This is a genomic window from Serratia sp. FS14 (genome assembly GCF_000695995.1).
In the GTDB taxonomy this organism is placed as follows: Bacteria; Pseudomonadota; Gammaproteobacteria; order Enterobacterales; family Enterobacteriaceae; genus Serratia; species Serratia nematodiphila.
Genome location: NZ_CP005927.1, coordinates 1,722,561 through 1,778,952, shown reverse-complemented (window position 1 = coordinate 1,778,952; position 56,392 = coordinate 1,722,561). Strand labels below are relative to the sequence as shown.

The 56,392-nt window shown below is 60.0% G+C and carries 53 protein-coding genes, 1 tRNA gene and 1 pseudogene (1 of these 55 running past the window's edge); 28 read left to right on the top strand and 27 right to left on the bottom strand.

Annotation, left to right across the window (positions count from 1 at the left end):
• The first annotated feature begins 203 nt into the window (after window positions 1–203).
• Entirely contained in the window at window positions 204–1,520 is a 1,317-nt protein-coding gene (gene pcnB, locus L085_RS08030; RefSeq protein WP_004937561.1) for a polynucleotide adenylyltransferase PcnB, read from the top strand.
• Window positions 1,520–2,020, top strand: coding sequence for a 2-amino-4-hydroxy-6-hydroxymethyldihydropteridine diphosphokinase (folK, locus tag L085_RS08025; RefSeq protein ID WP_004937558.1), 501 nt, complete (start codon window positions 1,520–1,522; stop codon window positions 2,018–2,020). Before pcnB ends, folK begins: the two co-directional genes overlap by 1 nt.
• A gap of 5 nt (window positions 2,021–2,025) precedes the next feature.
• Here folK and qseC read toward each other — a convergent pair whose 3' ends face one another.
• Both qseC and qseB read right to left on the bottom strand, forming a co-directional pair.
• Window positions 2,026–3,384: a quorum sensing histidine kinase QseC gene (gene qseC / locus L085_RS08020; protein ID WP_044030506.1), complete on the bottom strand. Its 1,359-nt coding sequence runs from the start codon at window positions 3,382–3,384 to the stop codon at window positions 2,026–2,028.
• Entirely contained in the window at window positions 3,381–4,043 is a 663-nt protein-coding gene (qseB, locus tag L085_RS08015; RefSeq protein WP_015379027.1) for a quorum sensing response regulator transcription factor QseB, read from the bottom strand. Before qseB ends, qseC begins: the two co-directional genes overlap by 4 nt.
• A gap of 166 nt (window positions 4,044–4,209) precedes the next feature.
• Between qseB and panB the strand changes: the two genes are divergently transcribed.
• The 3 genes from panB (at window position 4,210) to panD (ending at window position 6,408) form a co-directional block, all read left to right on the top strand.
• Entirely contained in the window at window positions 4,210–5,004 is a 795-nt protein-coding gene (gene panB / locus L085_RS08010) for a 3-methyl-2-oxobutanoate hydroxymethyltransferase (RefSeq protein WP_004937548.1), read from the top strand.
• A gap of 23 nt (window positions 5,005–5,027) precedes the next feature.
• Entirely contained in the window at window positions 5,028–5,882 is an 855-nt protein-coding gene (gene panC, locus L085_RS08005; protein ID WP_015379028.1) for a pantoate--beta-alanine ligase, read from the top strand.
• Window positions 5,883–6,027: 145 nt separating this feature from the next.
• Window positions 6,028–6,408, top strand: a complete 381-nt coding sequence (panD, locus tag L085_RS08000) for an aspartate 1-decarboxylase (protein WP_004937544.1) — start codon at window positions 6,028–6,030, stop codon at window positions 6,406–6,408.
• Between the two features lie 34 nt (window positions 6,409–6,442).
• Here the strand turns inward: panD and L085_RS07995 are convergent, their stop codons facing one another.
• From L085_RS07995 to L085_RS07985, 3 genes are all read right to left on the bottom strand, one after another.
• Entirely contained in the window at window positions 6,443–7,723 is a 1,281-nt protein-coding gene (locus L085_RS07995; protein ID WP_044030505.1) for a polysaccharide deacetylase family protein, read from the bottom strand.
• 177 nt (window positions 7,724–7,900) lie between these two features.
• Window positions 7,901–8,671: an ABC transporter permease gene (locus L085_RS07990; protein WP_004937535.1), complete on the bottom strand. Its 771-nt coding sequence runs from the start codon at window positions 8,669–8,671 to the stop codon at window positions 7,901–7,903.
• Complete coding sequence (locus L085_RS07985; RefSeq protein WP_021504747.1) at window positions 8,668–9,591, bottom strand: ABC transporter ATP-binding protein; 924 nt, start codon at window positions 9,589–9,591, stop codon at window positions 8,668–8,670. Before L085_RS07985 ends, L085_RS07990 begins: the two co-directional genes overlap by 4 nt.
• 210 nt (window positions 9,592–9,801) lie before the next feature.
• Here L085_RS07985 and can point away from each other — a divergent pair, with 210 nt between their 5' ends.
• Window positions 9,802–10,458, top strand: coding sequence for a carbonate dehydratase (can, locus tag L085_RS07980; protein ID WP_015379031.1), 657 nt, complete (start codon window positions 9,802–9,804; stop codon window positions 10,456–10,458).
• 38 nt (window positions 10,459–10,496) lie between these two features.
• Here can and hpt read toward each other — a convergent pair whose 3' ends face one another.
• Both hpt and cueO read right to left on the bottom strand, forming a co-directional pair.
• Complete coding sequence (gene hpt, locus L085_RS07975) at window positions 10,497–11,033, bottom strand: hypoxanthine phosphoribosyltransferase (protein WP_048234659.1); 537 nt, start codon at window positions 11,031–11,033, stop codon at window positions 10,497–10,499.
• 98 nt (window positions 11,034–11,131) lie between these two features.
• Entirely contained in the window at window positions 11,132–12,799 is a 1,668-nt protein-coding gene (gene cueO / locus L085_RS07970; RefSeq protein ID WP_044030504.1) for a multicopper oxidase CueO, read from the bottom strand.
• A gap of 217 nt (window positions 12,800–13,016) precedes the next feature.
• Between cueO and L085_RS07965 the strand changes: the two genes are divergently transcribed.
• The 3 genes from L085_RS07965 (at window position 13,017) to speD (ending at window position 15,175) form a co-directional block, all read left to right on the top strand.
• The gene (locus L085_RS07965; protein ID WP_004937515.1) at window positions 13,017–13,364 is read left to right on the top strand and encodes a YacC family pilotin-like protein; all 348 of its coding nucleotides are present in this window, start codon (window positions 13,017–13,019) and stop codon (window positions 13,362–13,364) included.
• Between the two features lie 125 nt (window positions 13,365–13,489).
• Complete coding sequence (speE, locus tag L085_RS07960; protein ID WP_044030503.1) at window positions 13,490–14,353, top strand: polyamine aminopropyltransferase; 864 nt, start codon at window positions 13,490–13,492, stop codon at window positions 14,351–14,353.
• Between the two features lie 27 nt (window positions 14,354–14,380).
• On the top strand, window positions 14,381–15,175 hold the full coding sequence (gene speD / locus L085_RS07955) for an adenosylmethionine decarboxylase (protein WP_004937510.1): 795 nt from the start codon (window positions 14,381–14,383) through the stop codon (window positions 15,173–15,175).
• A gap of 32 nt (window positions 15,176–15,207) precedes the next feature.
• Here the strand turns inward: speD and yacL are convergent, their stop codons facing one another.
• The 6 genes from yacL to pdhR form a co-directional block, all read right to left on the bottom strand.
• The gene (gene yacL, locus L085_RS07950; protein WP_004937507.1) at window positions 15,208–15,570 is read right to left on the bottom strand and encodes a protein YacL; all 363 of its coding nucleotides are present in this window, start codon (window positions 15,568–15,570) and stop codon (window positions 15,208–15,210) included.
• A 139-nt stretch (window positions 15,571–15,709) separates the two neighbouring features.
• Complete coding sequence (gene acnB, locus L085_RS07945) at window positions 15,710–18,307, bottom strand: bifunctional aconitate hydratase 2/2-methylisocitrate dehydratase (protein WP_044030502.1); 2,598 nt, start codon at window positions 18,305–18,307, stop codon at window positions 15,710–15,712.
• Between the two features lie 513 nt (window positions 18,308–18,820).
• Window positions 18,821–20,245 (bottom strand): dihydrolipoyl dehydrogenase, encoded by a 1,425-nt coding sequence (lpdA, locus tag L085_RS07940; protein ID WP_004937500.1) that lies wholly within the window; start codon window positions 20,243–20,245, stop codon window positions 18,821–18,823.
• Between the two features lie 233 nt (window positions 20,246–20,478).
• On the bottom strand, window positions 20,479–22,362 hold the full coding sequence (gene aceF, locus L085_RS07935) for a pyruvate dehydrogenase complex dihydrolipoyllysine-residue acetyltransferase (protein ID WP_044030501.1): 1,884 nt from the start codon (window positions 22,360–22,362) through the stop codon (window positions 20,479–20,481).
• A gap of 13 nt (window positions 22,363–22,375) precedes the next feature.
• Window positions 22,376–25,039: a pyruvate dehydrogenase (acetyl-transferring), homodimeric type gene (gene aceE / locus L085_RS07930; protein ID WP_033632104.1), complete on the bottom strand. Its 2,664-nt coding sequence runs from the start codon at window positions 25,037–25,039 to the stop codon at window positions 22,376–22,378.
• A gap of 165 nt (window positions 25,040–25,204) precedes the next feature.
• Complete coding sequence (gene pdhR / locus L085_RS07925; protein ID WP_004937490.1) at window positions 25,205–25,969, bottom strand: pyruvate dehydrogenase complex transcriptional repressor PdhR; 765 nt, start codon at window positions 25,967–25,969, stop codon at window positions 25,205–25,207.
• 631 nt (window positions 25,970–26,600) lie between these two features.
• Between pdhR and L085_RS07920 the strand changes: the two genes are divergently transcribed.
• Window positions 26,601–27,977: an amino acid permease gene (locus L085_RS07920; protein WP_004937488.1), complete on the top strand. Its 1,377-nt coding sequence runs from the start codon at window positions 26,601–26,603 to the stop codon at window positions 27,975–27,977.
• A gap of 67 nt (window positions 27,978–28,044) precedes the next feature.
• On the opposite strand, the gene L085_RS07915 is transcribed toward L085_RS07920, so the two are convergent.
• From L085_RS07915 to L085_RS07905, 3 genes are read right to left on the bottom strand one after another with little or no spacing between them, the layout of a single operon-like run.
• A complete protein-coding gene (locus tag L085_RS07915; RefSeq protein WP_044030500.1) occupies window positions 28,045–29,280 on the bottom strand; it encodes a cytochrome c in 1,236 nt (411 codons plus the stop codon).
• Window positions 29,277–29,831, bottom strand: a complete 555-nt coding sequence (locus L085_RS07910) for a (2Fe-2S)-binding protein (RefSeq protein ID WP_004937484.1) — start codon at window positions 29,829–29,831, stop codon at window positions 29,277–29,279. Before L085_RS07910 ends, L085_RS07915 begins: the two co-directional genes overlap by 4 nt.
• Window positions 29,828–32,617: a molybdopterin cofactor-binding domain-containing protein gene (locus tag L085_RS07905; protein ID WP_015379039.1), complete on the bottom strand. Its 2,790-nt coding sequence runs from the start codon at window positions 32,615–32,617 to the stop codon at window positions 29,828–29,830. Before L085_RS07905 ends, L085_RS07910 begins: the two co-directional genes overlap by 4 nt.
• A 207-nt stretch (window positions 32,618–32,824) precedes the next feature.
• Here L085_RS07905 and L085_RS07900 point away from each other — a divergent pair, with 207 nt between their 5' ends.
• A complete protein-coding gene (locus tag L085_RS07900) occupies window positions 32,825–33,409 on the top strand; it encodes a nucleotidyltransferase family protein (RefSeq protein WP_004937476.1) in 585 nt (194 codons plus the stop codon).
• A gap of 8 nt (window positions 33,410–33,417) precedes the next feature.
• Entirely contained in the window at window positions 33,418–34,470 is a 1,053-nt protein-coding gene (locus tag L085_RS07895; protein ID WP_044030499.1) for an XdhC family protein, read from the top strand.
• On the opposite strand, the gene L085_RS07890 is transcribed toward L085_RS07895, so the two are convergent.
• Entirely contained in the window at window positions 34,394–35,260 is an 867-nt protein-coding gene (locus L085_RS07890) for a helix-turn-helix domain-containing protein (protein ID WP_044030498.1), read from the bottom strand. The two genes, L085_RS07895 and L085_RS07890, sit on opposite strands and share 77 nt — an antisense overlap.
• 152 nt (window positions 35,261–35,412) lie before the next feature.
• A complete protein-coding gene (gene fumA, locus L085_RS07885; RefSeq protein WP_044030497.1) occupies window positions 35,413–37,059 on the bottom strand; it encodes a class I fumarate hydratase FumA in 1,647 nt (548 codons plus the stop codon).
• Between the two features lie 349 nt (window positions 37,060–37,408).
• On the opposite strand from fumA, the gene L085_RS07880 reads away from it, so the two are divergent.
• The 6 genes from L085_RS07880 (at window position 37,409) to ruvX (ending at window position 41,599) form a co-directional block, all read left to right on the top strand.
• A complete protein-coding gene (locus tag L085_RS07880; protein ID WP_004937462.1) occupies window positions 37,409–37,921 on the top strand; it encodes a SprT family zinc-dependent metalloprotease in 513 nt (170 codons plus the stop codon).
• Between the two features lie 101 nt (window positions 37,922–38,022).
• Window positions 38,023–38,718 (top strand): deoxyribonuclease I, encoded by a 696-nt coding sequence (endA, locus tag L085_RS07875; RefSeq protein ID WP_044030496.1) that lies wholly within the window; start codon window positions 38,023–38,025, stop codon window positions 38,716–38,718.
• 69 nt (window positions 38,719–38,787) lie between these two features.
• The gene (gene rsmE, locus L085_RS07870) at window positions 38,788–39,519 is read left to right on the top strand and encodes a 16S rRNA (uracil(1498)-N(3))-methyltransferase (protein ID WP_015379044.1); all 732 of its coding nucleotides are present in this window, start codon (window positions 38,788–38,790) and stop codon (window positions 39,517–39,519) included.
• A gap of 10 nt (window positions 39,520–39,529) precedes the next feature.
• Window positions 39,530–40,480 carry a glutathione synthase gene (gshB, locus tag L085_RS07865; protein WP_033632096.1) on the top strand — a complete coding sequence of 317 codons (951 nt, stop codon included), beginning with the start codon at window positions 39,530–39,532 and terminating at the stop codon, window positions 40,478–40,480.
• A gap of 133 nt (window positions 40,481–40,613) precedes the next feature.
• A complete protein-coding gene (locus L085_RS07860) occupies window positions 40,614–41,177 on the top strand; it encodes a YqgE/AlgH family protein (protein ID WP_044030495.1) in 564 nt (187 codons plus the stop codon).
• Window positions 41,177–41,599, top strand: coding sequence for a Holliday junction resolvase RuvX (gene ruvX / locus L085_RS07855; protein ID WP_015379046.1), 423 nt, complete (start codon window positions 41,177–41,179; stop codon window positions 41,597–41,599). The genes L085_RS07860 and ruvX overlap by 1 nt, the downstream gene beginning before the upstream one ends.
• On the opposite strand, the gene L085_RS07850 is transcribed toward ruvX, so the two are convergent.
• Window positions 41,596–42,618 (bottom strand): type IV pilus twitching motility protein PilT, encoded by a 1,023-nt coding sequence (locus tag L085_RS07850; protein ID WP_044030494.1) that lies wholly within the window; start codon window positions 42,616–42,618, stop codon window positions 41,596–41,598. The genes ruvX and L085_RS07850 overlap by 4 nt on opposite strands.
• A gap of 20 nt (window positions 42,619–42,638) precedes the next feature.
• On the opposite strand from L085_RS07850, the gene L085_RS07845 reads away from it, so the two are divergent.
• From L085_RS07845 to hemW, 6 genes are read left to right on the top strand one after another with little or no spacing between them, the layout of a single operon-like run.
• Window positions 42,639–43,346: a YggS family pyridoxal phosphate-dependent enzyme gene (locus tag L085_RS07845; protein ID WP_004937443.1), complete on the top strand. Its 708-nt coding sequence runs from the start codon at window positions 42,639–42,641 to the stop codon at window positions 43,344–43,346.
• Between the two features lie 19 nt (window positions 43,347–43,365).
• A complete protein-coding gene (proC, locus tag L085_RS07840; RefSeq protein WP_033632092.1) occupies window positions 43,366–44,187 on the top strand; it encodes a pyrroline-5-carboxylate reductase in 822 nt (273 codons plus the stop codon).
• A gap of 31 nt (window positions 44,188–44,218) precedes the next feature.
• Window positions 44,219–44,773, top strand: a complete 555-nt coding sequence (locus tag L085_RS07835) for a YggT family protein (RefSeq protein WP_004937436.1) — start codon at window positions 44,219–44,221, stop codon at window positions 44,771–44,773.
• Window positions 44,770–45,060 carry a DUF167 family protein YggU gene (gene yggU / locus L085_RS07830; RefSeq protein WP_004948014.1) on the top strand — a complete coding sequence of 97 codons (291 nt, stop codon included), beginning with the start codon at window positions 44,770–44,772 and terminating at the stop codon, window positions 45,058–45,060. Before L085_RS07835 ends, yggU begins: the two co-directional genes overlap by 4 nt.
• Window positions 45,061–45,077: 17 nt before the next feature.
• Window positions 45,078–45,671 carry an XTP/dITP diphosphatase gene (locus L085_RS07825; protein WP_044030493.1) on the top strand — a complete coding sequence of 198 codons (594 nt, stop codon included), beginning with the start codon at window positions 45,078–45,080 and terminating at the stop codon, window positions 45,669–45,671.
• Entirely contained in the window at window positions 45,664–46,806 is a 1,143-nt protein-coding gene (gene hemW, locus L085_RS07820; protein WP_044030492.1) for a radical SAM family heme chaperone HemW, read from the top strand. Before L085_RS07825 ends, hemW begins: the two co-directional genes overlap by 8 nt.
• 36 nt (window positions 46,807–46,842) lie before the next feature.
• Here hemW and L085_RS07815 read toward each other — a convergent pair whose 3' ends face one another.
• The 6 genes and pseudogenes from L085_RS07815 to trmB all read right to left on the bottom strand — a co-directional run bounded on the left by L085_RS07815 (window position 46,843) and on the right by trmB (window position 50,228).
• A complete protein-coding gene (locus tag L085_RS07815) occupies window positions 46,843–47,091 on the bottom strand; it encodes a DUF2442 domain-containing protein (protein WP_004937422.1) in 249 nt (82 codons plus the stop codon).
• A pseudogene (locus L085_RS24535) lies at window positions 47,075–47,316 on the bottom strand (DUF4160 domain-containing protein). Before L085_RS24535 ends, L085_RS07815 begins: the two are co-directional and overlap by 17 nt.
• A 94-nt stretch (window positions 47,317–47,410) precedes the next feature.
• Window positions 47,411–48,133, bottom strand: coding sequence for a DUF2884 domain-containing protein (locus tag L085_RS07810; RefSeq protein WP_015379052.1), 723 nt, complete (start codon window positions 48,131–48,133; stop codon window positions 47,411–47,413).
• A 30-nt stretch (window positions 48,134–48,163) separates the two neighbouring features.
• Window positions 48,164–49,087: a glutaminase B gene (gene glsB / locus L085_RS07805; protein ID WP_044031973.1), complete on the bottom strand. Its 924-nt coding sequence runs from the start codon at window positions 49,085–49,087 to the stop codon at window positions 48,164–48,166.
• A 95-nt stretch (window positions 49,088–49,182) separates the two neighbouring features.
• Window positions 49,183–49,509 carry a YggL family protein gene (locus tag L085_RS07800; protein ID WP_044030491.1) on the bottom strand — a complete coding sequence of 109 codons (327 nt, stop codon included), beginning with the start codon at window positions 49,507–49,509 and terminating at the stop codon, window positions 49,183–49,185.
• Entirely contained in the window at window positions 49,509–50,228 is a 720-nt protein-coding gene (trmB, locus tag L085_RS07795) for a tRNA (guanosine(46)-N7)-methyltransferase TrmB (RefSeq protein WP_004937410.1), read from the bottom strand. Before trmB ends, L085_RS07800 begins: the two co-directional genes overlap by 1 nt.
• Before the next feature lie 177 nt (window positions 50,229–50,405).
• Here trmB and mutY point away from each other — a divergent pair, with 177 nt between their 5' ends.
• From mutY to mltC, 3 genes are all read left to right on the top strand, one after another.
• Window positions 50,406–51,506, top strand: coding sequence for an A/G-specific adenine glycosylase (mutY, locus tag L085_RS07790; protein ID WP_004937408.1), 1,101 nt, complete (start codon window positions 50,406–50,408; stop codon window positions 51,504–51,506).
• Entirely contained in the window at window positions 51,503–51,775 is a 273-nt protein-coding gene (locus L085_RS07785) for an oxidative damage protection protein (protein WP_004937404.1), read from the top strand. The genes mutY and L085_RS07785 overlap by 4 nt, the downstream gene beginning before the upstream one ends.
• A gap of 63 nt (window positions 51,776–51,838) precedes the next feature.
• The gene (mltC, locus tag L085_RS07780; RefSeq protein WP_004937402.1) at window positions 51,839–52,915 is read left to right on the top strand and encodes a membrane-bound lytic murein transglycosylase MltC; all 1,077 of its coding nucleotides are present in this window, start codon (window positions 51,839–51,841) and stop codon (window positions 52,913–52,915) included.
• A 48-nt stretch (window positions 52,916–52,963) separates the two neighbouring features.
• On the opposite strand, the gene speF is transcribed toward mltC, so the two are convergent.
• Window positions 52,964–55,129 carry an ornithine decarboxylase SpeF gene (gene speF, locus L085_RS07775; RefSeq protein WP_044031971.1) on the bottom strand — a complete coding sequence of 722 codons (2,166 nt, stop codon included), beginning with the start codon at window positions 55,127–55,129 and terminating at the stop codon, window positions 52,964–52,966.
• A gap of 704 nt (window positions 55,130–55,833) precedes the next feature.
• Between speF and L085_RS07770 the strand changes: the two genes are divergently transcribed.
• Window positions 55,834–55,909 (top strand) — tRNA-Phe (locus L085_RS07770).
• 192 nt (window positions 55,910–56,101) lie between these two features.
• On the opposite strand, the gene L085_RS07765 is transcribed toward L085_RS07770, so the two are convergent.
• Window positions 56,102–56,392: the 3' portion of a site-specific integrase gene (locus L085_RS07765; protein ID WP_226988579.1), read on the bottom strand. The gene runs 96 nt beyond the window's last position; only the last 291 of its 387 coding nucleotides appear in the window; its start codon lies off the right edge, out of view — the gene reads right to left on this strand; it ends in the stop codon at window positions 56,102–56,104.

Genomic DNA, 56,392 nt, shown 5'->3' with positions numbered 1-56,392 from the left:
GTAAGGTACTGACCCGCGATGACAAGCTGCCCCGCGACGACGCGGCGGCCGGCGATAAAAACGTAGTCCGCGAAGAGCGTGCCGCGGCGCCAAGCCGCCCTGCGCCGCAGCCGCGCGCCGCCGATAACGGCAGCAACGCCCCTGCCCGCCGCTCAACGCCGCGCAAGCGTCCGCCTTTTCCTATCGCCGAGAGCAACGACTCGATGACCGTGATCCCGCGCGAACAGCACTCGATCTCCCGTAAAGACATCAGCGAGAATGCGCTGAAAGTGCTTTATCGCCTGAACAAGTCCGGCTACGAGGCTTATCTGGTCGGCGGCGGGGTGCGCGATCTGTTGCTCGGCAAAAAGCCGAAAGACTTCGACATCACCACCAACGCCACGCCGGAGCAAGTGCGCAAGCTGTTCCGCAACTGCCGCCTGGTCGGCCGCCGTTTCCGCCTGGCGCACGTGATGTTCGGGCCGGAGATCATCGAAGTGGCCACCTTCCGCGGTCACCACGAACAGAATCAGGAATCCGACAAGAATTCCTCCCAGCAGGCGCAAAACGGCATGCTGCTGCGCGACAATATCTTCGGTTCGATCGAGGAAGACGCCCAGCGCCGTGATTTCACCATCAACAGCCTGTACTACGGCGTGGCGGATTTCACCCTGCGCGATTACGTCGGCGGCCTGAACGATCTGAAGCAAGGCGTGATCCGCCTGATCGGCGATCCGGAAACCCGCTACCGCGAAGATCCGGTGCGCATGCTGCGCGCGGTGCGCTTCGCCGCCAAGCTGGACATGCGCATCAGCGAAGAGACCGCCGAGCCGATCCCGCGTCTGGCTTCGCTGCTGCATGAGATCCCACCGGCGCGTCTGTTCGAAGAATCCCTCAAGCTGCTGCAGGCGGGTTACGGTTTCCAGACCTACCTGAAGCTGTGCGAATACCAGCTGTTCCAACCGCTGTTCCCGCTGATCGCCCGTAACTTCACGCCGAACCACGATACGCCGATGGAGCGCATTCTGGTGCAGGTGCTGAAGAACACCGATCACCGTCTGCAGAACGACATGCGCGTCAACCCGGCGTTCCTGTTCGCCGCCATGCTGTGGTACCCGCTGCTGGAGCATGCGCAGAAGCTGGCGCAGGAAAGCGGCCTGGCCTACTACGACGCCTTCGCGCTGGCGATGAACGACGTGCTCGACGAGCAGTGCCGCTCGCTGGCCATCCCGAAACGCATCACCACGCTGGTGCGCGATATCTGGCAGCTGCAGCTGCGCCTGTCCCGCCGCCAGGGCAAACGCGCGCACAAACTGATGGAGCATCCGAAATTCCGCGCCGCCTATGATTTGCTGGCGCTGCGTGCGGAAGTGGAAGACAATCAGGAAATGTTGCGTCTGGCCGAGTGGTGGGGCGAGTTCCAGGACGCCACGCCGGCGCGGCAGAAAGCCATGTTGAGCACCCTGGGTGACGATCCGGCGCCGCGTCGCGCGCGTCAACGCCGTCCTCGCCGCCGGGCACCGCGTAAAGAAGGGGCATAATGATCCGCGTTTATATCGCGCTGGGCAGCAACCTGGCGCAGCCGCTGCAACAGGTTAACGCCGCGCTGGAGGCGCTGGAGCATCTCCCGCGCACCCGGCTGGTCACCTGTTCTTCGTTTTACCGCACCAAGCCGCTGGGGCCGCAAAACCAGCCGGACTTTCTCAATGCGGTGGTGGCGCTGGATACCCTGTTGCCGCCCGAACAGCTGCTCGACCATACCCAGGCGATAGAACGCAATCAGGGGCGCGTGCGCAAGGATGAACGCTGGGGGCCGCGCACGCTCGATTTGGACATCATGCTGTACGGCGACAAGGTGATCCATACCGATCGCCTGACGGTGCCGCATTACGGCCTGAAAGAGCGCGAATTCATGCTCTACCCGCTGGCAGAAATCGCCCCCGATCTGATTTTCCCCGATGGCGAACCGCTCGCCAGCTGCCTCAAGCGCGTGCCGGAAAACGGCATGGCGCTGTGGCACTCGCCAAAACCGAAATCCTGACCCGCCTACAGCGCCAGCCGCGCGACAAATCCCCCCGCCGGGCGATTGGCGAAACTGATCTGTAAACCATGCAAGCCGGCAATACGCTGTACGATCGAGAGCCCCAGCCCGCTGCCGGTTTGTTCCTGCCCCGGCGGGCGATAGAAGCGCTCTCCGAGCCGCACCAGATGCTCCGTGGTGACACCCGGACCGTCGTCCTCCACCGTCAGTGAACGTTCGCTCAACGTCACAGTGACGACGCCGCCCTGCGGGGTATAGCGCACCGCGTTGTCCAGCAGATTGCGCAACAGCAGCGACAGCAGCAAGGTTTCTCCCTGACGCGGCGGCGGCGTTCCCCGATGTTCATAGCGTAGCGTCACGCCCGCCGCATGCGCCTGCCGGTCCTGTTCCGCTAGGGTCATCGTCACCAGATTGTTCCAGTCGATCGGCGCCAGTTCGGCCAGATCCGACAGCGAATCCAGCCGCGACAGCGTGAGCAGCTGATCCACCAGCCGGGTGGCGCGATCGATGCCGACCGTCAGATTGTCCAGCGCATGCTCGCGCATCGGCGCATCGTCCCCCGCCAACTGCACCACTTCGGTCTGCACCCGCAATGCCGCCAGCGGGCTGCGCAATTCGTGCGCGGCATCGGAGGTGAAACGCCGCTCCCGCACCAGTAAAGCGTTGATGCGGGCGAACAGCGCGTTGAGCGCATCCACCAGTGGGCGCACCTCGGTCGGCACCTGGCGCGCGTCCAACGGCGTCGCATCATCGGGCGCGCGCCGGCGCAAACCGGCCGCCACCGCGCGCAGCGGCCGCAGCTCGCGCCCGACCATCAGCGCGATCAGCAGCATCAGCACCGGCAGCGTCGCCAGCCAGGGCACCAGTTGGCCGGTCACCATGCCCAGCGCCATATCGCGCCGGTAATCCCACTCCTGGCCGACCACGATGCGGTAGCGCCCGTCCGGGCTGGTCAGCCACACCAGGCGCCAGCTGTCGTCATCGCCTTTGCGCTCGCCGTCGGTAAAACCCTCACGCTCTCCGTCAAACAGGAAGTCGGCACCGTTCTCGCCGTCGTTGAGCAGCATCTTGCCCTGGCGATCGAAGATGGCGAACGCCAGCGCGTCGTCGTCCTGCTCGCCGCGCTTGCCGTGATGCACCAGCTTCTTGGTTTTCGGCAGGCTGCGCGCGCTTTCATCGGCCAACAGATCGCCGAGGTTGGCGGTCGCCAGCCGTTTGGCGAACAGCATCTGTTGGGTGTCGAACACTTCGTTGATGGTGTTGCGCGACATCACCCAGGCCACCACGCTGGCGGTGCTCCAGGTCAGCAGCGCCAGCAGGCTGAAGATCAGGATCAGACGCAGCCGCAGGCTGAGACGCTTCACGGCGCATCCCCCAGCGTGTAACCCACGCCGTGGATGGTACGGATGAAGCCGTTGCCCAGCTTGCGCCGCAGGTGGTGAATATGCACCTCCACCGCGTTACTGCTCACTTCGTCGTCCCAGTTGTACAGTTTCTCCTGAATCAACGGCCGCGCCAGCACCCGCCCCTTGTTGTGCAAAAACAGCTCCAGCACCGCCAATTCGCGCGGCGTCAGCGTCACCGGCTCGCCGTTGCAGCTCACGCTGCGGGTGGCGCTGTCGAACACCACGTTGCCGTGCGTCAGCTGCGGCATCAGTTGGCCGTGGCGACGGCGGATCAGCGCCTGCAGCCGCGCCGCCACTTCGGCCAGCGCGAACGGCTTGCACAGATAATCGTCGGCGCCGCTTTGCAGCCCGCTGACCCGCTGCTCCAGCGCATCGCGGGCGGTGAGGATCAGCACCGGCACGTCCTGCCCGGCCTGGCGCCACTCGCGCAGCAGATCCAGGCCGTCGAGGCCCGGCAGGCTGAGATCGAGGATCACCGCGTCGTACGGCGCGCTGTCCAGCGCATTTTTGCCGACGGCGCCGTCGGTGAACCAGTCCAGATTGAAGCCGAGTTTGGTCAGCCCGGCCTTGATGCCGTCCCCGATCAGTTTGTCATCTTCGATCAACAGAATTCGCATGAGTATCCCTTTTGAGTCTTGGCGCCATTGCACCACAAGGTTCTTAAGAACCGCTTAAGCATGGCGATCCGCGCTACCCACCCCGATCGGGTTACAGTAGAATGACTGCACTTTTTTGCAGCCTGGGCCTGCGTACGCCGCACGGCCCGTTTCAGGAGACGTTGTGATGAAACCCACCACCGTGACCCACTTGCGCCAGTGGAAACAGGAGCAACGCAAGTTTGCTACCCTTACCGCCTACGATGCCAGCTTTGCCAAACTGTTTGAAGAGCAAGGCATCAAAGTCCTGTTGGTGGGCGATTCGCTGGGCATGACGCTGCAGGGCCACGACTCCACGCTGCCGGTCACCGTCGCCGACGTGGCCTATCACACTCGCGCCGTGCGCCGCGGCGCGCCGGCCTGTCTGCTGCTGGCCGATCTGCCGTTCATGAGTTACGCCACCCCCGAACAAACCTTCGCCAACGCCGCCGAGCTGATGCGCGCCGGCGCCAACATGGTGAAACTGGAAGGCGGCAGCTGGTTGTGCGACACGGTGAAAATGCTCGCCGAGCGCGCGGTGCCGGTATGCGGCCACCTGGGCCTGACGCCGCAGTCGGTCAACGTGTTCGGCGGCTATAAGGTACAAGGGCGCGACGAACTGGCCGCCAAACAGCTGTTGCAGGACGCGCAGAATCTGGAGCTGGCCGGCATTCAGCTGCTGGTGCTGGAGTGCGTGCCGACCGAGTTGGCGCGCCAGATCACCGAAGCGCTGTCCATTCCGGTCATCGGCATCGGCGCCGGCAACGGCACCGACGGCCAGATCCTGGTGATGCACGACGCCTTCGGCATCACCGGCGGCCACACGCCGAAGTTCGCCAAGAACTTCCTGGCGCAGAGCGGCGATATCCGCACGGCGGTGCAGCACTACATTCAGGAAGTGGAGCAAGGCCTCTACCCGGCGGCTGAACACTCTTTTAACTAAGCGATGGTTCCAGGAGTCACCCAATGATTATTATCGAAACCCTGCCGATGCTGCGTCAGCAGATCCGCCGCTGGCGCCAGGAAGGCAAACGCATCGCGCTGGTGCCGACCATGGGCAACCTGCACGACGGCCACATGACGCTGGTCGATGAAGCGCGCGCCCGCGCCGACGTGGTGGTGGTGAGCATCTTCGTTAACCCGATGCAGTTCGATCGCCCGGACGATCTGGCGCGCTACCCGCGCACGCTGCAGGAAGACAGCGAAAAGCTGACCCGCCGCGGCGTCGATCTGGTGTTCGCGCCGGCCCCGGCCGCGGTTTATCCGCAGGGCCTGGAGCAGCAGACCTACGTCGACGTGCCGGGCATCTCCACCATCCTGGAAGGCGCCAGCCGGCCGGGCCACTTCCGCGGCGTTTCCACCATCGTCAGCAAGCTGTTCAACCTGGTGCAGCCTGATTTGGCCTGTTTCGGCGAGAAGGATTACCAACAGCTGGCGTTGATCCGCAAAATGGTGGCGGACATGGGTTACGACATCGATATCGTCGGCGTGCCGACCGTGCGCGCCAAAGACGGCCTGGCCCTCAGCTCGCGCAACGGCTACCTGACCGCCGAAGAGCGCAAGGTAGCGCCGCAGCTGAGCAAGATCATGAACGCGCTGGCGCAACAGCTGGCCAATGGCGAGCGCCAGATCGAAGCGCTGCTGGAGCAGACCGCCGAGCAGCTGCGCGCCGCCGGCTTTACGCCGGATGAGCTGTTTATTCGCGACGCCGACAGCCTGCAGCCGCTGACGGTGGACAGCCAGCGAGCAGTGGTGCTGATGGCAGCCTGGCTGGGCAAGGCGCGTCTTATCGACAACCAGCAGGTCGACCTGACGCTGTAAGCCGTTTTTTATACTGTCGTCACCCAGAAGACCTGACCATTGGTAGACAATGGCGGAGCAATCGGTGACGATAGAGATTGCAGGGATGCAGGAGAGATGTTCAACCCCAGCGCCTGTGAAGGCCGATATTCAGTTAGGTAAAGCTATGATACGTACTATGCTGCAAGGCAAGCTGCATCGCGTCAAAGTCACTCAGGCTGACTTGCACTATGAAGGATCCTGCGCCATCGACCAGGATTTCCTGGAGGCCGCCGGCATTCTGGAATATGAAGCGATCGATATTTACAACGTGGATAACGGCCAGCGCTTCTCCACCTACGCCATTGCCGCCGAGCGCGGTTCGCGCATCATTTCGGTCAACGGCGCCGCCGCGCGCTGCGCCTGCGTCGGCGACAAACTGATCATCTGCTCCTATGTGCAAATGACCGACGCCGACGCCCGCCAACACCACCCGAAAGTCGCCTATTTCGAAGGTGACAACAACCTGCAGCGCAAGGCGAAAGCCGTGCCGGTTCAGGTCGCCTGACAATAAAACGGGCGCCTTGCGCGCCCGTTCTTCCTTATTGCACCACCACCGTGCCCGGCTTGTTGGCTATCCGATCCGCCATGGTCTGGATCGAGTCGGTGCGCAGAATATACAGCCGCTTTAGCGTATAGGGGTTATCCCCCGGCTTTACCTTGCCCTGCACCGTGGTCACCGCCAGATGGAAACCGGCGTCCTGCGCCGCCTGAATCGCCCGTTGGTTATAGCCGCCGAACGGGTAAGACAGATACAGCACGTGCGGATTGAACTGGGACAGCGCGCGGCGTGAGCGCTCAAAATCAAACTCGATATTGTGCAGTGAACGGCTCAGCAAAATCGGCTGGCGATTACCGTCGGTGCGGTGCAGGAAATGGGTATGCGACTGCACGTCGAACACGTCCTGAATCTGCTTGAGCTCCGAGACGCTCATAAACTGCAGCGAGTCCGGGTTCCATTTCTGCGGATGACGCTTGATGCGCGAAGAGATGATGAACGCCGTGGCGCGGAAACCGTAATCCTTCAATACCGGGTAAGCGTAGCGATACACCGATTTCAGCCCGTCGTCGAAGGTCAGCACGACCGCCTTGCCCGGCAGGTTGATCTGATTTTTCAGGTAGGCTTCCAGCTGGTACAGCGAAATGGTGTCGTAGCCCGCCTGCTTCAGGTAGGTCATCTGGTTGCTGAACGCCACGTCTGAAGTGGTGGTCGAGGTGTGGCGGAAGCGTTTGTTCTCTTCGTTTTTCAGCAGGTGGTGGTAAGTCAGCACCGGTATGCCGTTATCGATCTCGCAGTCCAACTCATTAATGAACCCCAGCCGCTCGCCGATGTTGACCTCGTACCAGGTGTTGTTCAGGCGATCCTTCAGCTTACCGATGATCGGATAGCGCAGGTTGCCTTCCAGCGTGCCCAATACCTCGCTGTCCTTGTCCGCTGCGGTGTATACGTCGATCGTTTTTTGCGTGATCAGATTCTGGTTGGTCAGTGGTTTGTTCAGCTCGCCCAGATCGTCTTGCACCTTGCGCGACTTCTTCAATTCACGCACGTCGTCTTTATCGATAAAGCCGGTACCGTGCCCGAATTTGAATTCGTAGTATTCCGCATCCGCCGGGAAGACTTGGATCAGTTGCCCGCGCTTCACTTCCCCTACCGGGATCACATGCTCGCCCACCAACGCATAGACTTCGCTATCGCGCTGCGCTTCCATGTATTCAGATTTAACCGCGCTGTCTTCCGACAGCAGACTAGCCAGGCTCACAGGGGAAACCAACGACATCAGAATGCCGAGCAACCCAGCCGTTAACGTGTATTGAGACCGCATGATGATGTTCTGCTTACGAGTGCGTAATGACAAAAGTGGAGGAAATGTGGAGCGCCAGCATAGCACGATTTGAACAGCGGGGAACTAGCGGTTATTTGAGCAATTCTATTGATTTACACGCCGCCTGCGCCAAATCAAGAAAAGCGCCCCCGCCGGGAAAGCGAGGGCACGATACGATCAGCTGCGCAGGCCGCGGCCGCGCTCGATCAGGTACCAGGACAGCAGGTAAAACACCGCGATAAACGCCACCAACACCGCCATGGTGAACGCCAACGGCACGTCGTTGATGCCGAGGAAACCGTAGCGGAAGCCGCTGATCATATAAACGATGGGGTTCAGCTTGGACACCGCCTGCCAGAATGGCGGCAGCAGCGACAGCGAGTAGAACACCCCGCCCAGGTAAGTCAGCGGCGTCAGCACGAAGGTCGGGATCAGGCTGATGTCGTCGAAAGTAGTGGCGAACACCGCATTGATCAGCCCCGCCAGCGAGAACAGGATCGCCGTCAGCAGCAGCGTCAGCGCAATCACCCACCAGGCGTGCACCTGCAGCGGCACGAAGAACAGTGAGATGATGGTCACCAGCACGCCGACGCAGATGCCGCGCGCCACGCCGCCGCCGACATAGCCGGCGATCACCACGTGGGTCGGCACCGGCGCCACCAGCAGTTCCTCAATGTTGCGCTGAAACTTGGCGCTGAAGAACGACGAGGCGACGTTGGCATAGGAGTTGGTGATCACCGCCATCATGATGAGGCCGGGCACGATGAACTGCATGTAGCTGAAGCCGTGCATATCGCCAATGCGCGAGCCGATCAGGTTACCGAAGATGATGAAGTACAGCGTCATGGTGATCACCGGCGGCACCAGGGTCTGGATCCAGATGCGCGCGAACCGGTTTACCTCTTTGGCCCAGATGCTCTGTAAGGCCACCCAATACAAACGCGTCATGCTTTCTCTCCATTGCCGTTAACCAGGGTGACAAACAGCTCTTCCAGGCGGTTCGCCTTATTGCGCATGCTCAGCACCTGCACGCCCTGCGCGCTCAGCTGGGCGAACAGGCCGTTCAGCCCTTGCTCGCGCATCACCTCCACTTCCAGCGTCGAGGTATCCGTCAGGCGGCTGTGGTAACCGTCCAGCTTCGGCAGCGGGCTCTTCGCCGCCAGATCGAGGATGAAGGTTTCCGACTTCAGCTTGGCCAGCAGCCCCTTCATCGAGGTGTTTTCCACCAGTTCCCCGTTCTGGATGATGCCGATGTTGCGGCACAGCATTTCCGCCTCTTCCAGATAGTGGGTGGTGAGGATAATGGTGGTGCCCTGGGCGTTCAGATCTTTCAGGAAGCCCCACATCGAGCGACGCAGCTCAATATCCACCCCGGCGGTCGGCTCATCGAGGATCAGCAGCTTCGGCTGATGCATCAGCGCGCGGGCAATCATCAGGCGGCGCTTCATGCCGCCGGACAGCATGCGGGCGCGCTCGTTGCGCTTGCCCCACAGATCCAGCTGATTGAGGTATTTTTCGGCGCGCGCCATCGCTTCACGCCGCGTGACGCCGTAGTAACCCGCCTGGTTCACCACGATCTGCAACACGGTCTCAAACGGATTGAAGTTGAACTCCTGCGGCACCAGGCCGAGCTGGCGCTTGGCGTTGACGATGTCTTTATCGATGTCGTAACCGAATACCCGTACGCTGCCGGCCGTTTTGTTCACCAGCGAGCTGATGATGCCGATGGTGGTGGACTTTCCGGCGCCGTTTGGCCCCAGCAGGGCATAAAAGTCCCCCGCTTCGACGCTCAGGTCGATGCCGCGCAGCGCCTTGACGCCACCGGCGTAAGTCTTGGTCAGCTGCGCTAATTCCAGTGCATAATTCATATGTAAAATAGTACCTTATAACGATGAGTATGCCGCCACTCCCCTGTTTGCGAGGCTTGAAACACTAACGATAATCCTAGCATCGGCGACGTTTTCACTGCGTCGAATCCGTGCGCTAAATGAGGCTGCACCACTGTTCCGATTTCCAAATTGTGACGCTTACCCTATATTACCCCAACGCAATCTGTCCGTTACGGGTCAATCACCTCCATGAAAGAAATCGAAGAGCTTATCGCCAACAACCAGGCCTGGTCGGCCAATATCAGTCAGGAAGACCCGGATTTTTTTGAACGTTTAGCCCAGGCGCAAAAGCCCCGCTTCTTATGGATTGGTTGCTCTGACAGCCGCGTTCCCGCAGAACGCCTGACCGGCCTTGAGCCGGGTGAACTGTTCGTCCATCGCAACGTGGCAAACCTCGTTATCCACACCGATCTTAACTGCCTGTCGGTGGTGCAGTATGCAGTAGATGTGCTGGAAGTCGAACACATCATCATCTGCGGCCACCTGGGCTGCGGTGGCGTGCAGGCGGCGGTGGAAAACCCGGAGCTGGGTTTGATCGACAACTGGCTGCTGCACATTCGCGATCTGTGGTACAAGCACAGCTCGCTGCTGGGCGAGCTGCCGCCGGAACAGCGTTTCGACATGCTGTGCGAGATCAACGTCATTGAACAGGTGTACAACCTGGGCCACTCCACCATCATGCAATCGGCCTGGAAGCGCGGCCAGAAGGTGATGATCCACGGTTGGGTGTACGGCATTCAGGACGGCCGCCTGCGCGATATGGAAGTGCTGGCGACCAGCCGCGAGAGCCTGGAGATGGGCTACCGCAAAGCGATAGCCAAACTGAAGCAGGATAAAGGCGTATAACCCCGCCGCGGGCGCGGCTTGCCGCGCCCCACATCCAATTACTCGTCCAGCAGCACCACTTTGCCGACGTACGGCAGGTGACGATAACGCTGAGCGTAGTCGATGCCATACCCCACCACGAACTCATCCGGGATCGAGAAGCCGACATATTCAACCGGCACCTGCACTTCACGGCGCTCAGGTTTGTCCAGCAAGGTGCAAATCGCCAGCGATTTCGGCCCGCGCAGCGCCAAAATCTCGCGCACCTTGTTCAGCGTATTGCCAGAATCGATGATGTCTTCCACGATCAGCACGTCTTTGCCGCGAATGTCTTCGTCCAGATCCTTGAGGATCTTCACGTCGCGGGTGGTGGACATGCCGCTGCCGTAGCTGGAGGCGGTCATAAAGTCGACTTCGTGCGGCACGTCGATCGCGCGGCAGAGATCGGCCATGAACATGAAGGAGCCGCGCAGCAGCCCGACCAGCACCATGTCGCTGCCGCTGTCGCGGTAATGTTCGGTGATCTGGCGGCCAAGTTCGGCGATACGGGTCTTAACTTCCTGCTCGGAAATCATTACGTCTACAGTGTGTTTCATAGTATTCAGGTCAGTTGCCGGAAGAAAGGTGCGGAGTTTAGCATAGCCTTTCGCCGGTGGCGACGCGAGCGCACCGCCACCTGAGCGATGAACCGCGATCATTCGTCGACGGTAAAGCCCATCATCATGCCGGTATCTTCGTGTTCCAACAGGTGGCAGTGGGCCATATACGCATGTTCGCTGCTTGCCGGATGATCGAAGCGCACCAGCACTTCGCTGCGCCACCCTTCGACGCGCACCGTGTCCTTCCAGCCGCTGCGATGCGCCGCCGGCGGTTTGCCGTTTTCCGACAGGATACGGAACTGGGTGCCGTGAATGTGGAACGGGTGCAACATCATGTCGCCCTCGCCGGAAATGGTCCATTTCTCATACTGGCCGCGTTTGGCGGCGAACATCGGCTTGGTCATGTCGAAGGCCTTGCCGTTGATCATGTTGCCGTGGCTGAAGTCGAACGGTTTGGCTTTGCCCTGCGCGCCGCCGTGATCCATCCCGGCCATCTTGCCATGATCCATGCCTTTCATGTTGCCGTGATCCATGCCCTGCATGCCGCCCTTTTCCATGCCTTTCATGTTACCGTGGTCCATGCCTTTCATGTCGCCACCGCCCATCGCGCCATGATTCATGCTCATGCCGGCCATCGCCTGGTGGCCATAACGATCCATCAGCGCCTGCATGCCGAGCATATCCAGCTGCGGATCCATCATCAGCTGCAGCCAACGCTCCTGGATGCCGGCGGTGGCAGGCAATGTCGGCAGCTTCACCAGGCTGTCCGGCATGGTTTTGATGCCCTGCGCCAGCGAGGGCTGAATGCGCAGCACCGGCAGCGGCCGATCGAACGGCGCCAGCGTCATGCCCATCTGTTTCACCGGCAACGTCACGATATCGAACGCTTTCCCGTCGGAGGCATCGACCAGCACTTCAAAACGCTCGCCCATCAGCATCGGCAGCTCGGTCAGCTTCACCGGCTCCGCCAGGAAACCGCCGTCGCTGGCGATGACGTACAGCGGACGGTTGTCACTGGCCGCCAGATTCAGCGAACGGGCGTTGCAACCGTTGAGGAAACGCAAACGCAGCCAACCGCGCGGCGCCAGATGTTGCGGATACTGCGCGCCGTTGGTGAACATGCGATCGCCAAACCAACCCACCGCCGCACTCATCACGTCCAGGCGGTATTCGATCTGCGCGTCTTTGCCCAGCCGCTTATCCTGCAGGATCACCGGAATATCATCCTGCCCCCAAGTTTTCGGCAGCGGCAGTTTGGCGCTTTCGTCGTCTTCCAGCAGCACCAGCCCCGCCAGCCCCATCATCACCTGGCTGCCGGTTTTACCGTGGGTATGCGGGTGGAACCAGCAGGTGGCCGCCGGTTGATCAACGGTGAAATTCACCGTGCGCGTCGCGCCGGGATGGATCAGCGCCTGCGGGCCGCCATCGACGTCGCCGGGAATTTCCAGACCGTGCCAGTGGACGGTACTGGCCTCCGCCAGGCTGTTTTTGATATCGACCGTCACCGGCTGGCCACGCTGCAGCTTCACCGCCGGCCCGAGCAGCGCGCCGTTGAATCCCCAGGTTTTGGTCGCGGCGCCGGGCAACCAGCGGGTTTCCCCCGCCTGCAGCGCCAGCGCAATCTTTCCCTGCGCGTCCGGCATCAATAGCGGCGGTACCGGCAGGGCCGGCCTATCGGCCGCCCAGGCGGCTCGGCTCCATAACGGCAATGCGCTCGCCGCGCCCAGCGCGGCAGTTAATTTAATAAAATCACGGCGTAACATCGCTGACTCCCTTTTCTCAGTGACATAACTCAATGCCGCCAGCCTAAACCTTCCCCCAGGCGGAAGGTCAAGCCTTTCCTGGCGGTATTTTAAGCTATGCCTCACAATCAAGAGAGTGTGACTGGCAAGCGCGACGCCGGCCCGCCGGCAATAAAATTTGGTGCCTTTACAGACAAGTGTGGTAACGTCTGCAGACGACAAACAGGCCTATTTCATGATGAAAAAAACAACGTTATCGATGCTGTTGCTGGCGATGCTGGGCTTCTCCAACGCCAGTCTGGCGCTGAATGAATCCGAGGCGGAAGATCTGGCCGATCTGACGGCGGTATTTATTTATTTGAAAAATGATTGCGGCTACAACGATTTGCCAAACGCGCAAATCAAACGCGCCATTGTCTATTTCGCGCAACAAAACCGCTGGGATTTGAGCAACTACAACAGTTTCAATATGAAGGCGCTGGGCGAAGACAGCTATCGCGATCTCAGCGGCATCGCCATTCCAACGCCCAAGAAGTGCAAATCGCTGGCGCGTGACTCGTTGAGCCTGCTGGCCTACGCCAATTAATTCTTTCCCCTTCTCCCATCCGCTTAACGCTCTCTCTGTCTGAAATTCAACCGTGCATCGCCAGGCAGAGTTAGCTATGATGTTGCGCCGATTTTTCATGGCTGTTATTACGGAGTTTCCCGCACATGACCCAGAAAGAAATTTGGTACGAAACGCTGCATACGGGCTTCGGCCAGTACTTCTCGGTAGAGAAGGTGCTGTACCGCGAGAAGACCGATCATCAGGATCTGGTGATCTTCGAGAACCCAGAGCTGGGGCGCGTGATGGTGCTCGACGGCGTGGTGCAAACCACCGAGCGTGACGAGTTCATCTATCACGAAATGCTGACCCACGTGCCACTGCTGGCGCACGGCCGGGCGAAGAAAGTGCTGATTATCGGCGGCGGCGACGGCGGTATGCTGCGTGAAGTCAGCCGGCACCCTGGCGTGGAGCAGATCACCATGGTCGAGATCGACGCCGGCGTCGTCGAGTTCTGCCGCCAATACCTGCCCAACCACAGCGCCGGCGCCTATGACGATCCGCGCTTCAAGCTGGTGATCGACGACGGCGTCAACTTCGTGAATCAAACCGACGAAACGTTCGATGTGATCATCTCCGACTGCACCGATCCGATCGGCCCCGGCGAAAGCCTGTTCACCTCGGCGTTTTATGAAGGCTGCGCCCGCTGCCTGAATGAGGGCGGCATTTTCGTCGCGCAGAACGGCGTCTGTTTCCTGCAGCAGGACGAGGCGGTCAACAGCCACGCCAAACTGAGCCGCTACTTTAGCGACGTCAGCTTCTATCAGGCGGCGATCCCGACCTATTACGGCGGCATCATGACCTTCGCCTGGGCGAGCCAGGACCCGGCGCTGCGCCAGCGCGATCTGCCTGCCCTGCAACAGCGCTTTAACCAAAGCGGCCTACACTGCCGTTATTACAACCCGGCAATTCACGTCGGCAGCTTTGCCCTGCCGCAATATTTACTCAATGCCCTGAACGTAACACGTTAAGCGAGAAGATAAAGGAGGTGGCCCAAATTGCATAAGCTAAAACTGCACGGCTTCAACAACCTGACCAAGAGCCTGAGTTTTTGTATTTACGATATTTGTTACGCCAAAACCGCGGACGATCGCGATGGCTATATCGCCTACATAGACGAACAATATAACGCCAACCGGTTAACCGAGATCCTGAGCGAAACCTGCTCGATCATCGGCGCCAATATTCTGAACATCGCGCGTCAGGACTACGAGCCGCAGGGCGCCAGCGTCACCATCCTGGTCAGCGAAGAGCCGATCGATCCGAAAGACGTCGATACGTCGGAACACCCCGGTCCGCTGCCGAATACGGTCGTCGCGCACCTGGACAAAAGCCATATCTGCGTACACACCTACCCGGAAAGCCATCCGGAAGGCGGGCTGTGCACCTTCCGCGCCGATATCGAGGTTTCGACCTGCGGCGTCATTTCGCCCCTCAAGGCGCTGAACTATTTAATTCACCAGCTGGAATCCGACATCGTCACCATGGACTATCGCGTGCGTGGTTTTACCCGCGACGTGAACGGCGTGAAACATTACATCGATCATGAGATCAATTCGATCCAGAACTTTATGTCGGAAGACATCAAGGCGCTGTACCACATGATGGACGTGAACGTTTACCAGGAAAATATCTTCCATACCAAGATGTTGCTGAAGGATTTCGATCTGAAGCACTACCTGTTTAACGCGGAGCCGGAGGCATTGAGCGCCGCCGAGCGCAAGCAGATCACCGATCTGTTATGGAAAGAGATGCAGGAAATCTATTACGGCCGCAATATTCCGCATCTGTGATGGAAAGGGCGCGGCACGCCGCGCCCTGATGCTTAGTACTTCAGCATGAAAGAACGATAGGCTTTCAACACCAGCAGGAAATCCTCAACGCCGCAGAATGAGAGGCTTTCTTCGTCGTAATAGTTCATCCCCTCTTCCATTTCATCGCCCTCGAACTCCAGCTGATTGGCGCGGATCATCACTTCTTCACCGTCCATCAGCAGCGTATATTCATGGCCTTCCAGCTGCCATTGACGCTCGCTGCCTTTGACCTCGGCCGCACCGGCTTCAATGCGGTCCAGCAGGTTGAAATCGCCTTTGACTTCTTCGTTGATCCAGTGGCCAATCGCTTCATGCCCCATCGAAAATCTGACGATCACCTGACCGGTGACGTCACGCAGAAATTCGTAATCCATAGCATGCCCTCCTGAGCCCTTTTTCTTAGTGTAAACATAAATGGCGGACTAACTCAGTGAGCGCTCGCAAAGTTGGCAACTGAGCAAAATAAAACGGGAGGCCTTGGCCTCCCGTTAAACAGTTGCGCAATATAGCGGCTTAAACGGCGGTTTGGAAGATCACGCCGTCGGCTTTTTCGGTGTACTGCCCCAGCTGGTCAAAGTTCAGGTAGCGATAGGTATCCGCCGCCGTCTTGTCGACCTGCGCCATATAGGTCTGGTACTCGTCCGGCGTCGGCAGGCGGCCCAGCAGGGACGCTACCGCGGCCAGTTCGGCAGACGCCAGATAGACGTTGGCGCCGGTGCCCAGACGGTTCGGGAAGTTACGGGTTGAGGTGGAAACCACCGTCGCGCCGTCCGCCACGCGCGCCTGGTTGCCCATGCACAGCGAGCAGCCCGGGATCTCGATACGCGCGCCGCTCTTGCCGAAGACGCTGTAGTAGCCTTCTTCGGTCAGCTGAGCCGCATCCATCTTGGTTGGCGGCGCCACCCACAGACGGGTCGGCAGCTGGCCCTTGTGCTGATCCAGCAGCTTGCCCGCCGCACGGAAGTGGCCAATGTTGGTCATGCAAGAACCGATGAACACTTCATCGATTTTGCTGTTGGCCACGTCAGACAGCAGGCGCGCGTCGTCAGGATCGTTCGGCGCGCACAGGATCGGCTCTTTGATCTCGTTCAGATCGATGTCGATCACCGCCGCGTATTCCGCATCCGCATCGCCTTCCAGCAGTTGCGGATCCGCCAGCCATTTTTCCATGCCCTGAATACGGCGCTCCAGCGTACGGCGATCGCCGTAGCCTTCGGAGATCATCCACTTCAGCAGCACAATGTTGGAGTTCAGGTACTCTTCGATCGGCGCCTTGTCCAGCTTGATGGTACAACCGGCGGCGGAACGTTCGGCGGACGCATCGGTCAGCTCAAACGCCTGCTCGACCTTCAGATCCGGCAGGCCTTCGATCTCCAGAATGCGGCCGGAGAAGATGTTTTTCTTGCCCTTCTTCTCGACGGTCAGCAGACCTTGCTGGATCGCGTAGTAAGGGATGGCGTGCACCAGATCGCGCAGGGTGATGCCCGGCTGCATTTTGCCTTTGAAGCGCACCAGCACCGACTCAGGCATATCCAGCGGCATCACGCCGGTCGCGGCGGCAAACGCCACCAGGCCGGAACCGGCCGGGAAGGAGATGCCGATCGGGAAGCGGGTGTGAGAATCGCCGCCGGTGCCGACGGTGTCAGGCAGCAGCATGCGGTTCAGCCAGGAGTGGATCACGCCGTCTCCCGGGCGCAGCGATACGCCGCCGCGGTTCATGATGAAGTCAGGCAGCGTGTGGTGCGTGGTCACGTCGACCGGTTTCGGGTACGCAGCGGTGTGGCAGAACGACTGCATGACCAGATCGGCGGAGAAGCCGAGGCAGGCCAGGTCTTTCAGCTCATCGCGGGTCATCGGGCCGGTGGTGTCCTGAGAGCCGACGGAGGTCATCTTCGGTTCGCAGTATTCGCCAGGGCGAATGCCGGCGACGCCGCAGGCACGGCCGACCATTTTCTGCGCCAGCGAGAAGCCTTTGCTGCTGGCGGCTACCGGTTTGGCGATGCGGAACACGTCGCTGTGCGGCAGACCCAGCGCTTCGCGCGCCTTGGTGGTCAGGCCGCGGCCGATGATCAGCGGGATACGGCCGCCGGCGCGCACTTCATCCAGCAGCACGTCGGTTTTCAGCTCGAAGTTGGCAATCAGCGCGCCGGTCTCGTGGTTGCGCACTTCACCTTTGTACGGGTAAACGTCGATCACGTCGCCCATGTTCAGCTCGGACACGTCCACTTCGATCGGCAAGGCGCCGGCATCTTCCATGGTGTTGAAGAAGATAGGCGCAATCTTGCCGCCCAGCACCACGCCGCCGCCGCGCTTGTTCGGCACGTGCGGGATGTCGTCGCCCATGAACCACAGCACCGAGTTGGTGGCGGATTTACGGGAGGAACCGGTGCCGACCACGTCGCCGACGTACGCCAGCGGGAAGCCTTTCTTGTTCAGCAGCTCGATCTGTTTGATCGGGCCGACGCTGCCAGGCTGATCCGGCACGATGCCTTCACGTTCGTTTTTCAGCATCGCCAGCGCGTGCAGCGGGATGTCCGGGCGCGACCAGGCGTCCGGCGCCGGAGACAGGTCGTCGGTGTTGGTTTCGCCGGTCACTTTGAACACGGTGACGGTGATCTTTTCCGCCAGCTCCGGGCGCGACAGGTACCATTCGGCATCGGCCCAGGACTGCATGATCTGTTTGGCGTGCGAGTTACCGGCCTTGGCCTTCTCTTCCACGTCGTAGAAGTTGTCGAACATCAGCAGCGTGTGGGACAGCGCTTTAGCGGCGATCGGCGCCAGCTTTTCGTTGTCCAGCGCTTCGATCAGCGGGTGAATGTTATAGCCACCCTGCATGGTGCCTAACAGTTCAATCGCTTTCTCGGGGGTAACCAGGGGGGATGTCGCTTCACCTTTGGCGATGGCCGCCAGGAAACCTGCTTTGACGTAGGCGGCTTCGTCGACGCCCGGTGGAACACGGTTAATCAGCAGGTCTAACAGGAATTCTTCTTCGCCTTTTGGCGGATTCTTCAGTAGTTCGACCAGCGCGGCCATTTGGGTGGCGTCTAGCGGCTTAGGGGCGATGCCCTCAGCAGCACGCTCGGCTACGTGCTTACGGTATTCTTCTAGCACGACGTTCTCCTCGCTCTCATTGTCATTTATTGTGCCTGGCGTATATGCAAACCGGGTTTATACCCTTTGGGTTTCACTCTGTGGCTAGGCGATCGGCCCGTAAAGGCCCCGAAACGGTGATTGGGGCAAACAAGCACGGTCAAACAGCGTTACAGCATGAAAGACTGATGGGTAGAGCGCACGGCGATATTGATGCCATCTATCCTGACGGGGCACTGCTGTCGATGTCCTGGACTGTAAGGTACAGTGCCCGGTTCCGCTCAGCCAGCATATCAGGATTTGAAACGGTTGTTAATTCGTTCACATAAAAGCAACATTAAATCTTTGCTGAATCGTTGAGCGCAGCGTAATCGGCTGCCGGACTAGCAGGACATTATATCCATATAACTAGAGTGGATATAAGCATGAGGATCGGAATTTGGCGCAGCGGCCACAAAAAATCGCGTTCTGCATCTGAGTAAAAAAAACGGCCCCTTTTCAGGAGCCGCTTGATGACCGGTCAAACCAGCAGAATTACTTCTTCTTGGCTTTCGGGTTAGGCAGATCGGTGATGCTGCCTTCGTAGATTTCCGCTGCCAGGCCCACGGATTCGTGCAGGGTCGGGTGAGCGTGGATGGTCAGCGCGATGTCTTCCGCGTCGCAGCCCATCTCGATAGCCAGACCGATTTCACCCAGCAGCTCGCCGCCGTTGGTGCCGACAATCGCGCCACCGATGATGCGGTGAGTTTCTTTGTCGAAGATCAGTTTGGTCATGCCGTCTGCACAGTCGGAAGCGATCGCACGGCCGGAAGCCGCCCACGGGAAGGTGGAGGTTTCGTAGCTGATGCCTTTCTCTTTCGCTTCTTTCTCGGTCAGACCCACCCATGCCACTTCCGGCTCGGTGTAAGCGATGGATGGGATCACTTTCGGATCGAAGTAGTGCTTCATGCCGGCGATAACTTCTGCGGCGACGTGGCCTTCGTGCACGCCTTTGTGCGCCAGCATCGGCTGACCGACGATGTCGCCGATGGCGAAGATGTGCGGCACGTTGGTGCGCAGCTGTTTGTCGACGTTGATGAAGCCACGCTCGTCAACTTCAACACCGGCTTTGCCGGCATCCAGCAGTTTGCCGTTCGGCACGCGGCCGATCGCCACCAGTACCGCGTCGTAACGCTGTGGTTCTGCCGGCGCTTTTTTACCTTCCATCGTGACGTAGATGCCGTCTTCTTTGGCTTCTACCGCGGTCACTTTGGTTTCCAGCATCAGGTTGAACTGCTTGCTGATACGTTTGGTGAAGACTTTCACCACGTCTTTATCTGCCGCCGGGATAACCTGATCGAACATTTCAACCACGTCGATCTGTGAACCCAGCGCATGGTATACGGTGCCCATTTCCAGGCCGATGATGCCGCCGCCCATAACCAGCAGACGCTCTGGGACGGTTTTCAGTTCCAGCGCATCGGTAGAATCCCACACGCGTGGATCTTCATGAGGAATGAATGGCAGTTGGATCGGACGAGAACCTGCAGCGATGATGGCGTTGTCGAAGTTGATGGTGGTTGGGCCGTTTTCGCCTTCCACAACCAGGGTGTTAGCGCCGGTGAACTTGCCCAGGCCGTTGACCACTTTCACTTTACGGCCTTTGGCCATGCCAGCCAGACCGCCGGTCAGCTGAGTGATGACTTTTTCTTTCCAGACGCGCACTTTGTCGATGTCGGTTTTCGGCTCGCCGAAAACGATGCCGTGTTCGGCCAGCGCTTTGGCTTCTTCGATCACTTTGGCAACGTGCAGCAGTGCTTTGGAAGGGATACATCCCACGTTCAGGCAAACCCCGCCCAGAGTGGAATAACGTTCAACCAGAACGGTTTCAAGACCTAAGTCAGCGCAACGAAAGGCTGCAGAGTAACCTGCCGGGCCCGCCCCAAGTACCACGACCTGAGTTTTAATTTCAGTACTCATCATGACCTCTTAATTGATTGTCCGGCGGGTCAGACGTCATTTTTATTGCTAATCGATCTCATAACGCCCTTCATCCACCGGGACGCTTACACCGCGAGCAGTTTACAGAATTGTTAATAATCTGCAAAGCGTGTTCGAGTGACCCGTGTCTCAACAATTTTGTCGAGTTATGCAAAATCCGACAAAACTGCTACAGAATCGTCAGGGGCGCAGCATGCTGCGCCCCTTTTGCATTACATCACCAGACGGCGAATGTCGGACAACATGTTGTTGATGATGGTGATGAAGCGCGCACCATCGGCACCGTCGATAACGCGGTGGTCGAAGGACAGCGACATCGGCATCATCAGGCGCGGCATGAACTCTTTACCGTTCCAGACCGGCTCCATCGCAGACTTGGAGACGCCCAGGATAGCCACTTCCGGCGCGTTGACGATCGGCGCAAAGTGAGTCGTCCCGATACCGCCCAGGCTGGAGATGGTGAAGCAGCCGCCCTGCATCTCGCCCGCGGTCAGCTTGCCGTCGCGCGCTTTCTTGGAGATGGTCATCAGCTCGCGAGACAGCTCGGTGATGCTCTTCTTGTTCACGTCCTTGAACACCGGAACCACCAGGCCGTTCGGGGTATCTACCGCCACGCCGATGTTGATGTATTTCTTCAGCGTCAGCTTCTGACCGTCTTCGGACAGCGAGCTGTTGAAGCGCGGCATCTGCTCCAGAGCGGCAGCAACGGCTTTCATGATGAACACGACAGGCGTGAACTTCACGTCCAGCTTGCGCTTGGCCGCTTCTTCGTTCTGCTGCTTGCGGAACGCTTCCAGATCGGTGATATCGGTTTTGTCGAAGTGAGTCACGTGCGGGATCATCACCCAGTTGCGGCTCAGGTTCGCACCAGAGATCTTCTGGATGCGGCCCATTTCGACTTCTTCGATCTCGCCGAACTTGCTGAAGTCCACTTTCGGCCATGGCAGCATGCCCGGCAGACCGCCGCCGGCAGCAGCCGGAGCCGCTTCAGCGCGTTTCACCGCGTCTTTCACGTAAGCCTGAACGTCTTCGCGCAGGATGCGGCCTTTACGACCGGTGCCTTTCACTTTCGCCAGGTTAACGCCGAATTCACGCGCCAGACGACGAATGACCGGAGTCGCGTGCACGTAGGCCGCGTTCTCGGCGAACTCGCCTTTGTCTTCAGCTTTCGCAGCCGGAGCGGCGGCTTTAGCGGCGGCCGGCGCCGGCGCAGCGTCCGCTTTAGCGGCTGGCGCGGCGGCAGCGGCAGGCGCAGCGCCTTCCACTTCGAACACCATGATCAGGGAACCGGTTTTCACTTTGTCGCCGGTCGCGATCTTGATCTCTTTCACGGTGCCCGCGAACGGCGCTGGCACTTCCATGGAGGCCTTGTCGCCTTCCACGGTGATCAGAGACTGCTCGGCGGCAACCTTGTCGCCTACCTTGACCATCACTTCGGTCACTTCGACTTCGTCACCGCCGATGTCCGGCACGGCGACGTCTTTGGCCGCAGAGGCCGCAGGCGCTGCAGCGGCAGCCGGTGCTTGCGCCGCAGCCGGAGCAGCAGCGGAAGCGGCGCCGGCCACTTCGAACACCATGATCAGGGAACCGGTTTTCACTTTGTCGCCGGTCGCGATCTTGATCTCTTTCACGGTGCCCGCGAACGGCGCAGGGACTTCCATGGAAGCCTTGTCGCCTTCCACAGTGATCAGGGACTGCTCGGCTTCCACCTTGTCGCCCACTTTCACCAGGATCTCGGTCACTTCGACTTCGTCGGCGCCGATGTCAGGCACGGCAACGTCTTTGGCAGCAGAGGCAGCCGGAGCAGCTGCTGCCGCCGCCGGTTTTTCTTCCGCTTTCGCTGCCGGAGCAGCTTCCGCTGCGCCTGCCGCTTCGAAGATCATGATCAGTTTGCCGGTTTCGGTTTTATCGCCGACCGCCACTTTGATCTCTTTCACCACGCCCGCCTGCGGGGAGGGCACTTCCATGGAAGCCTTGTCGCCTTCCACGGTGATCAGCGATTGTTCCGCTTCAACTTTATCGCCGACCTTCACCAGAATCTCGGTGATTTCGACTTCATCTGCACCGATGTCCGGTACGTTGATTTCGATAGACATTATTCAGTACCTCTTAGGCCAGACGCGGGTTAACTTTTTCCGGGTTGATGTCGAATTTCTTGATTGCGTCAGCAACCACAGAAGCTTCGATCTCACCGCGTTTAGCCAGTTCACCCAGAGCAGCAACCACCACGTAGGATGCATCGACTTCGAAGTGGTGACGCAGGTTTTCGCGGCTGTCCGAACGACCGAAGCCGTCGGTGCCCAGTACGCGATAATCGCTGGCCGGCACATAAGTACGAACCTGTTCGGCGAACAGTTTCATGTAGTCGGTAGAGGCTACCGCAGGCGCGTCGTTCATCACCTGAGCGATGTAAGGCACGCGTGGCGCTTCGGTTGGGTGCAGCATGTTCCAGCGCTCGCAATCCTGGCCGTCGCGCGCCAGTTCGGTGAACGAGGTCACGCTGTAGGTGTCGGAACCCACGCCGTAATCCTTCGCCAGGATTTGCGCAGCTTCGCGCACGTGGCGCAGGATGGCGCCGGAGCCCAGCAGCTGCACCTTGCCTTTGCTGCCTTCCAGCGTTTCCAGCTTGTAGATACCCTTGCGGATACCTTCTTCCGCACCCTGCGGCATCGCAGGCATGTGGTAGTTTTCGTTCAGCGTGGTCAGGTAGTAGTACACGTTTTCCGGGTTGTCGCCATACATGCGCACCAGACCGTCGTGCATGATGACCGCCACTTCGTACGCGTAAGCCGGATCGTAAGAGATGCAGTTAGGGATGGTCAGAGACTGAATGTGGCTGTGGCCATCTTCGTGCTGCAGACCTTCGCCGTTCAGGGTAGTACGGCCCGAGGTCCCGCCGATCAGGAAGCCGCGCGCCTGTTGGTCGCCCGCTGCCCAGCACAGGTCGCCGATACGTTGGAAACCGAACATCGAGTAGTAGATGTAGAACGGAATCATCGGCAGATCGTTGGTGCTGTAGGACGTCGCTGCGGCCAGCCAGGAAGAGGCTGCGCCCAGTTCGTTGATGCCTTCCTGCAGGATTTGGCCTTTCTCGTCTTCTTTGTAGTAAGCAACCTGCTCACGGTCCTGCGGGGTGTACTGCTGGCCGTTCGGGCTGTAGATACCGATCTGACGGAACAGACCTTCCATACCGAAGGTACGCGCTTCGTCGGCGATGATTGGCACCAGGCGATCTTTGATCGACTTGTTCTTCAGCATCACGTTCAGGGCACGCACGAAGGCGATAGTGGTGGAGATCTCTTTGTTCTGCTCTTCCAGCAGCGAGCTGAAATCTTCCAGCGCCGGCATTTCCAGCTTCTGGGTGAACTCCGGCAGACGGGTAGGCACGTAGCCTTTCAGCGCCTGGCGACGTTCGTGCAGGTATTTGTACTCTTCGGAATCTTTCTCGAAGGTGATGTACGGCAGTTTTTCGATGTCAGCATCGGCAACCGGCACGTTGAAACGATCGCGGAAGTGGTGAACCCCTTCCATGTTCATTTTCTTCACCTGGTGAGCGATGTTTTTACCTTCCGCGGTTTCACCCATGCCGTAACCTTTGATGGTGTGGGCCAGGATAACGGTCGGTTTGCCTTTGGTGTCCTGCGCTTTTTTCAGTGCAGCGAAGATTTTCTTCGGATCGTGACCACCACGGTTCAGCGCCCAGATTTCGTCGTCGGTCATGTCTTTGACCAGCGCCGCGGTTTCCGGGTAACGGCCGAAGAAGTGCTCGCGCACGTAAGCGCCGTCTTTGGATTTGAAGGTCTGGTAGTCGCCGTCCAGGGTCTCGTTCATCAGCTGAACCAGTTTACCGCTGGTGTCTTTGCGCAGCAGCTCGTCCCAACGGCCGCCCCAGATCACTTTCAGCACCTGCCAGCCTGCGCCGGAGAAGATGCCTTCCAGTTCGTTGATGATCTTGCCGTTACCGGTGACCGGGCCGTCCAGGCGCTGCAGGTTGCAGTTGATGACGAACACCAGGTTGTCCAGCTTCTCGCGGGTGGCGATGGTGATGGCGCCTTTGGATTCCGGCTCATCCATCTCGCCGTCGCCCAGGAAGGCGTAAACGGTCTGCTCAGAGGTGTCTTTCAGGCCGCGGTGTTCCAGGTATTTCAGGAACTTCGCCTGATAGATGGCGCTGATTGGGCCCAGGCCCATGGATACGGTCGGGAACTGCCAGAATTCCGGCATCAGCTTAGGATGCGGGTAAGAGGACAGGCCGTTGCCGTGCACTTCCTGACGGAAGTTGTTCATCTGTTCTTCGGTCAGGCGGCCTTCAAGGAAGGCGCGCGCGTAAACGCCCGGAGAGATGTGGCCCTGGAAGTAGACCAGGTCGCCGCCGTCTTTCTCGTTGCGTGCGCGGAAGAAGTGGTTAAAGCAGACTTCATAGAAGGTCGCGGAAGACTGGAAGGAAGCCATGTGGCCGCCCAGCTCCAGGTCTTTCTTGGATGCGCGCAGAACGGTCATGATCGCGTTCCAACGGATCGCAGAGCGAATGCGGCGTTCCAGATCCAGGTTGCCTGGGTAAGCCGGTTCGTCTTCTACCGCGATGGTGTTGACATAGTTGTGCGCTGCAGCACCAGCCGCAACGTTAACGCCGCCTTTGCGGGCTTCTCCCAATACCTGATCAATCAGAAACTGAGCTCGCTCAACACCCTCTTCACGGATGACCGATTCGATCGCCTGCAGCCAGTCGCGGGTTTCGATCGGATCCACGTCATTGTTTAAACGTTCTGACATGGTGGTATTCCTTATCTGTCTAATGGTTTGTTTGGAGCCTGTCTTCCTGTGCTCTGTGAAAAAACACACGAAGACAGGCCCATCAGTTTAGTTGCCGCTTAAGTACTTAACTAAGTACCTCGAACTTAACCCCCGCAGGCTGGTGTACCCTGAAGAGGACAGCTCTTAATCCTTGCGTTGCTGGAGACGCCGCAGCGATCTCTCGCGCCGAGTATGCTCCCGGCTGAGATCCAGCAAGATTTCCTCGATAAACGCCAAGTGGCGATGCGAGGCTTCACGGGCCTTTTCCGGCTCGCGTGCCACAATCGCCTCAAAAATTCCGGCGCGGTGGCTGCTCACTTTTGCCAACATCTCACGGCGCGAGTAGAGCAATTCAAAGTTCTGACGCACGTTCTGTTCCAGCATCGGCCCCATGCAGCGTAGCAGGTGAAGTAACACAACGTTGTGAGCGGCTTCGGTCACGGCGATTTGATACTGCATGACCGCATCGGCTTCGGCGTCGAGATCGCCGCTGTCTTGAGCCTGTTGAATCACGATGTGGCAATCGCGGATGCGCGCCAGATCTTCATCGGTGCCGCGCAGCGCCGCGTAATAGGCGGCAATGCCTTCCAGCGCGTGACGGGTTTCCAGCAGATCGAACTGTGATTCGGGATGGTCGGCCAGCAGCTCGGCCAGCGGATCGCTGAAGCTCTGCCACAGATTAGTTTGCACGAAGGTGCCGCCGCCCTGACGGCGCAGGAGCAGCCCTTTCGCTTCAAGGCGCTGAATGGCCTCTCTCAGAGAAGGACGGGAGACATCAAATTGTTTCGCCAGCTCGCGCTCCGGAGGCAGTTTTTCGCCTGGGCGCAGTGTCCCCTCGAGGATCAGATATTCGAGCTGTTGCTCGATAACATCTGACAACTTGGGTTGGCGGATTTTGCTGTAGGCCATGAGTGAATTCTTCTCTGCGAATGGCGCGGAGTCAATTGGTAATACCAATTTCAAAAACGTGACGGTAAAGTAACAAAGTATTCACCTCCTGTCCATACGGGCCTTGATCGAAATCAGGTTACCCGCACATTTTAACACCCCGCTGAAAACCCCGCTGCAAACCGGTAACGCCGTGATGGTATTACCATTTACGCGGCGGGTTGGGGATTTAACTTTTACCAAACCTTACGCAAGGCAGAGTGCAAACTTTTTGCCCGAGTTTTATTGCATGGTTATTACGCTTTAATGAATGGCTATTTGGCGAGCAGCGCAACGGCGGTTCGTTCATTATTTGAACGCAGCCCATCGTTCAGATCTACGTTATTTTTGCGCATTATGTGATTTGTTGCTTATTTCATGCACTGAATCCCCCCTGCCGTCACACAACCCGCATTTTGTTTCCTAAACTGCTGCAATCTTAATCACTCACACGACAAAGCAGGTGCAAACCGACGCGCATAACATTATTCTCTGCCAAACGGTAGCGGCGCCGTGGAATTAATAGCTATAACGCCGTAAATAAAACAAAACACACATCGTAACCACTGCTTTACAGGCAGATGGGCATTCACAACGACAGAGGGTTAGATTGATGGATGGTCAACAGCATGGTGACCAGCTGAAGCGCGGCCTGAAAAACCGCCATATTCAGCTCATCGCCTTAGGTGGCGCAATCGGCACCGGGTTATTTCTCGGTATCGCTCAAACAATAAAAATGGCCGGCCCGTCAGTGCTTCTCGGCTACGCCATCGGCGGCTTCATCGCGTTTCTGATCATGCGCCAGCTGGGGGAAATGGTGGTGGAAGAGCCGGTCGCCGGCTCCTTCAGCCACTTCGCCTACAAATACTGGGGCAACTTCGCCGGCTTTGCCTCCGGCTGGAACTACTGGGTGCTGTATGTCCTGGTGGCGATGGCGGAGCTGACCGCGGTCGGCATCTATGTGCAGTACTGGTGGCCGGAGATCCCCACCTGGGTTTCCGCCGCGGTATTCTTCCTGGCGATCAACGCCATCAACCTGGCCAACGTCAAAGTTTACGGCGAGATGGAGTTCTGGTTCGCCATCATCAAAGTGGTGGCGATTATCGGCATGATCGTGTTCGGCGCCTACCTGCTGTTCAGCGGCATGGGCGGCCCGGAAGCCACCGTCACCAACCTGTGGGCGCAGGGCGGGTTCTTCCCGAACGGCGTCATGGGCCTGGTGATGGCGATGGCGGTGATCATGTTCTCCTTCGGCGGCCTCGAGCTGGTCGGCATCACCGCCGCCGAAGCCGACAACCCGCAAAAAAGCATTCCGAAAGCCACCAATCAGGTGATCTACCGCATCCTGATCTTCTATATCGGTTCACTGGCCATTCTGCTGTCGCTGTACCCGTGGGGCAAAGTGGTCGAAGGCGGCAGCCCGTTCGTGCTGATCTTCCACGCGCTGAACAGCAACCTGGTGGCGACCGTGCTGAACATCGTGGTGCTCACCGCCGCGCTGTCGGTCTACAACAGCTGCGTCTACTGCAACAGCCGCATGCTGTACGGCCTGGCGCAGCAGGGCAACGGCCCGAAAAGCCTGCTGAAGGTCGATGGCCGCGGCGTGCCGGTGGTGGCCATCGGCATTTCCGCCCTCGCCACCGCGCTGTGCGTGCTGATTAACTACCTGATCCCGGGCCGCGCCTTCGAACTGCTGATGGCGCTGGTGGTGTCGGCGCTGGTGATCAACTGGGCGATGATCAGCCTGGCGCACCTGAAATTCCGCGCCGCCAAAAACCGCGAAGGCGTGGTGCCGAAGTTCAAAGCGTTCTGGTACCCGTTCAGCAACTACCTGTGCCTGCTGTTCATGGCCGGTATCCTGGTGATCATGTACCTGACGCCAGGTATTCAAATCTCGGTGCTGCTGATCCCGGTGTGGGTGGCGATCCTGGCCGTCGGTTACGCCATCAAACAGCGCAGCCAGCGCGTCGACGGCGTCACCAGCCGTTGAATCCCGTGACCGCGCAGTAAACAAAACGGCCCGCAGATGCGGGCCATTTTTTTTGCCTGAACGCCGCTTACTTGCGCAGCGCTTTCACCTGCTCGGCGGTGATGTCCGCCGGCAAACCGCCCCAGGTCACCCGCAGGTAATTTACCAGTTCCGCCACGTCGGCATCGCTCAAACGCTCGCCGAAGCCCGGCATGCTCTGCATGCTTTCACCGTTCGGGAACTGCTGGGCCGGCAGGCCGTCCAGCACCGACACGATCAGGTTCTTGCCGTCCGCCTGGCGCAGCGTGGCGTTATCGCGCATCGCCGGCGCGACGTGCGGTTTGCCCTCGCCTTCGCGCGCGTGGCAGCCAGCGCACTGATCCAGATAGACCATACGCCCGGCATCGCTGCCTTGGCCCATTTTCACCGGTACCGCCGCCGGCGGCTGCTCGCCCATCAGATACAGCGCCAGCGCCTGATGGTCTTCCGGCGTCAAATGACGGGTGCTGAGATCCACCACCATATGCATCTCACTGAAGGCCGAACCCTGCGGCGCAAGGCCGGTGCCGAGGAAGCGGCTGACGTCCTGCGGCGTCCAGCCGCGCTGCGCCAGACCGTGCGGCGTAATGTCCGGCGCCATGAAGCGGCCGAGATCGCCGCCCTGCATCGGCTTGCCGAGATCCATCTGCCCCAGCGCACCGCGCGGCGTGTGACATTCGCCACAGTGGCCCAGCACATCGGCCAGATAGCGGCCGCGCTGCCATTGCGGCGAGCTGCCCTGCGAGCTGGCCGGCAGCGGATCCTGGCTGCGGAACAGCAGGTTCCAGCCGATCAGCGCCATGCGCTGGTTGAACGGGAACGGCATCTCGTTGGCCGGAATGGCCACGTCCACCGCCGGGCGCGTCATCAGGTAAGCGTAGATGTCGTCGGCGTCCTGGCGCGATATGCCCTTGTACGAGGTGTAAGGCATCGCCGGGTACAGGTGCCGCCCGCCCGGCGCCACGCCCTGCGTCAGCGCCAGGAAGAAGTCGTCCTTGCTCCAGCGCCCGATGCCGTGGTCGGCCGACGGCGTCAGGTTGCTGCCGTAAATCGTGCCGAACGGCGTGTCCAGCGGATAGCCGCCGGCCAACGGCGCCCCGCCGCTGGCGGTATGGCAGGCGGCGCAGTCGGCGGCCTGCGCCAGATAGCGGCCGCGCGCGATCTGTTCGGCGCTGGCGGTCACCTGCTGCACCGGGCCATCGTAACGGCGGTTTTCCCGCCACCACAGCAGCGCAATCACCACGATCGCCACCAGCACAATCAACACTGCGAGACGTTTTTTCATTGCGCCGTCTCCTTCAGCAGGCCCGGCGTTTTCAGCACCACGTCGCGCACCGCTTCGTAGTAGCGCACGTAGCCGGTGCAGCGGCAGATGTGGCTGTCCAGCGCCTGCTCGATAGCGTTCTCCAGCTGCTCGCGGGCGATCGGCTCACGTTTGAGCTTTTCCACGAAAATGGTGGCGGCGTTGACGAAGCCCGGCGTGCAGTAGCCGCACTGGAAGCTGTAGTGCTCCAGAAACGCCTGCTGGATCGGCGACAGCTCAACCACCTCCCCCTGTTCGTCCACCCTGGCGTGGCCTTCGACGGTGCGCACTTTCTTGCCGTTGAAGAAATGCGCGCCGGTGATGCAGGTGCGCACCTCTTCGCTGGTGCCGCTCGGGTGATCGACAATCGCCACGCAGGCGTGGCAAATGCCCTGCCCGCAACCGAGGCGCGAACCGGTCAAATCGAGATACTCGTGCAGGAAATCGATCATCATCAAGCCTTCCGGCACCTCGATCGGGCCGTACTGTTTCTCGTTGATGGTCAGGGAAATCGGCTGGGTTTTAATGCTCATTGTAATACCTCACGAATATTTTCTGCACGAACGGGCAAATCACGGAAACGGTGGCCGGTGGCGTCGGCAATGGCGTTGACCAGTGCGGCCACGATCGGGATCATCACCACTTCCGCCATGCCTTTCGGCGGATCCGTTTCCGATAGCGCCGGCAGGATATCGCCGCTCTGTTTCCACACCGCCACGTCGCTGGCGCGCGGCAGGTGGTAACGGTTGAAATTCCAGGTACCGTTGCCCGGGCCGTCTTCGTACAGCGGTAAATATTCGTGCAGCGCATGGCCGATGCCCATCGCCAGCCCGCCCTGCAGCTGGCCGGAAACCAATTCCGGCACGATCAGGTTGCCGCACTCCATGATCGAGTGGTGATTCAGCAACTCCACCTGGCCGGTGGCGATATCCACCGCCACTTCCGCCAGCGTGCCGACGGCGCTGTAGTAGGTCACCGCCGCATTGTTGCGCTGGGTCGGCGGGTAGTAGACCTGCCCGCGCGCCAGCGGCTTGAATTCACCGTTGGCGTTGCGCAGCGCCATGCCGTCGATCGGCAGGCGTTCGCTTTTGCCGTTCAACGTGAAATCGGCCTCCGCCCACTGCCAGCGGTTGAAGACGTGCACCGCCGCGCCGGTGACGCCGCCCATCTGATAAGCCGTCTTGGCCAGCAGCTCGAGGCTCAGCACCGACATGCCCGCCGCCGTCAGGCCGCCTTCGACCCAACGCGCATCTTCGCGCCGCACCACCAGCGGCGCCGCCTGGCCGCCGCCGATACCGGCCTGCCACAGCGCCATCGCCGCCGGCCACAGGCCGTGATCGAAGATCAGGCGCGCCGCTTCGCGGGTGCTGTGCGAGAAGTAATAGGCCGAGTTGCTGGCGCTCGACGGCGAACAGTAGCTCGGCGTCCAGTTGGGGTTGGTTTGCAGCTTATCCTGCTCTTCCTGCGACATCAGGTAAGGATCGCCGCTGGTGACCATCGGCAATACCGACCAGTCGGTGACCGAGAAGTGGGCTTCGTCGGCCGGTTTGCCCAGCCACTGCGCGCACAATACCGACTGCGAGGTCGACATGCCGGTGCCCATCTCCGCGCCGCTGTGATGCAGCGTGATGCGGCCGTCTTCGCTCAGCTCCACCCGGGCGAACGAGGTTTCCGCCCCGGTGCCGAAATCTTTCTGCACGCAGCCGAAGCCGACGCCATAGCGCTTGCCGGGATGGCGGCTCTCAAACTCGGCCTTGCGTTCGGCGCGCTTGAGCCACATCTCGTGCTTCGCCGCCTTCTCCAGCACTTCATCAGCGCGGATCGCACCGGCCGGGATCGCCCCCTGGGTGTTTTTCATGCCGGATTTCAGCACGTTGCGCAGGCGAAACTCGATCGGGTCGATCTTCAGCTCGGCGGCCAGCTCATCCACCATCATCTCGGTGGCGGCCATGCTCTGTAGCGTGCCGTAACCGCGCGCCGAGCCGGCATCGATGGCGCGTGAGGCCAGCCCGACCGACGACAGATCGCTTTTCGGGAAGTAGTAAATCGACTGGGCGGCGGTCGCGCCGACCATCACCACCGAAGGGGTAAAGTTGCTGCGGCCGCCGCCGTCCGCGGTCATGTCACCGAGGAACGACTGCATGACGCCGGTTTGCTTATTCACCGCGATGCGGTAGTTCATGTCGAACGCGTGGCGCTTCAGCGCCGTCTGGAACTGCTCGAAGCGGTCATTGGCCAGGCGCACCGGGTGGCCGTCGCCGTACATCGCCGCCACCGCGCCGTAATACGGGAAGTTATAGTGATCTTTCGAGCCGTAGCCCACGGTGTAGCACGGGTGCAGGATCAGCTGTTTCACCGGCGGGTTGCGCTTGGCCAACATACGCGGCATCTCGTCGGCCACTTCCTGCGGCGACTGAGTCGGCACCACCAGATGCAGGGTTTGCGTCTGCGCGTCGAACCAGCCATTGGCGTTGTCCGGCTCCAGCGCCGAGGTGTCGATCGACTGCGTGGTGTAGCGGCGCGACATTACCAGCCAGTCGGCCGGCGGATTCGCCAACTCGTCGGCGATCAGGCCCGCATAGCGCATGCCTTCCTGATCCAGCTTGCCGCCCTCGCGCCCTTCCGGCCACACCGGCAGATGTTTTTTCATCGATACCGGGAAGATCGGCGTATCCTTCAGGCTGGAGAAGCGATCGTCGTCGAACGGCTGTTCTCCCCCCACCCGCACGTAACGGAAACTGCCCCAGGGATCGCGCTCCAGCGGGCCGGTGACCGCGCCGTATTTGATGGTTTCCTCACGGAATTTCAGCTTGTCCTTGGCGAAGCGGAAACGGGCGAAGTCGTGATAGATCAGGATCGCCACTGCCTGGCCGAGATAGGCAGGGGTTTTGCCGTTCGGCAGCAGCATGTCGTCACCGTAGAACGCCGGAAAGGCCAGGCCATCGCGCGCCAGATCTTCCGCCGTCACCAGGCGATCGGGCTGCAGATCGTCCCCCAGCAGCGACAGATCGACCCCCTCGAACAGCCGGTCGGCTTTGGTCACGCGCAGAATGAAGGCGTGCGCCTGTTTCTGCGGCCAGTGCGGCATGTCCACCGCGCGGATATCGCGTGCGAACACCTTCTGCCCCATGACCTTGGCGCGGCCGTCGATACGGAAACGCACGCGCTTGGCCTGCGGATCCCAGTTGGGTGACTGGAGGATTTTTTGCTCGAACAGCGCGGCGTAGGCGCGGCTGTACAGGGGGGCGAGGTACACGGAGACCCCCGCAATCACGGCGCTTTTGATGAAGCGGCGCCGCGACGGGTTGAAATTGCTCATAAATAAGTCCTTCACGTCTTTCTTGTAATTGGTTTTTGTTCGCGGTGTTGTTGCGCAAACGCTGACAACCTTGCCGTAGACGTCATAAGCATATGCTTATAACTAAAATTATGTGATGATTAACAGGCTGTTTTCAACAAAAAACATTTACAAAACACAGGTAGTTTGTAGGCTAATAAATAATTTGCGCAAACGCGGACTTCAACCATGACCACGGGCATTGTCATTACCGCCGCCGGACGCGGAGAGCGCTTTATTCAGGCCGGCGGCCAGGGCAACAAATTGAACGCCGGGTTTGCCGATGCGGCGGGCGAGCGGCGTTCGCTGTTCGAGCACACCCTATGCCAGGCGCTGGCCTCCGGCCTGCCGGTACAGGTGGTGACCCGGCCGGATAATCTGCCGGTACTGGCAGCCTGCGCCGCCAACCAGGTGCCGGTCACCCTGCTCGCCAGCGCGGGCCTCGGCGACTCGATCGCCGCAGGCGTTGCGGCCACGCCGCACTGGCAAGGCTGGCTGATCCACCTGGCCGATATGCCATTCGTCGGCGCCGACGTTTTCCGACAGGTGGCGGATGCCTTACGGCAGCACCCGATCGTGCGCCCCTGTTATGCGCAACAGCCCGGTCACCCGGTCGGCTTTTCCGCCCGATTGCGCAAACCACTTTGCCAACTGCGCGGCGATAATGGCGCGCGTGAACTGCTGCAAGGCGCGGCAGTCCACCTGCTGCCGCTTGAGCACCCCGGCGTCGTGCGGGATATTGATCTTCCATCGCAACTCCCGGCCAGCGAGTAAATTCACCTATGCAACATCTTGATGTCACCGTGGTCAGCCAGGCGATAAGCTGGCTGCAACAACAGCCGGTTTGGTTATGCACCGTGCTCAGCACCTATGGCTCTTCGCCGCGCTCGCCGGGCGCGTTGATGGCGGCGACCCGCGACGGCCGCTACAGCGGCTCATTGTCGGGCGGATGCGTGGAGGAGGACTTTCTGCGGCGCGTGGCCGCCGGGGAGTATCAGGCGGCCAGCCAGGTGATTCGTTACGGCGAAGGCGGCATGACGCCCAATGTAGCGCTGCCGTGCGGCGGCGTGCTGGACGTGCTGATCGAGTATCTGCCGGCAGGAGAAGCCAGCGTCGCTTACCTGCAGCGCATCGCCGGCGCGCTGGAAGGGCATCACGCGTTGCTCAAACGCCTGACGCTGCCCCACGCCTGCCACAGCCTCGAGCAAAGTCATTTCACCAGCGCCACTCAGGTCGAACGCCGGCTCGAACAGATCACGCTGCACATCGCGGCTGCGCCGCGCCTGCTGATCGCCGGGCTGTCCAGCGTGGCGCTGTACTGCGCCGATTTCGCCGTGGCGCTGGGGTTTGAGGTGCTGGTGTGCGAGAACCGCCCGGAGGCGCTGGACAACTTCGCCGCCGAGCTGAAGCCCGGCGTGACGCTGCTGCGCCAGTTTCCGGCCAAGTTCATCGAAGAGGGGGGCTGCCACGCCAATACCGCCGTCGTGGCGCTAACCCACGATCCGCGTATGGACGATCTGACGCTGATGGAAGCGATCCACACCCCGGCGTTTTATATCGGCGCCATGGGCTCGCTCAGAAACAGCGCGCGCCGGCGCCAGCGGTTGCAGCAGATTGCCGAATTCACGCCGCAGGAGTTGGAACGCATTCATGCGCCGATCGGCCTGCCGCTCGGCAGCAAAACCCCGGCGGAGATCGCCCTGGCGGTGATGGCGGCGATCGTGCAGCAGAAAAACCGGCGGCCGGCCGCCGACGGGATCAGTGCAACGGCACCACCGGCACCAGATGCTGCAGCTCCAGGTGCAGCTCCTCTTTCCCGCTCAGCGAATAGCTGAACACCGTCATGTCCGGCCCGTCGCCGCGGGCCAGCCCCATTTCGGGCAGCACCTGCGTGTAGATTTGAATGATGTGATCATTGAGCGCCACCGGCTTGCCGGAATAGCGAAAACGGCAAAACTCGCCGTGGATCTCCGGCAGCGGCTCCAGCGCCACGCCCTCACGCAGCGGATAGTCCGCCGTCACGCCCAGGGTATAGTCGACCCTGACCCGCTGGCCGTCCGGCACCAGTTGGGTAAACGAATAGGTTTGCGCCGGACGCTCGCCCAACAAGGTGTAGAACTGCGCCCGCAGCGCGCTGCGCTGCGGCAGATGCGACTTATCCAACTTTTCGATATCCAGGTGATAAGCGTACTGTTTGCCGTGAAAGGCGTATTGCCCTCTGGCGATGCTGACGCGTTCGACCTGAATATCGCCGGGCTGGCTGGCCGCCAGCGAACGCACCAGATTGCTGAAGTCCTGTTTGCGGGCATGACGATACGCGCTGGGCGATTCGGCGAAATGTTTCTTGAAACAGCGCGAGAACGTCTGCTGGTTATCGAATTGATACTCGACCGAAATATCGAGGATGCTCTTCTGCGTGAAACGCAAGGCGAAGGCGGCGATGTAGAGGCGGCGAGCGCGAATGTAGGAAGCTAACGATAATCCGGTCTGCTTCTTGAACATGCGCTGCAGGTACCATTTCGTATAGCCTGACTTGGCGGAAACGATATCCAACGACAGCGGATTGGTCAGGTTATCTTCAATCCAGACCAGCAGTTCCCTGATATGATTTTCCTGCGTTCCCATGTGCTTGCTGAAACCTTCTGTTGCCGATATTCCATTAGTCGAATTTTAGTGCTATCCGCGTAGGGTATACAGGTTAAAACTCGGCGTCCAGCAAGCTACAGGACTTTACACAATCCCCCTTCGCCGCCCGCAGGCGGCGAAGGGGGCAACGCTTATTTCAGGCAGCTGGAGCATTGGCCGGCCTGGATCTTCTGGAAGAAGTCATTGCCTTTGTCATCCACCAGGATAAACGCCGGGAAATCTTCCACTTCGATTTTCCAGATCGCTTCCATGCCCAGCTCAGGGTACTCCACGCACTCCAGGCTCTTGATGCTCTGCTGCGCCAGCACCGCCGCCGGGCCGCCGATGCTGCCGAGGTAGAAGCCGCCGTGCTTGTGGCAGGCATCCGTCACCTGCTGGCTGCGGTTGCCTTTCGCCAGCATGATCATGCTGCCGCCGTGGGATTGCAGCAGGTCGACGTAGGAATCCATACGCCCGGCGGTGGTTGGCCCCAAGGAACCGGATGCATAGCCTTCCGGCGTTTTAGCCGGGCCGGCGTAGTAGATCGGGTGGTCCTTGACGTACTGCGGCAAGCCTTCACCGCGATCCAGGCGCTCTTTCAGCTTGGCGTGCGCGATATCGCGGCCGACGATGATGGTGCCGCTCAGCGACAGGCGGGTGGAAACCGGGTACTGCGACAGCTGTTTGAGGATCTCGGCCATCGGGCGGTTGAGATCGACCTTGATCGCCTCGCCCTCCCCGGCCTGGCGCAGCTCCTGAGGAATGAATTTACCCGGATTGTGCTCCAGTTTTTCCAGCCAGATGCCGTCGCGGTTGATCTTGCCTTTGATGTTGCGATCCGCCGAGCAGGAGACGCCCATGCCGACCGGGCAGGAGGCGCCGTGGCGCGGCAGGCGCACTACGCGGATATCATGTGCGAAGTATTTGCCGCCGAACTGTGCGCCCAGCCCCAGGTTTTGCGCTTCTTGCAGCAGTTCCGCTTCGAGTTCCAGATCGCGGAACGCCTGGCCATGCTCGTTGCCTTCCGTCGGCAGGCCATCGTAATACTTGGTCGAGGCCAGTTTGACGGTTTTCAGCGTCGCTTCCGCCGAGGTGCCGCCGATGACGAACGCCACGTGGTACGGCGGGCAAGCCGCGGTGCCCAGCGTACGCATCTTGTCGACCAGGTAGTTTTTCAGTTTGCCCGGCGACAGCAGCGCCTTGGTTTCCTGATACAGATAGGTTTTGTTGGCGGAACCGCCGCCCTTGGCGATGCACAGGAACTTGTACTCTTCGCCGTCCACGCTGTAGAGATCGATCTGCGCCGGCAGGTTGCTGCCGGTATTGACCTCTTTGTACATATCCAGCGCGGCGTTCTGCGAATAGCGCAGATTCTCTTCGATGTAGGTGTTATACACCCCGCGCGACAGCGCCTCTTCATCGCCGCCGCCGGTCCAGACGCGCTGCCCCTTTTTGCCGACGATGATCGCCGTGCCAGTGTCCTGGCAGGTCGGTAAAATACCCTTGGCGGCGATTTCTGAGTTACGCAGAAATTGCAGCGCAACGTACTTGTCGTTTTCGCTGGCGTCCGGATCTTTGAGGATATCAGCCACCTGCTGTTGGTGCGCCGGGCGCAGCATGAACGAGGCGTCGTGGAACGCATGCTGGGCAAGCAGGGTTAACGCTTCAGGGGCAACTTTCAGAATTTCCTGGCCTTCAAATTCGCCCACGGAAACATGGTCGCGGCTCAGCAGGTAATATTCGGTATCGTCTTTCTTCAGCGGGAACGGATCTTGATAGTGGAACGGTTTATTCGACATTGATCTCTCACTTGCAACATCAGCTGCGTTAAATTCACACTTGCGGCGCGCGACGCGGCGCCTTGTCAAAAAACTGCCTCCACCTTACGTATTTTTAATCAGTCAGTTATTGCGCCAAATCGCAAAATAACCGCTATTTTCGTAAGGGATTACCACAGGCGGCGTTTCAACCTTGCTCGGTGAGAACTGCGGGTACAGGCTCATCATGCACGCTTTATTATCCCGCAGTTAACACATTGATTACAATCCATCGGCGGCGATCGTCTTATCAATGTGGTGAAAAAGCGCCGGATGCGATTTGCGCCGGGGCATATTGTCAGCCGCCGCGCCATTGCTTAAGCTAGCCGCAATGAACAAACCGAGAATCCCCATCGCGCTGCAACAAGCGGTGATGCGCTGCCTGCGAGAAAAGCTGCAGTTGGCCCGCCAGCATTTTGCCGTCGAATTCCCCGAACCCAGCATCGTCTATCAGCAACGCGGCACCAGCGCGGGCACCGCCTGGCTGCAAAGCTGGGAAATCCGTCTGAACCCGGTGCTACTGCTGGAAAACCAACAGCCGTTTATCGATGAAGTGGTGCCGCACGAACTGGCGCACCTGCTGGTGTTTCGCCAATTCGGCCGGGTAGCGCCGCACGGCCGTGAATGGCGCTGGATGATGGAAAGCGTGCTGCTGACGCCCGCCAGCCGCACTCATCGTTTCGAAACCGCCTCGGTGCAAAGCAAAACCTTCCCCTACCGCTGCGGCTGCGGGCAGCACCAGCTCACCATTCGCCGCCATAACCGCGTGCTGCGCGGCGAAAGCGAATACCGCTGCCGCCGGTGCGGCGAAAAACTGAAATTTCTTGCTAGCGAGAACCTTTAGTTAAACGATTTATACGTTAAAACAAGTAAATATCGCCATTTGCCACTGCCGACAAGTTCCGTTACCCTGCCTGCTTTTCCAATTTTGAGCTGTTTTGGAATATGCTTCGCAGAATTTTGATTATGGCGGTTTTCGCCGCAGGCGCCGCACAGGCGCACGGCATCAATAACTTCTCTCAGGCCAAGACGGCGGCGGCCAAGATTAACCAGGATGCGCCGGGCAGTTTTTACTGTGGCTGCCGCATCGAGTGGCAAGGCAAGAAGGGCATTCCCGATCTCGCCGGCTGCGGCTATCAGGTGCGTAAAAACGCCCAACGCGCGCAACGTATCGAGTGGGAACACGTGGTGCCGGCCTGGCAGTTCGGCCACCAGCTGCAGTGCTGGCAAGACGGCGGGCGCAAAAACTGCAACAAAGACGCCACCTATCGCCAGATAGAAACCGATCTGCACAACCTGCAGCCGGCGATCGGCGAAGTGAACGGCGACCGCAACAACTTCATGTACAGCCAATGGAACGGCGGCGCAGGCCAGTACGGGCAATGCCCAATGAAGGTGGACTTCAAGAATAAACAGGCGGAGCCGCCCGCCCGCGCCCGCGGCGCCATTGCCCGCACCTACTTCTACATGCGCGATCGCTACCAGCTGCGGCTGTCACGCCAGCAAACCCAGCTGTTCGAGGTGTGGAACCGGCAATATCCGGTGAGCCAATGGGAATGTCAGCGCGAAGCACGTATCGCCAAGGTGCAGGGCAACCACAACCCCTATATTCAACAGGCTTGTCAGCAGCGGAAAAGCTAACCTACTATAGCCTTTATCTTTCATGGCGCCGCCAACCCGCGGCGCCGTTTCGTCAGGATCAGACTACCCATGCGCATACCCCGCATTTACCATCCGCAACCGTTGACCGACCGGGCGGAGATCGCCCTCAGCGAGGACGCCGCCAACCACGTCGGCCGCGTGCTGCGCATGAGCGCCGGCCAGGCGCTGCAGCTGTTCGACGGCAGCAACCAGGTGTTCGACGCCGAAATAATCCGGGTGGACAAAAAGAGCGTGCTGGTGCGCCTCGGCGACGGCCGCGTGGATGACATCGAATCGCCGCTCAACCTGCACCTGGGCCAGGTGATCTCGCGCGGCGAGAAGATGGAGTTCACCATCCAGAAATCCATCGAGCTGGGCGTCAACGTCATCACCCCGCTGTTTTCCGAGCGCTGCGGCGTGAAGTTGGACGGCGAGCGTCTGGCGAAGAAAATCCAGCAATGGCAAAAGATCGCCATCGCCGCCTGCGAACAGTGCGGCCGCAACCGCATTCCCGAAATCCGCGAGGCGATGTCGCTGGAGGCCTGGTGCGCCGAGCAGGACGGCAGCCTGAAGCTCAACCTGCACCCGCGCGCCAGCCACAGCATCAACACGCTGCCGCAGCCGGTGGATCGCGTTCGCCTGCTGATCGGCCCGGAAGGCGGTTTGTCCGCCGACGAAATCGCCATGACCACCGACCACGGATTTACTGATATTCTGCTGGGACCACGCGTTCTGCGTACCGAAACCACAGCGCTCACCGCCATTACCGCTCTGCAGGTCCGCTTCGGCGACCTGGGTTAAAGGAGAAAAGATGATTAAGCTCGGCATCGTGATGGACCCTATCGATTCCATCAACATCAAGAAAGACACCAGCTTCGCCATGCTGCTCGAAGCGCAGCGCCGCGGTTACGAATTGCACTACATGGAGATGAACGATCTCTATCTGCATGCCGGTGACGGGCGCGCCCGCACCCGCCTGCTGAGCGTGAAGGAAGATAAGGAGAGCTGGTTCAGCTTCGGCGCCGAGCAGGATCTGGCGCTGCACGAGCTGGACGTGATCCTGATGCGCAAGGATCCGCCGTTCGATACCGAATACATCTACGCGACCTACATTCTGGAACGTGCCGAAGTCAAAGGCACGCTGGTGGTCAACAAGCCGCAAAGCCTGCGCGACTGCAACGAGAAGCTGTTCACCGCCTGGTTCCCGGAGCTGACGCCGGATACGCTGGTCAGCCGCAGCGCCGCGCACATCCGCAAATTCCACCAGCAGCACGGCGACATCATCCTGAAACCGCTGGACGGCATGGGCGGCGCGTCTATCTTCCGCGTGAAGCAGGACGATCCTAACCTGTCGGTGATCATCGAAACCCTGACCGAACACGGCAGCCGTTTCTGCATGGCACAGAACTTCCTGCCGGCGATCAAGGACGGCGACAAGCGCATTCTGGTGGTGGACGGCGAGCCGGTGCCTTACTGCCTGGCGCGCATTCCGGCGCAGGGTGAAACCCGCGGCAACCTGGCGGCCGGCGGCCGCGGCGAAGCGCGCCCGCTGAGCGAAAGCGACTGGAAAATCGCCCGCGCCGTCGCCCCGACGCTGAAAGAGAAAGGGCTGATCTTCGTCGGCCTGGACGTGATCGGCGATCGCCTGACTGAAATCAACGTCACCAGCCCGACCTGCGCGCGCGAGATCGAGGCGGCATTCCCGATTTCGATTACCGGCATGCTGATGGACGCCATTGAAAAGCGCCTGGCGGCGAAGTAATGCGCAATGCGGGCGGCATACCGCCCGCTGTTCTGCATGGCGCCCGCCAAAGCGCGCCTTGAAAGGCGGCGGGTATAGCCGCATACTGGCGGCTGTTTATTTTCTCACCCATTGATTAGCTTATACTAACGCCATGAATTTACAGCACCATTTTCTGATCGCCATGCCAACGCTGCAGGATCCTCGCTTCAAACGCTCGGTGATTTACATTTGCGAGCACAATGAAGAAGGCGCCATGGGTTTGGTGATCAATAAACCGGTGGAGCAGTTCACGGTAGCCACGGTGCTGAGCAAGCTGAAGATCATGCCGCCTGCGCGCGATCCGACCATCAGCCTGGACAAGCCGGTGTTCGCCGGCGGCCCCCTGGCGGACGATCGCGGATTTATCCTGCATACGCCGCGCCACGGCTTTGGCGCCAGCATTCAAATTTCCCCCAACACCATGATCACCACCTCGAAAGACGTGCTGGAAACGCTCGGCACGCCGGAGCAACCGGACGACGTGCTGGTGGCGCTGGGTTATGCGGGTTGGGAAAAGGGCCAGTTGGAGCAGGAAGTATTGGAAAACGCCTGGCTGACCATCGAAGCCAACACCGACATTTTGTTCCGCACGCCGATCGCCAGCCGCTGGCGCGAGGCGGGGAACCTTTTGGGTATCGACATTCGCAGCATCGCCAACCACGCAGGACACGCCTGATGAGTAACCGCACCATTATCGCCTTCGACTTTGGCACCAAAAGCATCGGCGCGGCCGTTGGCCAGGAGTTGACCGGCAGCGCCCGCGCCCTGCCGGCTTTCAAAGCGCAGGACGGTTCGCCGGACTGGCTGAAAATCGAAAAACTGCTGAAGGAGTGGCAGCCGGATTTGGTGGTGGTCGGCCTGCCGCTGAACATGGACGGCACCGAACAGCCCGTTACCGCCCAGGCGCGCAAGTTCGCCAACCGCCTGCACGGTCGCTTCGGCATCCAGATCGATCTGCATGACGAGCGCCTGAGCACCGTGGAGGCGCGCGCCAACCTGTTCGATCGCGGCGGCTTCCGCGCCCTTGATAAAGGCAGCGTGGATTCCGCCTCCGCGGTGGTTATCCTCGAAAGCTGGTTCGAACGGCAGCTGGGTTAACCCCTCGTTCCCTCCCCCGCGCACTCCCCCAACACGCCGGCGTCGATCCGCTGCTGCAAACCCTGCTCAAAGGTTTGCATGCCGGACTGCGCGCCGGTTTGCAACACGCTCGCCAACTGATGGGTTTTCCCTTCGCGGATCAGGTTGCTGACCGCCGCCGTCGCCGTCAGCACTTCAAAGATCGCCACGCGTCCGCCGCAAGGGCGCCTCATCAGCTTTTGCGCGATCACCGCTTGCAGGCTGCCCGCCAGTTGGGCGCGCACATAGGGTTTTTCTTCCGCCGGAAACACGTCCACCAGCCGTTCCACCGCCTGCGGCGCGCTGCGGGTGTGCAGCGTCGCCAGCACCAGGTGGCCGGTCTCCGCCGCAGTGAGCGCCAGCCGGATGGTGGCGGTATCGCGCAGCTCGCCCAGCAGGATCACATCCGGATCTTCGCGCAGCGCGGCGCGCAACGCCGCATCGAAGCTGTGGCTGTCGCGGCCGATCTCCCGCTGCTGGATCAGCGATCGCCGGCTGCGGTGCAGGAATTCGATCGGATCCTCCAGCGTCAAAACGTGCCGCGGCTGGTGCCGGTTGATCTCGTCGATCATCGCCGCCAGCGTGGTGGACTTGCCGCTGCCGGTGGCGCCGGTGACCAGGATCAATCCGTCGGCGCGCCGCAGCAACGTCGGGACGATGGCCGGCGCCGCCAGCGCGGCAAGCGAAGGCGATTGCCCGGCGATACGCCGCAACGCGAGAGAAATTCCCGCGCTTTGCTGAAAAACGTTGGCCCGCAGCCGCTCCCCGCTCGGCCTGTGCAACGCCAGATCGACCTGCCCCAGCCGCCGCAGGCTCTCGCGCTGCTGCGCATTCAGCAATCCGTTGCAAAGGGCCTGCACGCCTTGCGCCGTCAGCGTTGGCGCCGCCGCCAGCGGCTGCAGTTCACCGTCGATGCGCAACATCGGCGGATGACCGGCACAAAGGTGCAGATCGGAAGCATTATGCTTTACACTAAGGGCCACGAATTCATCGATATCCATATCACTCTCCCGGGTCAATAATGAGCACTATCCAACAGAACCTGCAGGATGTCAGAAACCGCATTGCGGCCGCCGCGCAAAACTGCGCGCGGGCGCCAGAAGAAGTTGCCCTGCTTGCAGTCAGCAAAACCAAACCTGTGGCGGCGATCGAAGAAGCCATCGCCGCCGGCCAGCGCGCCTTCGGCGAGAACTACGTGCAGGAAGGGGTAGACAAGATCCGGCATTTCGCCGAGTCGCCGCAAAGCGGCGAGTTGGTGTGGCACTTTATCGGCCCGCTGCAATCCAATAAGAGTCGGCTGGTGGCGGAACACTTCGCCTGGTGCCATACCGTGGATCGGCTGCGCATCGCCCAGCGCTTGAGCGATCAGCGCCCGGCCGACATGCCACCGCTCAACGTGCTGATTCAAATCAACATCAGCGACGAACAAAGCAAATCCGGCATTGCGTTGGCCGAGCTGCCGGCGTTGGCCGAAGCGATCGCCGCGCTGCCGAACCTGACGCTGCGCGGCCTGATGGCTATTCCGGCGCCGGAAGCGGATTATCAGCGGCAGCTGGCGGTATTCAGCCGGATGAACGACGCATTTCTCGCCCTGCGTCAGCGTTATCCGCAGGCCGATACGCTGTCGATGGGCATGACGGACGATATGGCGGCGGCGATCGCCGCCGGCAGCACCCTGGTGCGCATCGGCACCGCAATTTTTGGCGCCCGCGACTACTCGCAGGCCTGACACACAGACGAGGGATTTGATGCAACATCGCAAGATTACCTTTATCGGCGCCGGCAACATGGCGCGTGCAATCATCGCCGGCCTGGTGGCGGGCGGCTATCCAGCCAAATCCATCAGCGTCTGCGCCCCTTCGCCGAAAAACCGTGATGCGCTGGCCGCAGACTACGGCATCGTCAGCAGCGGCGACAACGTCGCCTGCGCGCGTGAAGCCGAGGTGGTGGTGCTGGCGGTCAAACCGCAGATGATGGCCGACGTGTGTCAGCCGCTGCGCGAACAGGTCGACTTCAGCGGTAAGCTGGTGCTGTCGATCGCCGCCGGTATTCAGGTCAGCCGTTTCTATCAGCTGCTCGGCGACCAACTGGACATCGTGCGCATCATGCCCAACACCCCGTCGCTGGTCGGCAAGGGCATGAGCGGGCTGTACGCGCCGGCGCAGGTCAGCCAGCGGGATCGCGATTACACCGGCGATTTAATGGCGTCGGTCGGTAAAGTTTGCTGGGTCGATGACGAAAATGGCATCAACGGCGTGATCGCCGCCGCGGGTAGCGCCCCGGCCTATTTCTTCCTGTTTATGGAAGCGATGCAAAAAGAGGCCGAGCGCATGGGCTTCGACAGCCAGACCGCGCGCGATCTGGTACAACAGGCCGCTTCCGGCGCCGCCGCATTGGTGGAAGCCAACCCCGATACGCCGCTGGGCACGCTGCGCGAGCAGGTGACCTCCAAAGGCGGCACCACCGCCGAAGCGCTGCGGGTGTTCAACGAACGCCAACTGCCGGAAACCGTGGGGCAAGCGATGCAGGCCGCCGTTTCCCGCGCCCAAGAGATGGAAAAATTATTTTAAATAACCGCGAGTTAAGGAGAAGGACCACTTCATGCTAACGCTGACTTTCCTGGTCAAGACCGTTATTGATCTGTACGTGATGGTGCTGTTGCTGCGCATTTGGATGCAGTGGGCGCGCACCGATTTTTACAACCCGTTCTCACAGTTTGTGGTGAAGATCACCCAGCCGGTGGTCGGCCCACTGCGCCGCATCATCCCGTCACTGGGGCCCATCGACAGCGCTTCGCTGCTGCTGGCGTTCCTGCTGATGACCATCAAGTACCCGCTGCTGCTGCTGATTCAGGGCGGCGCGATGTCGCTCAGCCCGTATAACCTGCTGTTCGGCCTGATCTCGCTGGTGAAGTCCGCCGGCTACCTGATCTTCTGGGTGATGATCATTCGTGCGCTGATGAGCTGGGTAAGCCAGGGCCGCAGCCCGATCGACTACGTGATGTACCAACTGACCGAACCCTTGATGGCGCCGATCCGCCGCATCATCCCGGCGATGGGCGGCATCGACTTTTCCGCCATGGTGGTGATCCTGATCCTCTATCTGATCAACTACCTGGGCATGGATCTGTTCGGTGAGATCTGGTTCCTGCTGTGAGTGCAGTCACTCCTGTGCTGGACGGGCTGGCGATCAGGCTATATATTCAGCCGAAAGCCAGCCGCGACCAAATTATCGGCTTGCATGGCGACGAACTGAAAGTCGCCATCACCGCCCCGCCGGTCGACGGCCAAGCCAACGCCCATTTGATCAAGTTTATCGCCAAGCAGTTCAAAGTGGCGAAAAGCAACGTCACCATCGAGAAAGGCGAACTGGGGCGGCATAAACAGTTACGCATCGTGAATCCGCAACAGATCCCCGCCGTGGTCGCGGCGCTCATCGAATAATTTTCAAGGTAGTCATTATGCAAAAAGTCGTTCTTGCCACCGGTAACCCGGGCAAAGTGCGCGAACTCGCCGACCTGTTGGCCGATTTCGGCCTGGACGTGGTCGCACAAACCGATCTGGGCGTGGAGTCCGCCGAAGAAACGGGCCTGACGTTTATCGAAAACGCCATTCTGAAAGCGCGCCATGCGGCACAGGTCACCGGCCTGCCGGCGATCGCCGACGACTCCGGCCTGGCAGTGGACGCGCTGGGCGGCGCGCCGGGCATCTACTCCGCGCGCTATGCCGGTGAAGATGCCGACGATCGGCAGAACCTCGACAAGCTGCTGGCGGCGATGAAAGACGTAGCGCCGGGCCGGCGCGGCGCGCAATTCCATTGCGTGCTGGTCTATCTGCGCCATGCGGCAGACCCGACGCCGCTGGTGTTCCACGGCAGTTGGGCCGGCGAAATCACCGAGCAGGCCGCCGGTGAAGGCGGCTTCGGTTACGATCCTGTCTTCTACGTGCCGGAGCTGGACCGCACCGCCGCCGAGCTGAGCCGCGACGAGAAGCGGGCGATTTCGCACCGCGGCAAGGCGCTGAAGCTGATGTTGGAAGCCATGCGCAATGCTTAAGCTGCCCCCGCTGAGTCTCTACATCCATATCCCGTGGTGCGTGCAGAAATGCCCGTACTGCGACTTCAACTCCCATGCCCTGAAGGGTGACGTGCCGCATCAGGAGTATGTCGATCATCTGTTAGCGGATCTGGATGCCGATCTGCCGCTGGCCGGCGGCCGGGAAATCAGCACTATCTTCATCGGCGGCGGCACCCCCAGCCTGCTGAGCGCCGAGGCGATGCAGGCCTTGCTGGACGGGGTACGGGCGCGCATTCGCGTCGCCGACGACGCCGAAATCACCATGGAGGCCAATCCCGGCACCGTGGAGGCCGATCGCTTCAGCGGCTACCAGCGCGCCGGCGTCAACCGCATCTCCATCGGGGTGCAAAGCTTCAGCGCCGAGAAGCTGAACCGTCTGGGGCGCATCCACGGCCCGGAAGAGGCCAGGCGCGCGGCGGCGCTGGCGACCGGCCTTGGCCTGCGCAGCTTTAACCTCGATCTGATGCATGGCCTGCCGGATCAGTCGCTGGAAGAGGCGCTGGACGATCTGCGCCAGGCGATCGCCCTCAATCCGCCGCACCTGTCGTGGTATCAGCTGACCATCGAACCGAACACCCTGTTCAGCTCACGCCCGCCGGTTTTGCCGGACGACGACGCGCTGTGGGACATCTTCGAACGCGGCCACCAGTTGCTGAGCGCCGCCGGATACCAGCAGTATGAAACCTCGGCCTACGCCAAACCAGGCTACCAATGCCAGCACAACCTCAACTACTGGCGCTTCGGCGACTATCTGGGGATCGGCTGCGGCGCGCACGGCAAGGTGACCTTCAGCGACGGGCGTATCCTGCGCACCGCCAAGACCAAGCACCCGCGCGGCTTTATGCGCGGCGACTACATGGACAAGCAGCATGAGGTGGCGGCGGCGGATCGGCCGTTCGAGTTCTTCATGAACCGCTTCCGCTTGCTGGAAGCCGCGCCGCGCGCCGACTTCGTCAACTACACCGGGCTGGCGGAAAGCGTCATTCGCCCGCAGTTGGACGAGGCGCTGGCCAAAGGCTATCTGGAAGAAACCGCGGAGCACTGGCAGATCACCGAGAAGGGCAAACTGTTCCTCAACTCGCTGCTGGAACTGTTCCTGGCGGACGACGAGTAAAAAAAAGCGCTGAATAATCAGCGCTTTTTTTCATGTTCAGGCGGCATTATGAGGGCGATGCGTCACGTCGCCACGCCCCTTCAGCAATCCCTCAACGGAAACATCCTCGTCCAACGCATCCCAATGGATGCCGCGAGCACTGAGTTCATACTCTGCCCGCTGTTCTTGCGTCGCATTCAACAAACGCGGAAACCAGGCCAGTGGCACGCCAATAATTCGGGCGTCGCTCAGTTCGACCCACATCGTCGCATCGTCAAAGCTGACGCGTTTAGCCGAAATACTCATGCCAAGCCTCCAAAAACAATGCCTGATAGGTATCAACCAGACCCGCCAGCTCTTTTAGCGTTCTGGCGTTAAGGCCGTCATTACGCGCCAACTGCACGCCAGGAACCAACCAGAATTTCGCTTCAGCCTCAGTGTCTCTGATATGAACATGCGGCGGCTCAAGCGGGTCACCCTCGTTGGAATAAAAAAGAACCTGTAGCCTTTATAACGGAATATCACTGGCATCAATGCAAAATCCTTTTGCCGATTGATTATAGTTTAGCCAGTTTGTCAGATAGCCGTCGTGAGGTCAAAAACGCACGGCGGCTACGCCTATCCGTTACTTCAACGCCTTCAGCAGATCCTTGCGCTGGGTTTCCAGTGCGGTGACGCGGTTGCACACATCATGGCCGAAGTTCTGGAAGTCCTGCTCCTGGTTGTTCCATTCGTTCTGGATCGCCTTCTGCAAGCCGCCCAGGTTGCCCATGATCGCCTGCAGCGGGTTACCGCCGCTGTTGGCGGCCTGTTTGACGCCCATCTCGTTCAGGCTGTCCTGCAGCACGCCGCCCATGCTCTGCTGCACGATGTTGCGGCCATCCTGTTCCACCTGGTCGATCGCCTTGTGGTGGAAGGTCAGGCCGTCGCTGCGGTGCTCGATGATGCGGTTCATCTGCTGTTTCAGTTGGCCGTTCAGGGTGGTCAGCCGGTTGCGCACGTTGCTGTTGCTGCCCAGCTCTTTGACGATCACTTTATCCAGCGCTGCGCGGGCTTTCTCCAGGTGTTTCTGCGCGCCGTCGTCGATCCACGGCAGTTGCTTGCGCAAGGCGCTCTGGTAACTGAAGGCTTTCTGCCGCTGGCTATCGTTCAGGCTCAGCGCCTGGCCGTTGCGGATCACGTCGCCATCCGGCGAAATTTGCAGGTCGCCGCTGGCGCCTTTCACCTGCACGCTCTGCGGGCTGATGATCACATCGTCCTGGGGTTTAACGCTGCATTGGTACTCGGCGTGGGCCTGCGCGGCAGTCGCCGCCAGCAGCAGTAAGGCTAACCCGGTTTTCTTCAACATAGCTTCTCCTGACTCCCATCCAGACTGGGATTAAAAAATCGAACGACCGATACGTTGAGACAACAGTTCCAGCGCCGCAGTTCCCGCCAGCGAGTTGCCGGAAGCATCCAGCTCCGGCGACCAGACGACGATCGACAGCTCGCCCGGCACGATGGCCACGATGCCGCCGCCCACGCCGGACTTGCCCGGCATTCCCACCCGATAGGCGAATTCGCCGGCGCCGTCGTACATGCCGCTGGTCATCATCAGGGCGTTGATCTGCCGGGCCTGCAGCGGGCTGATCACCGCCTCGCCGCTGAGATCGCGGCCGTGATTGGCCAGATAGACGAAGCTGCGCGCCAGCTCCACGCAGCTCATGCGCAGCGCGCAGTAATGGAAATAGGTTTGCAGCACGGTGATCACGTCGTTCTCGAAGTTGCCGAACGACTTCATCAGATAGGCGATGGCCGCATTGCGATCGGAGTGTTCGAATTCGGAACGCGCCACCCGCAGGTCATAGGCCAGGTCGTCTTCGCCGGCCAGCTGACGCACCACCTCCAGCATGCGCTGTTTGGGGGCGCTGAGCCGGGTTTGCAGCATGTCGCACACCACCAGCGCGCCGGGGTTGATAAACGGATTGCGCGGTTTGCCCTGCTCCATCTCCAGCTGCAGCAGCGAATTGAACGGCAGGCCGGAAGGCTCTTTGCCCACGCGCCGCCAGATCTCAGGCTCCTGATAGCGCGTCAGCGCCAGCGTCAGGCTCAGCACTTTGGAGATCGACTGGATGGAGAAGCGCTCCGCGGCGTCGCCGGCCTGGAACAGTTCGCCGTCCACCGTGCAAACGGCGATCGCCAACCGGTCGGCGGGCACTTCCGCCAACGCCGGGATGTAGTCGGCCACTTTCCCCTGGCCAATCAGCGGGCGCACCTGTTGCAGGATCTCCTCCAGCAACGCGTTATCCAATGTTGTTACCACCTCGGTCACACTCCGGGCAAAACAAAGGCGCCGTTAAGGCACCTTAGATCAATAAAACGGCGCGGCGCGAAGCCGCGCTCATCGGGCAAGCGCGATCAATCCCACCAGATATCGAACAGATCGCTGACCTTAACGTCGGTCAGTTTGCGCGCTTCCAGCCAGTTTTTCACCAGTTCGCGATGCTCGTCGGTGCAGTGGCCGATCTTCTGCAGGCAGATCAGACCTTCCCACTGCAGGTAGCCGCTGCCGTCAAACGCCAGGCCGTTCGGCTCGATCACTTCATCGATGAAGGTATCCAGCATGCTGTCGATGTCTTCCACCGACGTGCCTTCGGCAAAGCGCCAGGCTACGGAGAAACCCAGTTCCTGAAATTCTTCAATGTGCAACTTTTTACGTAAACGACGACTGCGGTTCTTAGCCATTATTCTTTCCTCTCAAACATCAAGTCCCAAACGCCATGTCCCAGGCGCTGGCCGCGTAATTCAAATTTCGTCAGCGGGCGCGAATCCGGACGCGGCACGTAATCATTATCGCTGGAAAGATTACGGTAGCCTGCGACCCCGTTCATAACCTCTAACATATGTTCCGCATAAGGTTGCCAATCGGTAGCCATGTGGAAGACCCCGCCGGTCTTCAGCTTGCGCAGCACCAGTTCGACAAACGGCGTTTGCACGATGCGGCGCTTGTTGTGGCGCGCCTTGTGCCACGGATCGGGGAAGAACAGCTGCACCATGTCCAGCGAGCCGTCCGGGATCATGTTTTCCAGCACTTCAACCGCATCGTGGCACATCACGCGCAGGTTGCTCAGCTTCGCCTCGTGGGCGTCGGCCAGGCAGGCGCCCACGCCCGGCGAGTGCACTTCGATCCCTAAAAAGTTCTGCTGCGGATTGTTGCCCGCCATGGTCACCAGCGAGGCGCCCATGCCAAAACCGATCTCCAGCACCGTCGGCGCTTCGCGGCCGAACAGCGCGGCGAGATCGACAGCGTCAGCCTGATACTCCACGCCCATCACCGGCCAATAGTTCTCCAGCGCGTGCTGCTGGCCTTTGGTCAGCCGCCCCTGGCGGCGGACAAAACTGCGGATACGGCGCATCGCGCGGCCGTTCTCATCAAATTCCGGGGAGATGACGTCATTAATCATAGTGCTTTCTGTCTGTTTGGCTGCCAATTAGGGAAACGCGCATTATGCAAAGATACATTGGTTTAGCAAGTGTTCATCTTCTGTACCCGCCGTGCGGCGTCGGAAAGTTCCGGTTTACAGCATCATGACTCTATGCTGCAATCTCGCTTCATTTTCTGCCGGATAACGACGCTGCTCATGATGCAAGCACAACAATTCGCACAGGTGGTGCTTGACTGGTACCAACGCTACGGTCGCAAGACCCTGCCGTGGCAGCTGGAGAAAACCGCCTATCAAGTATGGCTCTCCGAGGTGATGTTGCAACAGACTCAGGTTGCCACCGTCATTCCTTATTTTCAGCGCTTTATGGCCCGTTTTCCCAACGTGCGCGCGCTGGCGGAGGCTCCGCTGGACGAAGTGCTGCATCTGTGGACCGGCCTCGGCTATTACGCCCGCGCCCGCAACCTGCACAAGGCGGCGCAGACCATTGTCGCACAGCACGGCGGCGAGTTCCCGACAACCTTCGCAGAAATCGCCGATTTACCGGGCGTCGGCCGCTCCACCGCCGGCGCGGTGCTGTCGTTGGCGCTGGGCCAACACTATCCGATCCTCGACGGCAACGTGAAGCGCGTGCTGGCTCGCTGCTACGCGGTGGAAGGCTGGCCGGGGAAGAAAGAAGTCGAAAACCGGCTGTGGAAAATCAGCGAAGAGGTCACCCCGGCGCAGGGCGTCGGCCAGTTCAACCAGGCGATGATGGATCTGGGCGCCATGGTCTGCACTCGTTCCAAGCCCAAGTGTGAACTCTGCCCGCTCAACGTCGGCTGCCTGTCTTACGCCAATCACAGCTGGGCCAACTACCCCGGCAAGAAACCCAAACAGACCCTGCCGGAAAAAACCGCCTACTTCTTATTGCTGCAGCACGGCGACCGCGTGTGGCTGGAGCAGCGCCCGGCGGTGGGCCTGTGGGGCGGCCTGTTCTGCTTCCCACAGTTCAGCGCGCGCGTGGATTTGGAACTCTGGCTGCAGCAGCGCGGTCTGAAAGGCAAGCGCCTGGAACAGCTGACCGCGTTTCGCCACACGTTCAGCCATTTCCATCTCGATATCGTGCCGATGTGGCTGTCGCTCGACGCGGCGGGCAGCGGCATGGATGAGGGCGCGGGTCTCTGGTATAACTTAGCGCAGCCGCCGTCGGTCGGGCTGGCAGCGCCGGTGGATCGCCTGTTGCAACAGCTGGCGAAGCAGCCCCCGATCCAACAAAACTTATATGGCGATAGCGCCATCGACGAGGAATTAGCATGAGCCGCACCATTTTTTGTACTTTCCTGCAGCGCGACGCCGAGGGCCAGGACTTCCAGCTTTATCCCGGCGACGTCGGCAAGCGCATCTACAACGAGATCTCCAAGGAAGCCTGGGGCGAGTGGATGAAGAAGCAGACCATGCTGATCAACGAGAAGAAGCTGAACATGATGAACGTGGATGATCGCAAACTGCTGGAAGAGGAAATGATCAAGTTCCTGTTCGAAGGGCACGACGTGCACATCGAAGGCTATACGCCGCCGAGCGAATAACGCTGTTGGGGCCAGGCGCTGGCCCGCTTCAATCCTCTTATACTTCTTCCAAACGGCTTTAAGATGAAGAAAATTTTAGCTTTGCTCGTAATAGCGCCTTTGCTGATCTCCTGTTCCGGCAAAAAAAGTGAAGAAATCAACGAAGCCTGGATCAAAGACACCAACGGCTTCGACATTCTGATGGGGCAATTCGCTCACAACATCGAGAACATCTGGGGTCTGAACGAAGTTCTGATCGCCGGGCCGAAAGACTACGTCAAATATACCGACCAATACCAAACCCGCAGCCACATCAACTTCGACACCGGTGCCATCACCATCGAAACCATCGCCACCACCGATCCGGCCGCGCACCTGCGCCAGGCGATCATCAGCACACTGCTGATGGGTGACGATCCGGGTTCCATCGATCTCTATTCCGACGCCAACGATATCCAGATCAGCAAAGAGCCGTTCCTGTACGGCCAGGTGCTGGATAACAAAGGCGCGCCGATCCGCTGGGAATGGCGCGCGGCGCACTTTGCCGATTACCTGCTGCAGACCAAGCTGCAAAAACGCACCTCCGGCCTGCACGTCATCTACTCGGTCACCATCCAACTGGTGCCAAACCACCTGGACAAACGTGCGCATAAATATCTGCCGATGGTGCGCAAGGCGTCGGAAAAATACGGCGTAGACGAGTCGCTGATCCTGGCAATCATGCAGACCGAATCGAGCTTCAACCCCTATGCGGTGAGCGGTTCGGACGCGCTGGGCCTGATGCAGGTGGTGCAGCACACCGCCGGTAAGGATGTGTTCCAGATGCGCGGCAAATGGGGCACCCCGAGCCGCAGCTACCTGTTCGATCCGGAGAACAACATCGACACCGGCACCGCCTACCTGGCGATCCTGCAGAACAACTACCTGGGCGGCATTCAGAACCCGACCTCGCGCCGCTATGCGGTGATCACCGCCTACAACGGCGGCGCCGGCAGCGTGCTGCGGGTGTTCTCCAGCGACAGGACGCGCGCGGTGGGCATCATCAACGGCATGCAGCCGGGCGACGTGTACCAAACGCTGACCACCAAACACCCGGCCGCCGAGTCGCGCCGCTATCTGGTGAAAGTGAATACCGCACAGAAGAGCTACCGCAGAAAGTAGCGCTTCCCGCATGGATAGGAGAAGGGCCGGTGCGAACCGGCCCTTTTTTTACTGCTTGATCATATAGCCAAAGATGCGCTTCCAGCCGTGATCTTTTTTCTCGATGTAGACCCCCTGCAGCTCCGGCGAGAAGCCCGGCAGGCGGTTGATGCCCTCTTCTAACGCCAGGAAGTAGCGCTGCACCGCGCCGCCCCACACTTCGCCCGGCACCACGCACAGCACGCCCGGCGGATACGGCAGGGCCCCTTCCGCCGCGATGCGCCCTTCCGCCTGGCCGATCGGCACCAGCTCGACGTTGTCGCGGATAAACTCCACGTTGGCGTCCTGCGGGTTCATCACCACCGGCGGGAAATGATCCTGACGGAACATCTCCTTTTGCAGCTGCTTAACGTCAAAGCTGACGTACAGATCGTGCATCTCCTGACACAGCCGGCGAATGCTGTAGCCGCGGTAACGCTGCTCGTTCTTGCGGTACACCGTCGGCAGCACCACGCTCAGCGGCGCATCCTCTTCGACATAGCGTTCGAACTGCGCCAGCATCTCCACCAGCTGTTCCATCTTGGCCGGGTTCTCCGCCGGGGTCAGCAGGAACAGGATCGAGTTGAGATCGCACTTCTCCGGCACGATGCCGTTCTCGCGCAGGAAGTTGGCCAGAATGGTGGCCGGCACGCCGAACTCGGTGTATTGGCCGGTCGCGGCGTCAATCCCCGGCGTGGTCAGCAGCAGCTTGCACGGATCCACCAGATACTGATCCTGGGCATAGCCTTCGAAGCCGTGCCACGTCTCCCCCGGCACGAAGGTGAAGAAGCGCGCGTCGTTGGCGATCAGATCGGTATCGTGATCCTGCCAGTCTTTGCCCGCCACCTGCTGCGGAATAAACGGCTTCAGCTGCGAGCAGCGCGTGAGCAGCTGTTTGCGCGTCTCGATGCCCAGCTTGACGCAGTCCATCCACATGCGGCGCCCGGCGGGGCCGGCGTGCATCTTGGCGTTGACGTCCAGCGCGGCGAACAGCGGGTAGAACGGGCTGGTCGACGCATGCAGCATGAACGCGTTGTTCAGGTGCTTGTGGTTGCAGTGGCGCTTTTGCCCTTTGATATGGTCGTCTTTCTTATGGATCTGCGAGGTCTGCGAGAACCCTGCCTGCTGTTTATGCACCGACTGGGTGACGAAAATGCCCGGATCGTGCTCGTCCAGCTCCAGCAGCAGCGGCGAGCACTCTTTCAGCATCGGAATAAAGCCTTCGTAACCCACCCAGGCGGAGTCGAACAGAATGTAATCGCACAGGTGGCCGATGGTGTCGATCACCTGGCGAGCGTTGTAAATCGTGCCGTCGTAAGTGCCGAGCTGAATGATCGCCAGCCGGAACGGCCGCGCCGCCGCGGCTTTCTCCGGCGCCACCTCGCGGATCTGCTCACGCAGATAGCGTTCGTCGAAGCAGTGCGCATCGATGCCGCCGATAAAGCCGAACGGGTTGCGGGCGGTTTCCAGATAGATCGGCGTGGCGCCGGCCTGGATCAGCGCCCCATGGTGGTTGGATTTGTGGTTGTTGCGATCGAACAGCACCAGATCGCCGCGGGTCAGCAGCGCGTTGGTCACCACCTTGTTGGCCGCCGAGGTGCCGTTGAGCACGAAGTAGGTTTTATCGGCGTTGAACACCCGCGCCGCGTGCTTTTGCGCATCCTTGGCCGAGCCTTCGTGGATCAGCAAATCGCCCAGCTTGACGTCGGCGTTGCACATATCGGAACGGAACAGGGTCTCGCCGTAGAAATCGAAAAACTGCCGGCCGGCCGGGTGTTTGCGGAAGAACTCGCCGCCCTGATGCCCCGGGCAGGCGAAGGTTGAGTTTTCCATCTCGACGTAGGTCTTCAGCGTTTTGAAGAACGGCGGCAGCAGCGCCTGCTCGTAGGCGTCGGCGGCGGCCTCCAGCTGCGCCATGTAGAACGGCTTGCTGGCGCCGGCCAGCAGCGCGAAAACCCCACTGACAAACAGCAGATAGTCCGGCGAGAGATGCTCGTCCCCTTCCACCGCCACGAAGGTCGGAATGTCGAACCCCGTCGCCTGCAAGCGCGCCAGAATGCCGGCGTTCACGTCGGCGACCGACACCACCGCCGCCGCCACGTCGGTGTAGTCCGTCTGCTCTACGCGCACGATCTGGCGCAGCGTCTCAATGGTGGCGACCAGGCTGGCGCTGGTCGCGATTTTCAATTCTTTCATCATGCTGACTCTCAAACGGTGAAGGATGAGGGTGTGCCACCGGCACGGTAATGAGATAACGCGGTTATCCCGGTAAAAGCGATACCCGGGCACGGCAGCATAAGCGGCGTGCGTGACCGGCTCATGATCGGGGATCATCAGGCGGCTATCGGGGGAACTGGTCTTGGCAGCGTCCGACAGGCATCAGTAAAATCAGGGCCGCAGCGCTGGCTTTACGCATGCCTAACAGCGAGCGTCAGGCGGCCTTACCGCATGGCCGGCAGGCGTATTCGGGCGGATGACGTGCGGAGGAAACAACGGCGGAACGGTGGCGGCGTCAGATGTCTGGTGCGCAGCAGCGCTTGAGCAACAAAACCAGTCATGCCAATAACCCTCTGGCTTATAAGAAGCGGAAACACCGTCAGGGAACGGAGAGTGCTAAAATTTGCGCAATGATTGCATGATTCGTTGCAGGGTTCAAGCGAGAATCGCCTTGATTGAACGTCCATTGATTAAAGCATAATTCATTGTTATTTAATTGAAAAACCAAAAATCGCGCGTTTTAAGATGGTATAAATACACGTTTTATATGCATATTTATTGAATGCGGATATCCCCCCGTCCCCGCCCCTCCGGGCTTGCTGCCTGAAAATAGAGCAACCGATCGGCTTTGTGACAGAAAGCGATTGACGCCATCCGGCCAATACGGTTTAATGCGCCCCGTTGCCCGGATAGCTCAGTCGGTAGAGCAGGGGATTGAAAATCCCCGTGTCCTTGGTTCGATTCCGAGTCCGGGCACCACTAATTCTGCATCAATGCACACTGGTTAAAGAATGAGAACTTTAACGGGTGGTTAATACGGAATCGGCTTGTCAAAGAGATAACAGAATAACTGTTTACTACCGCGACGTTGTAAGTTGAATTCCTCAAGAGGGACGCCTGTGTTTGCCCACAGGCGTCCTTTTCTCGAACACTGGTGATATTCACAGCAAATCATACCTGTGTCAAGCTTTGTAAGCTTCTCGTAGCAGTGATATCCGTATGTAAAACAAGTTCCTGTTCTAGTGCTTTTCCCGCTACTTCCATATCCATTTCGATGTACTCCATTGTAGTGCTAACGTTACGGTGCCCCAGCAAGTCCTTCACCAGTTTTAGATTTCTGTCCGGGGATTTCATCAACTCCGTGGCAAGTGTGTGACGGAAACGGTGAGAGGAAATATCAAAGCCACTCTCCCTGGACAACCGACGATAGAAGCTACGAAATGACTGCAGAACGTTTTTCTC

Bases quoted from the DNA above. Each gene is read 5' to 3' on its own strand.
- pcnB (WP_004937561.1), top strand. From the start codon at position 204: ATGACCGTGATCCCGCGCGAACAGCACTCGATCTCCCGTAAAGACATC.
- folK (WP_004937558.1), top strand. From the start codon at position 1,520: ATGATCCGCGTTTATATCGCGCTGGGCAGCAACCTGGCGCAGCCGCTG.
- qseB (WP_015379027.1), bottom strand. From the start codon at position 4,043: ATGCGAATTCTGTTGATCGAAGATGACAAACTGATCGGGGACGGCATC.
- panB (WP_004937548.1), top strand. From the start codon at position 4,210: ATGAAACCCACCACCGTGACCCACTTGCGCCAGTGGAAACAGGAGCAA.
- panC (WP_015379028.1), top strand. From the start codon at position 5,028: ATGATTATTATCGAAACCCTGCCGATGCTGCGTCAGCAGATCCGCCGC.
- panD (WP_004937544.1), top strand. From the start codon at position 6,028: ATGATACGTACTATGCTGCAAGGCAAGCTGCATCGCGTCAAAGTCACT.
- L085_RS07995 (WP_044030505.1), bottom strand. From the start codon at position 7,723: ATGCGGTCTCAATACACGTTAACGGCTGGGTTGCTCGGCATTCTGATG.
- L085_RS07990 (WP_004937535.1), bottom strand. From the start codon at position 8,671: ATGACGCGTTTGTATTGGGTGGCCTTACAGAGCATCTGGGCCAAAGAG.
- L085_RS07985 (WP_021504747.1), bottom strand. From the start codon at position 9,591: ATGAATTATGCACTGGAATTAGCGCAGCTGACCAAGACTTACGCCGGT.
- can (WP_015379031.1), top strand. From the start codon at position 9,802: ATGAAAGAAATCGAAGAGCTTATCGCCAACAACCAGGCCTGGTCGGCC.
- hpt (WP_048234659.1), bottom strand. From the start codon at position 11,033: ATGAAACACACTGTAGACGTAATGATTTCCGAGCAGGAAGTTAAGACC.
- cueO (WP_044030504.1), bottom strand. From the start codon at position 12,799: ATGTTACGCCGTGATTTTATTAAATTAACTGCCGCGCTGGGCGCGGCG.
- L085_RS07965 (WP_004937515.1), top strand. From the start codon at position 13,017: ATGAAAAAAACAACGTTATCGATGCTGTTGCTGGCGATGCTGGGCTTC.
- speE (WP_044030503.1), top strand. From the start codon at position 13,490: ATGACCCAGAAAGAAATTTGGTACGAAACGCTGCATACGGGCTTCGGC.
- yacL (WP_004937507.1), bottom strand. From the start codon at position 15,570: ATGGATTACGAATTTCTGCGTGACGTCACCGGTCAGGTGATCGTCAGA.
- lpdA (WP_004937500.1), bottom strand. From the start codon at position 20,245: ATGAGTACTGAAATTAAAACTCAGGTCGTGGTACTTGGGGCGGGCCCG.
- aceF (WP_044030501.1), bottom strand. From the start codon at position 22,362: ATGTCTATCGAAATCAACGTACCGGACATCGGTGCAGATGAAGTCGAA.
- aceE (WP_033632104.1), bottom strand. From the start codon at position 25,039: ATGTCAGAACGTTTAAACAATGACGTGGATCCGATCGAAACCCGCGAC.
- pdhR (WP_004937490.1), bottom strand. From the start codon at position 25,969: ATGGCCTACAGCAAAATCCGCCAACCCAAGTTGTCAGATGTTATCGAG.
- L085_RS07920 (WP_004937488.1), top strand. From the start codon at position 26,601: ATGGATGGTCAACAGCATGGTGACCAGCTGAAGCGCGGCCTGAAAAAC.
- L085_RS07915 (WP_044030500.1), bottom strand. From the start codon at position 29,280: ATGAAAAAACGTCTCGCAGTGTTGATTGTGCTGGTGGCGATCGTGGTG.
- L085_RS07910 (WP_004937484.1), bottom strand. From the start codon at position 29,831: ATGAGCATTAAAACCCAGCCGATTTCCCTGACCATCAACGAGAAACAG.
- L085_RS07905 (WP_015379039.1), bottom strand. From the start codon at position 32,617: ATGAGCAATTTCAACCCGTCGCGGCGCCGCTTCATCAAAAGCGCCGTG.
- L085_RS07900 (WP_004937476.1), top strand. From the start codon at position 32,825: ATGACCACGGGCATTGTCATTACCGCCGCCGGACGCGGAGAGCGCTTT.
- L085_RS07895 (WP_044030499.1), top strand. From the start codon at position 33,418: ATGCAACATCTTGATGTCACCGTGGTCAGCCAGGCGATAAGCTGGCTG.
- L085_RS07890 (WP_044030498.1), bottom strand. From the start codon at position 35,260: ATGGGAACGCAGGAAAATCATATCAGGGAACTGCTGGTCTGGATTGAA.
- fumA (WP_044030497.1), bottom strand. From the start codon at position 37,059: ATGTCGAATAAACCGTTCCACTATCAAGATCCGTTCCCGCTGAAGAAA.
- L085_RS07880 (WP_004937462.1), top strand. From the start codon at position 37,409: ATGAACAAACCGAGAATCCCCATCGCGCTGCAACAAGCGGTGATGCGC.
- endA (WP_044030496.1), top strand. From the start codon at position 38,023: ATGCTTCGCAGAATTTTGATTATGGCGGTTTTCGCCGCAGGCGCCGCA.
- rsmE (WP_015379044.1), top strand. From the start codon at position 38,788: ATGCGCATACCCCGCATTTACCATCCGCAACCGTTGACCGACCGGGCG.
- gshB (WP_033632096.1), top strand. From the start codon at position 39,530: ATGATTAAGCTCGGCATCGTGATGGACCCTATCGATTCCATCAACATC.
- L085_RS07860 (WP_044030495.1), top strand. From the start codon at position 40,614: ATGAATTTACAGCACCATTTTCTGATCGCCATGCCAACGCTGCAGGAT.
- ruvX (WP_015379046.1), top strand. From the start codon at position 41,177: ATGAGTAACCGCACCATTATCGCCTTCGACTTTGGCACCAAAAGCATC.
- L085_RS07850 (WP_044030494.1), bottom strand. From the start codon at position 42,618: ATGGATATCGATGAATTCGTGGCCCTTAGTGTAAAGCATAATGCTTCC.
- L085_RS07845 (WP_004937443.1), top strand. From the start codon at position 42,639: ATGAGCACTATCCAACAGAACCTGCAGGATGTCAGAAACCGCATTGCG.
- proC (WP_033632092.1), top strand. From the start codon at position 43,366: ATGCAACATCGCAAGATTACCTTTATCGGCGCCGGCAACATGGCGCGT.
- L085_RS07835 (WP_004937436.1), top strand. From the start codon at position 44,219: ATGCTAACGCTGACTTTCCTGGTCAAGACCGTTATTGATCTGTACGTG.
- L085_RS07825 (WP_044030493.1), top strand. From the start codon at position 45,078: ATGCAAAAAGTCGTTCTTGCCACCGGTAACCCGGGCAAAGTGCGCGAA.
- hemW (WP_044030492.1), top strand. From the start codon at position 45,664: ATGCTTAAGCTGCCCCCGCTGAGTCTCTACATCCATATCCCGTGGTGC.
- L085_RS07815 (WP_004937422.1), bottom strand. From the start codon at position 47,091: ATGAGTATTTCGGCTAAACGCGTCAGCTTTGACGATGCGACGATGTGG.
- L085_RS07810 (WP_015379052.1), bottom strand. From the start codon at position 48,133: ATGTTGAAGAAAACCGGGTTAGCCTTACTGCTGCTGGCGGCGACTGCC.
- L085_RS07800 (WP_044030491.1), bottom strand. From the start codon at position 49,509: ATGGCTAAGAACCGCAGTCGTCGTTTACGTAAAAAGTTGCACATTGAA.
- trmB (WP_004937410.1), bottom strand. From the start codon at position 50,228: ATGATTAATGACGTCATCTCCCCGGAATTTGATGAGAACGGCCGCGCG.
- mutY (WP_004937408.1), top strand. From the start codon at position 50,406: ATGATGCAAGCACAACAATTCGCACAGGTGGTGCTTGACTGGTACCAA.
- L085_RS07785 (WP_004937404.1), top strand. From the start codon at position 51,503: ATGAGCCGCACCATTTTTTGTACTTTCCTGCAGCGCGACGCCGAGGGC.
- mltC (WP_004937402.1), top strand. From the start codon at position 51,839: ATGAAGAAAATTTTAGCTTTGCTCGTAATAGCGCCTTTGCTGATCTCC.
- speF (WP_044031971.1), bottom strand. From the start codon at position 55,129: ATGAAAGAATTGAAAATCGCGACCAGCGCCAGCCTGGTCGCCACCATT.